Genomic DNA, 57,671 nt, shown 5'->3' on the forward strand with positions numbered 1-57,671 from the left:
TAAAGCTCGACAGCTCCCACAGAGGATTGGCAGTGCCTGGGCTATCTCCAGCCGAACACTGACATCCCAGCAACACAGCTCAAATGTGGGAGCGGGCTTGCCCGCGAAAGCGGTGGTTCAGCCAACACCTCTACCAACAGTGCCACCGCCTTCGCAGCCTCGCTAAAGCTCGACAGCTCCCACAGAGGATTGGCAGTGCCTGGGCTATCTCCAGCCGAACACTGACATCCCAGCAACCCCAATCACCTGTGGGAGCGGGCTTGCCCGCGAAAGCGGTGGTTCAGCCAACATCTCCACCAACAGTGCCACCGCCTTCGCAGCCTCGCTAAAGCTCGACAGCTCCCACAGGGGACTAGCAGTGCCCGGGGGATCTCCAGCCGAGCACTGACAGCCCGCCAACACCAATCACCTGTGGGAGCGGGCTTGCCCGCGAAAGCGGTGGATCAGCCAACATCTCCACCAACAGTGCCACCGCCTTCGCAGCCTCGCTAAAGCTCGACAGCTCCCACAGAGGATTGGCAGTGCCCGGGGGATCTCCAGCCGAGCACTGACAGCCCGCCAACACCAATCACCTGTGGGAGCGGGCTTGCCCGCGAAAGCGGTGGTTCAGCCAACATCTCCACCAGCAGTGCCACCGCCTTCGCAGCCTCGCTAAAGCTCGACAGCTCCCACAGGGGATTGGCGGTGTGAGAGGGATCTCCAGCCGAGCGCTGACATCCCAGCAACACAGCTCAAATGTGGGAGCGGGCTTGCCCGCGAAAGCGGTGGTTCAGCCAACACCGCTATCAACAGTGCCACCGCCTTCGCAGCCTCGCTAAAGCTCAACAGCTCCCACAGGGGACTAGCAGTGCCATAGAGGGGCGGCCGGCGTTTAACGACCCGTGCGGATGGTGTTCCACACCCGCGTGCGAATCCGGTCGATATTCAGCGGCATCGCCTCCAGCGCAAACAACTTGCCCATCATTTCTTCGCTCGGATAGATCTTGGTGTCGGCCTTGATCTCGGGCGCCACCAGGCCGTCCGCCGCGCTGTTGCCGTTGGCGTAGTGCACCGAGTTGGTGATGTCGGCCATCACCTTGGGCTCCAGCAGGTAGTTCATGAACGCATACCCGGCCTTTTCATCCGGCGCGTCGGCGGGCATGGCCACCATGTCGAACCAGATCGCGGCGCCTTCCTTGGGAATCTGATAGCCGATCTTCACGCCATTCTTGGCTTCCGTGGCGCGGCTTTCCGCTTGCAACACGTCGCCGGAGAAGCCGACGGCCACGCAGATGTCGCCATTGGCCAGGTCGCCGGTGTATTTCGAGGAGTGGAAATACGCCACATACGGCCGCACTTTCATCAGCAGCGCTTCGGCTTTTTTGTAGTCCTCGGGATTTTTGCTGTGGGGTGGCAGCTTCAGGTAGTTGAGGGCAATCGGCAGCAATTCCGGGCCGTTATCCAGGATTGCCACCCCGCATTTGCTGAGTTTTTCCATGTACTCGGGCTTGAAGATCAAGTCCCAGGAATCCACCGGGGCGTTGTCACCCAGCACCGCCTTGACCTTGTCGATGTTGTAGCCGATGCCCGTGCTGCCCCACAGGTACGGGAAACCATGGGCGTTGCCCGGGTCGTTGTTTTCCAGGGCCTTGAGCAACACCGGGTTGAGGTTTTTCCAGTTGGGCAACTGGCTCTTGTCGAGCTTTTTCAGGGCGCCGCCCTGGATCTGCCGTGCCATGAAGTGGTTGGACGGAAACACCACGTCATACCCCGAGTTGCCGGTCATCAGCTTGCCATCGAGGGTTTCGTTGCTGTCGTACACGTCGTAGCTGAAACCGATACCGGTCTGCTTCTGGAAGTTCTTGGTGGTGTCCGGCGCAATGTAGCTGGACCAGTTGTAGATCTTCACCGTCTCGGCGGCCTGGCTGACGGAGGCCAGCAACATCAAGGGCAACAGGGCAATGGCTTTCATGGTTCGATTTCCTGGCGGTTTTAGGGCTGTTTTTATGGCAGGCGATCAAGGATCAAAGCGTTACAGAATCAATACGTAGGTCTTGCGCACGGTTTCCTGGATGTCCCAGATGCCGGTGCTGTTGGCCGGCAACATCAGTGCATCACCGGCTTGTATGTGGACGGTTTCACCGGAGTCGGGGGTGAAGGTGCAGCGGCCCTGGATGAAATGGCAAAACTCCTGGGATGTGATCTGCCGGCGCCAGCGACCCGGGGTGCATTCCCAGATACCGGTCTCGACGCCGTCGCTGCGCTCCACGCTCAGGGTCGAGGCCACGGCGATCGGTTCGCCGAGGGGCACGGCCACGGGTGACGAGTCCGGCAGGTGGGCGTTCAGGGTGTCTTTGAATTGAGTGATGGTCATGGGTTCTCCCGTGTGAGTGAAACGACTTAGTGCATGAAACCTTCCATGAACTCGGCCACGCCGGTCGCCAACTTGCGGCGCCAAGGGGCGCTGTTGGGGTCTGCCAACACTTGGTCCTCATGGACAAAACTGCGAATGATCGCGTTGTAGCCCAACCAGCGGCACGGTTCCGGTTCCCAGGCCTTGAGCGCATCTAGGCCACGTTCGCGGATTACCCAGGGTTGCCTGGTCAGTGGCGTGGCCTGGCCGAGGATCAGGTCGGCCAGGGTGCGCCCGCCCAGGTTGCTGGCGCCGACGCCCTCCCCGCCATAACCGCCGGACAGCGCGATGCCGGTCTGGTGGTCGCACAGCATGTGCGGGCGGAAGTTGCGCGCCATGCCCAGGTTGCCACCCCACGAATGGGTAATCCGTACGTGCTTGAGCTGTGGGAAAAGCTCACCGAACAGGTAGCGACGCAGCTCGACTTCACTGTCGGTCAAATCGAAGTCATGCCGCAGTTTGCCGGCGAACTGATAGCCGCCACGGGCGCCAAACACCAGGCGATTGTCGGCCGTGCGTTGGCCGTAGGTGACCTGGCGGCTGCTTTCACCGAACGCCTGGCCGTGGCTCAGGCCGATCTCATCCCAGGTGCTGGCAGGCAGCGGCTCAGTGGCGACGATCAGGCTTTGCACCGGTAATTGGTACCGGCCCAGGGGCGCCAAGGTGTTGGCATAACCTTCCACAGCCGGCACCACCCAGGCGGCGCGGATGCTCGCCTTGGCCGTGCGCACGCGCCCGGATTGCCAGTGGATGGCCGGGGTGTTTTCGTAGATCTTCACGCCCATGCTTTCGACCACCCGTGCGAGGCCGCGCACCAGCTTGGCCGGGTTGATCGTCGCGACGTGGGGCGCATAGATACCGCCATAGGGCTTGGCGATGCGGATCTGTTGGGCCAGTTGCTGCGGGGCCAGCCAGCGATAATCCGCTTCGGTCAGGCCCTGGGCGTAGAGTTTGTCCAGGTAGCGGCGCAGGCTGCCTTCCTGCTCGGGATAACGCGCGGCGCAGTACAGCGCGCCGCCCTTGCGGTAGTCGCAGTCGATGCCTTCACGGCCCAGGACCTGCGCAACTTCATCGGGGATGCCGTGCAACAGGTCGAACGAGGCGCGGCGCTGCTCGGGCGGCACGTCGGCCAGCAGGCGATCTACGCCGAGCAGGTTGCCCATCAGCCAGCCACCATTACGGCCCGACGCGCCGAAACCGGCGGTTTGTGCCTCGATGATGGCGATGTTCAGCTCGGGGGCCTGGCGCTTCAGGTAATAGGCGGTCCACAACCCGGTGTAACCGGCGCCGATAATGACCACGTTGACGTCGAGGTCATGCTCCAGGGACGGCCGCGCCACCAGCGGGTCGTCCAACTGGCCCATCCATAAACTGATATTGCGCCATGCTGGCATGCCCGCTTCCCCTACCTCGTTTCGATAGGGTCGATCCTAGAGCGCGGTGTTACTGAATGTCTTGCGCGCGTGCACGCAGGGAAATTTGTTTGACGTAGGCCTTGGGCGACTGCCCGGTGTGTTGGCGGAACGCACTGTAGAACGCAGACAACGAATTGAAACCGGCGGCGAACGCCAGGTCATCGACCTTGATCGGCGGCGTGGCGTGCTCCAGCGCGGCGAGCAAATGTTGCAGCCTGGCCTGGTTCACGTAGCGGTAGAAGCTCTGGCCGAGCACTTGATTAAGCAGGTAGGAAATCTGATTACGGCTGTAGCCGCATTCCTTGGAAACCCGTTGCAGGTCCAATTCGGGGTCCAGATAAGGCTGTTTGCGTTCGAAGTACTGCTGCAAGTCATTGGCCATATGCCCCAATTGCTGCGGTGACAGGCCCAGGCGGCTGACCGTGGGACGCAGGGTCTGGGTCGGCTGTTCGTGCACCAGGGAGGCGTATTCGTTGACCCGCCAGATCAGCCCGTCGCGCACGGTGATCGCTTCGCTGGTGCGAAACGACACCAGGCCCTGGCCGCCGCGCAAGGTGATGCGGTATTGGATGAACGCAGTGTTGCCATCAGCGCGGATGCGGTCGGTGTGCTCAATCGCCTCGTCCGCCTCACGGGGCATGCTGGCTTGCAGGTACTCACGCAGCTCGGCGTAACCGACCACACGGTTCTGGAAAAAATCGTGGTACTGGATCTGCGGGTGGTAGTAGGACATCACCCCATCAAGGTCGCGACGCCGCCAACACAGGCTGTGGCGCAGCACGACGTCGCAGGTGGCTTGGGTGTGCTGGCTATCATCGTCTGGGGCGATGTTTGGCATGGAAGGCTCTGCGGCGGGTAAAGCGTGGAGATTGCCGAATTTTGTGGCTTGCGACAATGGCCAAGTGGAACGCCCGGATAATGGCCTTTTGGCATCCTCACCATAAGGCGTGATCCATATCAAAAGGTAGGAAAACAACCGCCAAACGGGGCGAAAAAAGTCACGTTGCGTTTACAAACGGATGCTATTTTTAACTTCTCCGATGCCACGACCGCTGACGGTCATGGCCCCTGCCGCGAGCAAAAGGAAGCGCTCAATGAACAAGGTGGGCAACATGAATAAAGTGACATTCCCCAACGCCTGCCAGCTGATGCGCTGGCATTTCCATCCGATGGGCTTCGAGGGCAGCATGGACGCGCCCGGCAGCATGGTCGCCCGCCTGTTTGACCGAGCGAGTGGCGAGACGTTGATTGCCATCGCGGGCATCCCTTGCGCCACGGTGATGAATGCGGCCGATGTGGAGCGGATCATCGAAGCGGTGGAGGATGAGTTGGCGTCGTTTGTGCCCCCGCTGACTTTACGGGCTTGAGTACGCGCTGACAGGCAACACCGTTCGAAGGTGGAACAGGCTTGTGTGGGAGCAAGCCCGCTCCCACAGGGGGGGATGTTGCATTCGCCGGCTAACCCCGCTGGTCGTCGAAGAAGGCTTTCTTGCCATCTACCCGCTCTGACGCCTTGGGCACATTCACCGCCTGGCCCTCGGGCTTTTCCACATACCAGTAGCAATGGCTGACAGCCCGGGTAATACCCACATAGGCCAGGCGCAGCACCTCGTCCCTTTGCGCAGTGTCATACGGCTCGCTGTCACCGTCCTTGCCCAGCCCCGCCATGCGGTACACCTGATTCTTGTAGGGCGAGCTGGTGACATGTTGGCAATCGCCCAGCAGAAATACCGCGTCTGCCTGTAGGCCCTTGGCACTGTGGTAGGTCAGCTGTTTAAGCCTGCGCGCCTGGGGTGGCAAGCTAGAATCCAGATTAACTACAGACTGAATATGCTCTTGAATCAGTAACTTATCGCTACTTTTTCGATAAAGCATTAACACTGTTTCGCCGTTTTGATAGTGCATCAACAACTGCTGCCCCAGTGCGGCTTCATCGCGCTCCAGCACCTTGACCGGCACCAACGGCTTGGGCGCTCCGCTGGCCTTGGCCTTTTTGCCGGGAATCGCCGGCGCAGCGCGCACGATATGCTCCGCTGCGTCGATGATGTGCTGGTGACTGCGGTAGTTCTCCGCCAGCATCACGCGAGTGGTGGCCGGGGATGGGAATTCCTGGTTGAACTGCATGAAATACTTGGGCGAACTGCCGCGCCAACCATAGATCGACTGCCAGTCATCCCCCACGCACAGCAGCGATGAACGCTGGGCGCCGCGCCCGACGTGCATGGCCGGACCGCGACTGCGGATCTCGCGCAGGCTGGCGCGGATCCACGAGACGATCTGCGGCGAGACGTCCTGAAATTCGTCGATCATCAGGTGGGACAGCGGCCGCAGCAACGGATCGCTGAGCAGCTTGAGGTTTTCCGGGGTGTTTTCGCCAAACAGCGAGAACATGCGGTTGTAGGTCATGATCGGCGGCGACTGGTCGAGCAAGTGGTCTTCCAGGGCCTTCCAGAAAATGCTCAGCGCCTCGAAGAAAAAGCGGTCCGGGTCGTCCTTGGCAAAGCTCATCTGGCCCACGGCCGTGGGCACATCCAACCCGAGGTTCTCGATAAAACCGGCCGCCATGACGAAACAGTCCAGCAGCGGCGCCGAAGCCAGCTCGCCCTTGACCTTGTAATCAAAGCCCGGCCCCGCGCTGGCATCACCGGCCAGGCTGCTTAACAGTCGTTTTGATGAATCGTAATTATCAAGCCATATCAGCGGCTTACGACAGAAAGCTTGAAACAGGGTGCGCTTTACCGCCCACTCGGCGCGCACCGAAAGTTTCGAATTGGGCCGACTGACCTGGGCGTTTTCCCGCGAATCGAAGCCCAGCACCACCCACGCATCCAGCTCCGGGATGTAGCCATGGCAATGGAATTTCGCGCCATTGATCTCCACGGTCTGCCGGCTCGGCTCAATGCCCTTGATCGGCCAGGCCCCTGCGCGGAACCACAGGTCTTCGATCAGATCGCAGAGTTCTTCGTCGCGTTTGGCCGCCAGCTCGGTCACTGCCACGCGCTTTTGCACGTCGGGATGCTCGCGCTCCAGTTCCTTGAGCTGCAGCCCATGCCGGGCCAGCGGCGCGATCAGCTCGCGGAACCGCGCATGCTGGCCGTGCAAACGGTGATAGCAGGCGTTCATTTGCTGACGCTGGGCGTCGTTGATACGCAGGTCGAACGGGTTGCTGTCAGCCTCTTCAGTACCCGAATTCAGGTTCTCGAAGGCCTGCAGGCGCTCGAAACCCGGCAAGCTGCGCACCATCGGCAGGATGCGCGAATGGAAGGTGCGTACCACCGCCTGGGCCTCTTTGAAGCCAAGGGGTTGGCCCCACAGGTTGAGAATTTCCATGAGCTTGTGGATGAAGTCTCTGCGCGATTCGCGGGTGAAGGTCACCACGGTCATCGAACTGAGTTCAAAGCCCAGGTAATGGGTCAACAGCAGGATACGCAGCACCAGCGAGGTGGATTTACCCGCACCGGCACCCGCGATCACCGACGTCGAAGGTGTGTCGCTGAAGATCATCTTCCACTGCGCGGCACTGGGCTGGGCATGCGCCGGCAGCAGGCGCGCCACGTCAGCCTTGATGCGTTTTTTCAGGTCGGCGGTCAGCGGCAGGCGCCAATCATCGAACAGGTTGTCGTCGACACCCGGCGCACGGTGTTCATCGGGGCGAAAGTCACGGATCAGCAGGACTTGCCGGCCCTCCTCGATGCCGTCGGCCTTGCCCTCGCGGTAGCCATACTCCACGCCTGCCTCATGCCCACTGCGAAAGCCATCGGCCTGCCCATGCAGCCAGGAAAACCGGTGCTGGGCGCGCAGGCGCGTGAGTCCGTGGCCAAACAGGCGCGCCGCCAGGCGCTTGAACAGCGGCATGTCTGCCAGTGGGCGTAGCTCTGGGGGCAAATCAGGGGTGTGTTGCGGCACGCGGACTCCAGCGATGAGGTTGGTTTTGGCGAATGCGCCATGGTCGCCGGAATCGGCGTTCAGTTCCAGCCAATTGCTTTGCTGTCATGCAGTTAGGCGATGAAGTGAAAGTCAAACCCCTGCTTATCAATCTAGTAAGTCGATAGGAATCAGGCACTTTTTACGCTTTTTATCGATCATGTAGTGCCGGATCATAGGCGCTATCCACAGGAGACGATCATGCTTGAACTTCGACCTTTCAACACGCTGGGCGGCGCCCACCATGGCTGGCTTGACGCCCATCACCACTTTTCCTTTGCCGAATACCACGACCCTGCGCGTATGCACTGGGGCAACCTGCGGGTGTGGAACGACGACATCATCGCCCCCGGCACCGGCTTCCCGCAGCACCCCCATCGCGACATGGAAATCATCACTTATGTGCGCGAAGGCGCCATCAGCCATGCCGATAATTTGGGCAACAAAGGCCGTACCGAGGCTGGCGATGTGCAAGTGATGAGCGCCGGCACCGGGATCGCCCACAGTGAATACAACCTGGAAGCCACACCGACCAAGATCTTTCAGATCTGGATTATCCCGAATGAAAGCGGCTTGCCGCCGTCGTGGGGGGCCAAGCCGTTTCCCAAAGGTGACCGCGAAGGCTTTGTGACCCTGGCCAGCGGTAAAGCGGGCGACAGCGAAAGCCTGCGTATTCGTGCGGACGCACGGCTGGTCGCGGCGAACTTGAAGGCTGGGGAAAGCGCCGAGTATCGGCTCGACAACGGGCGCCGGGCGTACCTGGTACCGGCCACCGGAGCCGTAGACGTCAACGGCTTGCGCGCACAGGCTCGGGATGGTGTTGCGGTTGAGGATGAGTCGGTGTTGCGGGTGACTGCCATCGAGGATAGCGAGATCGTTCTCGTCGACCTGGCTTGACCGCGTCCAACGTCTGGAGGGGGCTAAATGTGGGAGAGGCCTGCCCTCTCCCACACTGGTTTTGCCGTGTTACTGGGAAATGGCGCCGTCTACGAGGACCTGAGCTTCTTCCACCAACAACTTGAGGTGATCTTCGCCGATAAAACTCTCGGCGTAGATCTTGTAGATGTCCTCGGTGCCCGATGGCCGTGCGGCAAACCAGCCGTTTTCGGTCATCACTTTCAGGCCACCGATCGCCTGGTTGTTGCCCGGCGCATGGCTGAGGATCTGCTGGATGCTTTCCCCGGCCAGTTGGGTGGACGTCACCTGCTCCGGCGACAACTTGCCCAGCAATGCCTTCTGCGCCGGGGTGGCCTTGGCGTCGACGCGGATCGCGAACGGCTCACCCAGGGCGTCGGTCAGGCCACGGTAGATCTGGCTTGGGTCCTGGCCTTTGCGCGAGGTCATCTCTGCGGCCAACAGCGCCGGGATCAGGCCGTCCTTGTCGGTGCTCCAGACGCTGCCGTCTTTGCGCAGGAACGACGCGCCGGCGCTTTCTTCACCGCCAAAGCCCAGCGAACCGTCGAACAAACCATCAGCGAACCACTTGAAGCCCACCGGCACCTCGTACAGGCGCCGGCCAATACGTGCAGCGACGCGGTCGATCAAGCCGCTGCTGACCACGGTCTTGCCCACGGCCGCATCGGCGCGCCAGTCGGGACGGTTCTGGAACAGGTAGTCGATGGACACCGCCAGGTAGTTGTTCGGTGCCAGCAGGCCACCGGACGGGGTGACAATGCCGTGGCGATCGTGGTCCGGATCGCAGGCGAACGCCACGTCGAAACGTTCCTTGAGGCCGATCAGGCCTTGCATCGCGTAGCTGGAGGACGGGTCCATGCGGATCTGGCCATCCCAGTCGACGCTCATGAAGCGGAACGTCGAATCGACTTCGGTGTTCACCACATCCAGGTTCAGGCGGTAGTGCTCGGCAATCGCCGACCAGTAGCGCACCCCTGCTCCGCCCAGCGGGTCTACGCCCAGGCGCAGGCCGGCGCTGCGGATAGCGTCCATGTCGATGACGTTGATCAGGTCGGCCACGTAGCTGTTGAGGTAGTCATGGCGATGGGTGGTGTCGGCCTTGAGCGCCTGGGCGTGGCTGATGCGCTTGACCCCGGCAAGCTTGTTGGCCAGCAACTCGTTGGCCTTGGCTTCAATCCACTTGGTGACGTGGGTATCGGCCGGGCCACCGTTCGGCGGGTTGTACTTGTAGCCGCCACTTTGCGGCGGGTTGTGGGACGGCGTGATGACGATGCCGTCCGCCAGACCACTGGTGCGGCCGCGGTTGTAGCAGATGATCGCGTGGGAAATCGCCGGGGTTGGCGTGTATTCATCACCCTCGGCCAGCATCACGTGTACGCCGTTGGCGGCAAGCACTTCCAGCGCACTGGCGCCGGCAGGCGTGGACAGCGCATGGGTGTCCAGGCCAACAAACAGCGGGCCGTTGATGCCTTGGGCTTCACGGTACAGGCAAATGGCCTGGCTGATGGCGAGTACGTGCCATTCGTTGAAACTCAGTTCGAACGAGCTGCCCCGGTGCCCGGAGGTGCCGAAGGCGACGCGTTGGGTGGAGATCGCTGCATCAGGCTGGCCCGTGTAATAGGCCGTGACCAGTCGCGGGATATCCACCAGCAACTGGGCTGGCGCCGGCTTGCCCGCAAAAGGACTGATTGTCATGCATAAACCTCGGAAAGAAGGATTCGGAAAAAATGACAGTTTACTGAGAGTTGGACTACGACGCGATGGTATCGATCCCACAGCAGAAGGAGAATTTTCTAACACTCCCTAACTCAGCCAATCTGCGCCTGCTGGAATGCCAGTGCCAATGCGTCCAAGGCCACGTCCAGGTTCGGATGCCCATTGAATACATGGCTCAGGCGCACATGCTGGTGGTGCAGGCCAGCCAGGCTGAACAGCTCGCCCGGGGCAATCACCACTTGCTGGGCAACCATGCGCTGGAACACCTGGCGCATGTCTACCGTGGCCACCGATTGCAGCCATAGACTGGCGCCCGCGCGGGGCGGCTGGTAGGTCACGCGCCCCTCCAGGCGCGCATCCACACGCTGGCTCATGGCCTCGGCTTGCTCCTGCAGGCGCTGGCGCAGGGTCTGCAAGTGCTGGTCAAACCGCCCGCTCTGGTACAGGCGGGCGATGGCACGCTGTCGGATCGACGACAAACGAAAGGCGCGCAGCAGGAACTGACGCTGCAATTCGCTGCTCAAGTGCCGCGACAGCAGATAGCCGAACGGCGCTTCCGCCCCCAGGGTTTTGTCGAACGACGAAAAGACGATCAGCCGCTCCGGGTTGACCAGATTGCGCAGCGCCGGCTGGCCAGCGGCAAACGCCAAGTCGCCGTAGCTGTCGTTTTCCAGCAGCCAGCAGCCGTGCTGCTCCAGCAGATGCGCCACGTGCAGCCGCTCTTGCACCGACATGGCCACGCCCGACGGCAGGCTGACCACGGATGACAGCAGTACCAGCTGCACCGGCTCATGGCGCAACAGGTGCTCGAAGCTCATCAGGTCGAGGCTGCCATCGGCCTTCCAGGGCAACTCGATCACCCGCACACCGGCGGCCTGCAGCAAACGCAGAATCAACCAGTCGCAGGGCGATTCGACAATCAACGTAGTCCCCTTGAGGCCCAGCACATCGATCAGGATTTCCAGCACGCCACGCAGGTCGGCACCGATGTACACCTCGTCGGCTTGCCAGCAGCGCGTGGGCGATGAGGTGTAGCGCGCCGCCAGTGCCGCCCGCAACTCCCACACGCCGCAGGGTTGCGACCAGGGTTGCAGGTGGCGCGGATAACGGCGAATCAACTGGCGCTCGAGCGTCAGCAAGGTGCCATCCAGTGCGCCCAGCAACGCAGGTTCGTCGCTACTGAGTACGGCCATGCGCGGGCGTCGTGCCGCGGCATAGAGCCTTTCCAGCAGGTCGCCACCGGGAGCCATCAACGGGTTGCTGGTCACTGGCCAGGCGAAGTAACCGGACTTGGCCACCGAGTAGACCCGCCCTTCCTTTTCCAGCAGCGAATAGGCGTACTGAATCGTCGAGATCGACACGTTCAAGCGCGTCGACAACTGCCGCAGTGACGGTAGTTTGACCGGGGTCTCAAGGCCGACTTCATTGATCAGGCTGATCATGTAGCGGTACACCGCCTGATAGGCAAATTCCGCTTGCCGCTCACCCCGCAGGTTCATGACCACCCACCAGGGCAACTGCACCCACCCATGCCGCTAGCGCCCGGACATTTGAAAGGCGCAGCCTGGTGTGGCGACAGCCGAACCCGAGGCCTCGCGGCCGCGCGCAAGCACGCTACGTTCCACCTCTCCGGGCCGCCGGCGGTACAACGCCTGGAGTAACGGCAGCGGCAACCCGCTGGCGTCGACAGCCCACTGTTGCAGCACGTCGGAGGACACCTTGCCTTGCAGCACCTTATGCAGTTCCGGGAGCGCAACCAGCATTCCGGGGTGGCATTGGCGCAGGTAACCCTCAAGGCGCTGGCCGTGGTGGATGAAGGGCGAGTAGAGCAAGCACGTCAACTGGCTCTCATCCAGGCCAAAAACCGCCTGCGCATGAGCGGTCGACAACGCACGGCCATCCGGGCTGCTGGCCTCTGCGATCAGGTATTCGGGAATCTGTCGGCGACTCATGTAGCCGTGCGCCTGGCGAATAAAGCTTTCGACGCCATCCTCGTAGGACAGCTCACGCAGACACTGGGCCTGCAAGCCGTACAGATGGGCCATCAGCAGCGGGTTCGGATACACCGGATGGCTGAAGTGGAAGCCGAACGGGTCTGGCTTATAGGCCAGGAACTCCGTGAGCAACGGCGCGGAGCCGGGGTCTACGTCAGTCAGTAGGTCGGCAATCCCAATGTAGGCCAAGTGACGATGCCCGCCACGACCAGGGCTTTCGCCCGACACGTATTGATCGCCGTAGAGGTCGCGGTAACAGCCGACGCTCCACTCCTCCATGCGTGCAAACAGCCCACTGAGCGACATCGGTTTACCTCGCGACATCCCCACTCCAGCTATCAGTGCGTGCTTTTTCAGCCAGGCCAGGTACTGGCTCTGCTTGCGCGCCGAATCGCCACTGACCACGGCATGCACGCCACCGTTCCAGGTCGTGACCCGCTGAAAGAAATCGCCCAGGGACAGGAAGGTGTCAGTGCACAACGTGGCGCGCAGATCACCGGACGTCAGGTGCCCCACCATCAGCGTCGTGCGCTGGCTGGTTTCGCGACCGCTGCTCGACGCAGGGCGCTGGTGGTTGAAGGGGTACACCTCCTGGTTTTCCACCATCAATAATTCGACGCGGGGGTCGTCATGGAAAAACAGCGCGCTATACCCTTGGTGCAGCGTGTCGAGGGTGGCCTGGGTCATCCCTGCGTGTCGCAAGGTCGCCACGCGCAACTGGAAAGTCTTGGGTGCGCGCCCGGCGATGGACAGTTGCGCCGCCCTTAGCAACGCCAGCGTGTAGCTGCTGACTTCGCCGCCGCCATGGGCTATCAGCACTTTGTAATCACCCACCTGCTCCATGCCACCGGCCGCGACGACTATGCGTTGAATCAGTAATTGAAGTGCGGTGCGTTCGGCGCGTGTGAAGTGCCCGATCAAACGTTGTAGAACTTGTTGATAAACATAGTTCATGGCCTGCTCGTGAATTGCGCTCATAATTCTACTACCCGAGTTGAAATATCAGTTTCAGGCAACTATCGAGATTAGTTGCCCGACCCATTACACCTATAGGCTGGATGTGTATCGCTCTGTACTACGCTGGATCAACGTTAGCACCTCGCAACAAAAGCACTGTGTGCACTTATTCGCCTGCCGGGTGCCCAACCCCTTCACAGGCGGCAGAACCACAGGGGCTAGAGCGGTGCCGCCGTACAACCTAGGAATGTTCCGACAACTTCCTACGCTGCTTTATCCAGAAAGTCAGAGAAGCGTCCGACAAGTAACAATCAAGCAAACCCGTGAATTCAGTGGCTATTGATCAGTACTTTCTGACGCTTGCGCTTTTCGTTTGCGCGAACATATAAACAACCTCTTAGTGCTAGAGGCATGGGACGGTAATGTCAGACATTCAATCATTGCTCAATCCTTGAGATGACAGTGAAGGCACAATTATCGGCAGTCGAATACTGATTAACAGATACAGAAAAGTGCCGAAAACCAGTTCAGATGAACAACCGGCGAAACTTTGTTTGCGCCCACACGACAACGCCGCACTGAAATTCAGCGCGGCGTCAGGGGCAAAGGTATTAAATGCGGGGTCGGCGTGCTTGGGCGGACTTAACCGTGCCGCGGGTTAAGCCCTGTCAAATGGCGTATTCGCCCCATCCGTTCGGATGCATTGGACACGCATTTGCGAATACTCCTACAGATCAAACAGCTTCAACCTGCAATGCGACGCGCTCGCGGCACGGACATTCGTCCATATAGCGGTGTGCTTCGACAAACTGGCTGAACGCAAACACCGTGGTTTTCAGCGGTACCAGCACGCGATCGGCGGTCAGTTGGTTGATGTCGCGTAATGCACGCTGCAATGCCACTTGGTCCTGGATGATGCCCAGTTCCGGCTTGCCGGTGAAATTGCCGATGCAGTGCACAAAAAACTGAATGTTTTTCTGGAACGCTGCACATGCGGGGAATGGCGTCTGGTTGCCACCCTGCAAACCATACAGCACCAGGCTGCCACGCGGCGCCAACACATCGCCGAGCAACGACATCTGCGGGCCACCCAAGCCATCAAACACCACATCGACGCCGCGGTTGTCGGTGAACTTGTTGATCTGCATGAGCAAGTCCTGCTCTTCAGTGACGATGACCTTTTCCGCCCCCAGGGACAGCAGGTATTCACGCTCGGCGCTGTCCTTGGTGGCCGCAATCACCCGCACACCCAAGGCCTTGCCCAGTTGCACGAACGATGGGCCGGCGCAGTGGCTCGCGTCGGTCACCAAGGCAAACTGGCCGGGCTTGACCCGCGCCAGGTCCACATATGCAAAGTAGGCAATCAACAGCGGCGTGTAATGCACGCTGGCTTGAATGGGGCTCAACACATCCGGATAGCGGGTCAGGGCCGAACGGGGCAGGACGATCACTTCGCCATACACCGGATAATCATTGGGGCTCTCGGCCGGAAAACTGGCGACTTTATCGCCCACCGCCAAATCATCCACGCCTTCACCCAGGGCCACGACCACCCCGGCCATCTCATGACCAAGGCCGGACGGCAGGCGCGCATGGGAAGACGCCAGGTTCTGGCGCCACAAAATGTCATACCAGCTGATGCCAATCGCCTCGACACGCACCTGCACTTCGCCCGGTGCGGGCTGCGCGGCTACATGCTCTTCGCACTTGAGCACCTCGGCCGGACCAAACTTGTGAAAACGGATCGTGCGGGACATCGCAAACCTCGTCAAAGTAACCTCTAATGCCATGAACTCTATCTGGGCTTTCCCGGTAAGACCACAGATCACCATTAATAGTCGACATGCCTGTCATTGATTCCGCTCCCGAGGAAAAGACCCCGGCTAACGTAGGAAAACTCAATTAGCCGGTGCAGAGTACCAGCCTTTCCCCGTAAGATTCATGCCGGTCATGCTTCTTAATCGAATCCAGGGGGTTCTTTTATGGCCGCTCTCGTCAAGCTCGCTGACTCTTCCAGGACACAAGATGAACCGTAACGACCTGCGTCGTGTCGACCTTAACCTCTTGATCGTATTCGAAACCTTGATGCACGAGCGCAGTGTGACCCGCGCGGCCGAGAAACTGTTCCTCGGCCAGCCGGCCATCAGCGCGGCCTTGTCACGCCTGCGCGGTTTGTTCGATGACCCACTGTTCGTGCGTACCGGCCGCAGCATGGAACCGTCCGCACGCGCCGTGGAAATCTTCGCCCTGCTCTCCCCGGCCCTGGACTCGATCTCCACCGCCGTCAGCCGTGCCGCCGAGTTCGACCCGGCGACCAGCACCGCGGTATTTCGCATTGGCCTGTCCGATGACGTCGAATTCGCCCTGCTCCCGCAACTGCTCAAACGCCTGCGCGCCGAAGCCCCCGGCATCGTGCTGGTGGTGCGCCGCGTCAACTACATCCTGATGCCCAGCTTGCTGGCCTCCGGCGAAATCTCCATCGGCGTCAGCTACACCGCCGACCTGCCGGCCAACGCCAAACGCAAAGTCCTGCGCCGCAGCCTGCCCAAACTGCTACGCGCCGACAGCGTCCCCGGCGCCCTGAGCCTCGACGACTTCTGCGCCCGCCCCCACGCCCTGGTGTCATTTGCGGGAGACTTGAGCGGATTTATCGACGAAGAACTGGAAAAACTCGACCGCAAACGCCACGTGGTGCTGGCCGTTCCGCAGTTCAACGGCCTGGGCACCTTGCTGGCGGGCACCGATATTGTCGCCATCGTGCCGGACTATGCCGCCGAAGCACTGACCGCCGCCGGCGGCCTTCGCGCCGAGGAGCCGCCGTTGCCGGTGCGCTCGTTTGAACTGCATATGGCGTGGCGTGGGTCGCAGGATAATGATCCCGGGGAGCGGTGGTTGCGGTCGCGGATTCAGATGTTTTTTGGCGACCCTGAGAGTCTCTAGGCTTCGTCGGGCAGGCTGTTCATCTGATCATTTTTGCCTTTCCACAAACCATTGAGCTCCATTCACTTCCGGTGGATTGCTCCATTGGGGGCACATCTGAGGGCATGCTTTGGATGGTTTGAAAATGCTCCGCATTTTTCGATACGGAGCATTCTCTTAAGGGGCTGGACAGATTGCTAGGTTTTCACACTGTCTGTTGCAGAACCATTTCATACTCAAATTGAAATCACCTAGCAAGCAAAGATTCGAAGCTTGCATTTAGGTCACCTGAGATAAGGGGATTCACTTCATCGTCGGCATAGAGAACTCGACTCCCTCCCGAATTCCCGAAGACGGCCAGCGCTGGGTGACCGTTTTACGCTTGCTATAGAAGCGAACCGCATCCGGGCCGTAGGCATGCAAATCGCCGAACAACGAGCGTTTCCAGCCACCAAAGCTATGATAGGCGACAGGTACTGGGAGCGGTACGTTGACACCAACCATGCCGACCTTGATGTTGTCAGAGAAGTATCGGGCAGCTTCACCATCGCGAGTGAAGATACAGGTGCCATTACCGTATTCATGAGCATCGATCAGTTGCATCGCCTCTCGCATGCTCTGCGCACGCACGATCAACAGCACCGGCCCGAAGATCTCTTCCTCGTAGCAGCGCATGCCGGGTTTGACTTGATCGATCAATGTCCCCCCAACAAAAAAGCCGTTCTCGCAAGCTGGAACCTGAATGTTTCGACCATCCACTACGACCTGTGCGCCCTCCTCTTCTGCGCTGTCGATGTATCCGATCACCTTTTGCTGATGTTGGCGAGTGATCAGAGGGCCGAAGTCGTTGCTCTTGTCTTGATAGGCGCCGACCTTGAGACGGGTCATTGCGTCGCGCATTTTACTGATCAAGGCATCGGCTGTTGCATCACCTACTGTGACCGCTACAGACAGAGCCATGCATCGTTCCCCAGATGATCCAAATGCAGCTCCCACCAACTGATTTACCGCGTTATCAATGTCCGCATCTGGCATGACGATGGCGTGGTTTTTTGCTCCACCCAATGCCTGGCAACGCTTGCCATTTGCCGCAGCCGTCCGGTAGATGTACTCAGCGATTGGTGTCGAGCCTACAAAACTCACCGCCTGAACACGATGGTCGTGGAGCAAGGTATCGACGGCCTCCTTGTCACCATTAACCACGCTCATGACGCCATTCGGCAAACCAGCTTCCTGCAGCAGTTGGGCGATGAACAGGGTCGAACTTGGATCGCGCTCGGAGGGCTTCAGGATGAAGCAATTGCCGCAGGCAATCGCCATAGGAAACATCCACAGGGGCACCATCGCAGGGAAATTGAATGGCGTGATTCCAGCAACTACCCCCAGCGGTTGGAACTCACTCCAAGAATCGATATTGGGGCCAACATTTTTGCTGTGCTCCCCCTTGAGCAACTCGGGCACACCACACGCATATTCAGCTATTCGTCCTGGGATCATGTCCGGCGCGCTCTTTGCGATGGTGACCTCATTCGATGAGGCGGTGCTGGTGCAATTTCTTGGCGGGGTTGAGCAACGCACCATCCCGCGCCAGATGTGGTCAGGCATGCGCGAACAGATCAGCCCAACCATCCTGGCGGCGGCCAGGTTACTGATTCTCGGCTCGGTGGCATTGCTGGTCGCTGTTGAACTCATGCGTCAACGCTCGTTGCGCCTACGCGGCATCAAAGAGTAACGAGCGCAGTTCCTGAGGCCCGTGAGACGCACACTTTTATAAAGATGCGTCCAAAAAGAAACCGGGCAGAGGTTAGGCAATCTCTGCTTCGGTTTATCGACTCCAACCGCCTAGGCAACCGTCATGGCAGTTATGCAATTGACTTTGTAGACGATCAGTCTAATATCCTTGGCCATGATCAACTCCTCGCAAACTCCTCGCCGTGGCCGTCCGCCCAAGGTATCCCGACAGAATCCGGATACCCGTGACGCACTCATTCGCTGCGGGACCGAAATTCTAACTGAGCAGGGCTTCATGGCCACCGGCATCGACGGCGTACTGAAAACGGTCGGTGTTCCAAAAGGCTCCTTCTACCACTACTTCGATAGCAAGGAGGATTTTGGACGGGCCGTGATGGACAACTACGCAGCTTACTTCGCCAACAAGCTCAAACGCTGGTTTCTCGATGACTCAATGACTCCTCTGCAGCGTGTTCTAGCCTTCGTCGAGGACGCGAAGGGAGGGATGGAGAAATACCAGTTCAGACGCGGCTGCCTGGTAGGTAACCTTAGCCAGGAAGTAACCATTCTTCCCGCAGGTTTCCGTGAGCATCTGGATGCCACCCTATTCAGTTGGCAGCAACAATTGGCCACTTGTCTAAGAGAGGCACAGGATGCTGGCGAACTCGCCAGACATGTTGATTGCGCAGAACTCGCTGCGTACTTCTGGATTGGTTGGGAAGGTGCGGTGCTCAGAGCACGGCTGGTGAAAAGCGCAGCCCCTTTAAATACGTTCATCAACGGATTCATGGCCGGATTACCGCGTTAATTTTTTTGGCTTTTTATAGACGATCGGTCTAATTGAGGAAAACCTTATGTTCCATGGCATTTTGATTGAAAAAAATGACAACAGCAGTCTCGCAAAACTAGCCAGCTTGGACGAAGCACAACTGCCTGCCGGTAATGTGACGGTTCGTGTTGCTTATAGCACCCTCAACTACAAAGACGCACTGGCGATAACGGGACAAGGCCCGGTTGTACGCAAGTTTCCGATGGTGCCTGGTATCGACCTGGTGGGGACGGTTGAGGAAAGTAGCCATCCTGACTTCAAGGTCGGTGACGATGTGCTGCTTAATGGATGGGGCGTGGGTGAAGCGCACTGGGGTGGCCTGGCTCAAAAGGCTAGAGTCAATGGTGACTGGCTTATTCCCCTGCCTCGCGGGTTCACCGCGCAACAAACCATGGCAATTGGCACAGCAGGTTATACGGCGATGCTCTCGGTGCTCGCTTTGGAGCGCAACGGCGTGACACCGGATTCAGGTGAAGTCTTGGTGACAGGAGCCAATGGTGGCGTTGGCAGTTTCGCTATCGCCCTCCTCGCTGGCTTGGGCTACACCGTCGTGGCTTCAACTGGTCGTCTTGAAGAATCTGATTACCTAAAGAGGCTTGGCGCCTCGGAGATCATTGATCGCTCAGTCTTAAGCGGGCCAGGTCGCCCACTTGCCAAAGAACGATGGGCAGGCGCGATTGATTCGGTTGGTAGCCATACGCTGGCCAACGTATGTGCCAGCACCTGTTATGGAGGCACCGTTGCGGCATGCGGACTCGCACAAGGGATGGACTTACCTGCCAGCGTTGCCCCCTTCATTTTGCGTGGGGTGACACTGGCTGGTATCGACAGCGTGATGCGTCCGCGAAGAGATCGGATCGCAGCTTGGGATCGTCTGGTACGAGATCTTGATATCTCTATCTTAAAAGAAGTAACGCGAGAGATTGGTTTGGGCGCGGTTGTTCAGACGGCAGAGCAACTGCTCGCCGGCGAAGTACGCGGACGGGTTGTGGTTAACGTCAATAATTGACAGCATTGTTTCAGGCAATGAGGTGTCTACGAAACCCGGGGCGATTCAGTTGATCGCCTTGGGCTGCGGAGCCGTTCAACGAACCAGGAAGCCTCTTGAAGAAAGGACAACCGCGACCGCCGTGCGGACTAGCGCCCCCCGGCCCCCAGCCCCTTCAAGAAGCCTGCAACCAACCCATTGAACACCTCCCCCTGATCGTCATGCACATAGTGACTCGCGTCCGCGACCTCCACCGTTCTGATGTGCGGGTTGCAGGCAGTCATGGCCTCAAGCGTCGCGGCCGGCAGGAAGTCCGAGCGGCCGCCGCGAATGAACAGGGTCGGGCAGTCCAGGGCGCGTACGGCGGGCCACAAATCTGTCGGTTCGATGCTCAGGCGTGCCTTGGCAATGCCTTGCTGATCATGCCGCCAGGTGACCCCTGTGCCACTGTCCTTCATCGAGTGCGCGAGCCGTGAGGCCAGGCCCTGCTCCGACAGGCCTGGGCGCGACGCCTGCCAGAAGGCACGGGCCAGTTCCCAGTTGCCGAACTGCAACGGCGTCTGGCTCATCTCGCGGCGAATACGTGCGGCACCATCACCTTGGGTTGAAGAGCCGGGGCCGATGTCTTCGATCATCAACCCCATCAACCGCCCCGGGTTTTGCCGTGCATATTCAAGGGCGTTGGCTCCTCCCAAGGAATGCCCCAGCAAGACGAAACGCCCCAATCCCAGATGAGCCACCAGGTCCTCAAGGTCTTCCACATAGGATTGCGTGTGGTAGGTCTCTGGTGCGGCCCAGTCGCTTAAACCGCGCCCACGTTGGTCCAGGGCGTAAATGCAGTAACCGGTTCCCAGGGACTGCACCAGCGATTCCCAGGTCTGTGCGTAGGCCCGCAAGCCATGCAGCAGAACCAGCGGCACGCCGCTCGAATCGCCCCAGTGCACGAAGTGCAGGCGCAGGCCTGAACGATTGGTGAAAAAACAGCTTTCAGAAGCCATGGGTTGATTCCTTTGCGTCAGAAACGATCGAAACGATACGGGCTTGGATCAATGATCGGCGTGTCCCCGCTGACAAGGTCCGCCGCGAGGTGGCCCGCCGCCGGTGAGGTACCAAAGCCGTGCCCGGAAAAACCCGTGGCTACGGTCAGCCCGGGGATCTGCGCGACCGGCCCGATCACGGGGTTGGAGTCCGGCGTGACGTCGATGGTGCCCGCCCACGCCTGGGCGATTCGCGCCTGTTCGAACACCGGCCAGGCGGCGATCAGGTTGTTCATCGCGTCACTGTTGAGGCGCGGGTTGGCCGCCGGGTCCTGCACCCTCACCCGCTCGAACGGGCTGACACTGTCGGCGCGCCAACGCCTTGCAAGTTTCAGATCGTCCAGAAAAGGCTTGCCCAGCGACACGTTCAGCACATGGCGCTGTGCGCGAAACTGCGGCATGTATGGCTTGGCGAGCAACAGGTGATCCAGGGTCAGGAACGCGTCCAGCTTGCCGCGCTGGGTGATGATGAAGCCGCCGTCCTTGTGCTTGCGAAACGAAAAATCCGGCGCGCCGACCGCAATCTGCGTCGGGCCTTCCATGGGGTGGGTGCGCAGTACCGAGCAGGTCAGCGGCAAGGTCGGCAACGCCACGCCCTGGTTGCCGAGGAAACGCCGCGACCACATGCCCCCCGCCAGCAGCACGTGATCACAACGGATTTCACCGCGCTCAGTGACCACCCCGCTGACAATCCCGGCGGACATCTGCAGCGTACGTACCGCACATTGTTCGATGATCACCACCCCTTTCGCCATGGCAGCCTTGGCGATCGCGCTGCTGGCCAGGGTCGGCTCGGCACGCGCGTCGGACGGCGTGTAGATGCCGCCGGCCCAGTCGCCTACGCCACCCGGCACCAATGCGTCGATTTCACGTTTGCTGAGCAGGCGCGAATCCAGCGACAGGTGCTCCACCGACTTGAGCCACCCTTCATGCATCGCCATCTGCGCCGGGGTCCGCCCGACAAACATGATGCCCTCCTGGCGGTAGCCAACGTCCGCGCCGACCCGCTCGGGCATCTGCGCCCACAAGCGGTCGGCGGCCAGGGCCAGGGGAATGTCGGCGGCATGGCGGCTGGTCTTGCGCACCCAGCCAAGGTTGCGCGACGACTGCTCGGCGGCGATGCGGCCTTTTTCCAGGACCACCACGGCGATATTGCGTTCGGCCAGGGTCAGCGCGGCCGTCAGGCCAATAATCCCGCCGCCGATAATGACCACGCTGGTGCTGGCGGGAAACGCGGTGGAGGTGTTCACGGGCGCGATAGTCGGTGCCATGCTCAAGACTCGGTGATAGGCAAATAAAAGCGGCCGCCGTGCTGCGCGGCCGCGTGACGGTCATGGCGCCAGGCGGATCACTTCAACCTGTGCCTTGGCGGCGTTGCGATACGCCGTCACTTCCAGCTCGACCTTGTAGACCGTCGAGCCCAGCGGCGGGCACGTCACGGTGCTGGCCGGATCGACGCCGCGAAACTTCTCGCCGATCAAGCCCATCACCGTCGGGACGTCCTTGGGGTCCTGGATGAACACCCGTGAACACACCACATCCGCCAGGCTCGCCTGCACCGCCGCCAGGGCGGTTTCGATGTTGGCGAAGACCTGATGGGTCTGCTCCAGCACATCCTCCGGGATCAGCTTGGTCTGCGGGTTGCGGCCGGCGGTGTTGGACACGTAGATCCAGTTGTCCACGACCACCAGGCGTGAATAGCTGCCCATTTCTTCGAAGGGGGAGCCGGTCTTGAGCTTGATGATGTTTGTCATGTCGAATGCCTCTTCAGAGTAAGTGTCGGGTGGCTCAGCGCAGCACCGGGGTGTCCCACAGGTTCAAGGTCACGCCGATGCCTTTTTCAATCGCGTTGCGGTACACCACCGTGCCCCAGGCCACGTCTTCGACAGGCATGCCGCCCACCGACATGATGATGATTTCCTCATCGTTCCGGCGGCCGGGCGCGGCACCGGCGATGATCTTGCCGATGTCTTCGACGTCTTCGAGGCGCAGCTTGCCTTCGGCGATCATGTCCATGAAGCGCACGCCAATCACCGGCACGTTGTGGTGCGCGGGCTTGGGCAGCTCGTCAAACCAGGCTTGGTACAGGCCGGTGTTGTCCAGCACCTTGCGCACGTCGGGTTGCTCCATGCCGTCATCCAGGGAGCACGCCGCCGGCATCGCCAGGAACGCGCCCGGCTTGACCCACTCGCGCCGCACAATTGGGTAGATCGAGGGGTCGCCCGTCTCGCCGGAGCTACAATAAGTAACAAGGTCCGAGTCGCGGACCACCGCTTCCAGGGTGTCGACCACGCTGATCGAGGTGATCTGTGGGTAGGTCGCCCTCACCCAGGCAATAAAATCATCCAGGCTCTTCTGGCCACGGCCTTTGATTTTCAACGTATCGATCTGCGGGCACACCGCAATGAACGCCGACAAGGTGGTCTTGCCCATTACCCCCGGGCCGAGCAACCCCACCACCCTCGCCGCCTTGCGCGCCAGGTGCCGCGCACCAACGCCGGGGATCGCGCCGGTGCGATACGCCGACAGCAAGTTGGCCGACATATGCGCCAACGGCGCGCCGGTATCGGGGTCATTGAGGGTGAACATCAGAATCGAACGCGGCAGGCCCTTGTCACGGTTGGCGATATTCGAGCCGTACCATTTCACGCCGGCCGTGCCGAAGCTGCCGCCCAGGTAGGCGGGCATCGCCATCATGCGCCGGTCCGCCGTGGGCTTGGGCATGTTCGGGAACGGCGAATCCTTGGGAAAGACCACCATTGCCCCGTGGGAGTCGTTGTTCGGCCCGGCCATGCGGTAGTCGCCGGCATAGAGCAAGCCGAACATCTCTTCCATGGTATTCACGCAGGCCGGCATGTCCGTGACGCCGGCACGGATCATGTCCTGCTCGGAGAGGTAGATAAAGTCGATTTTTGTGGAAGTAGACATAGTCATTCTCGGGCCGCAAGTGAGATCGCTGCGATAGGCGCAGCTCCACGCTGTCGACGTCGAGTATCGAGGGGCACTTGCGCGCCGTATTGTAAATTTCGGACACGCCAGGGCCCGTGTCACCGCAGTAGTTGGCGCGAATCATGCGTGATAAATCCCGCCTCGCAGCCTATCGACAGTGCACACATGACTCCGACTCCACGGCACCACACGGCAAACGAACAGCCCTGGTTCGTCCTCAACTCCTCACGGTATTCGGTGATGCCTTCCGAACACCCGGCGATCTCGCATTTCTATGCCTTCGATGTGGCGCAAACCACCGAGGTGTTGGCGGTGCCGGATGGTTGCGTGGACATTGTCTTCGACTGCGACGCCACCCGCCCCAGCGCCAAGATTTGCGGCACGCCACTGGCGGCCCAGGCCGTCGAGTTGAACCAGAACCACCACTACTTCGGCGTGCGCTTTGCCCCCGGCGTCATCCCCGGTTTCATCAATGTGCTGGCTGAAGAGTTGACCGAGCGCGAACTCGATCTGCTGGAGGTCTCGCGGTTTGCCCGGCGCATCTTCGACAACATCGTGCAGGCCCCGCAGCTGGGCGAACAGATGCGCCTGTTCAACGACTACCTGGCCCCCCAGTTGATGGGGCGCACGTCGCCGCTGACGCGCATGGTCATTCAGCAAGCCTTGCGTCATCGCGGGGCGATCCGCATCAGGCAACTCGAAGACCTCAGCGGCTACACCAGCCGCACCCTGCACCGCCAGTTCAGCCAGGACACCGGCCTGTCGCCCAAGGCGTTCTGCCGGATCATCCGCTGCCAGGCCGCGCTTGAAACCCTCAACACCCAGCCCGATGTATCGTTCTGCGAACTGGCCCTGGACCTGGGTTTTTCCGATCAGTCGCACTTCCTGCGCGACTTCAAGAAACTGGTCAGCACCACGCCCTGCGACTACCAGCGCCAAATGCTGCAGAACGCCTACACCGACCGCATCAGCTACGCCTGATCACGCGCCAACAAAATAAATTCGCGTCTCCATCGTTTCTCCACAAAACCTCCCATGAAAGCGCACGCTCGGGGTACACACTGGCCTTCGTTGCCCTTGGATGATTCGTCATACTGCGACGATCCCAGTGCACCTGACCCAGACCCGAGCCTGCCATGACTGAATCGCCGCTTGCACCGACACCCCAGGACTCCACCGGCAAACACCAGGCCTTGGTGCTGATCGCCGAAGACGAGCCGGAAATTGCCGACATCCTCGCCGCCTACCTCAAGCGCAGTGGCTTCCAGACCGCCCATGCGCTAGACGGGCGCCGTGCCCTGGAACTGCACCAGACACTCAAGCCCGACCTGGTGCTGCTCGATGTACTGATGCCGCAGCTGGATGGCTGGATGGTCCTCGCCGAGATCCGCCACCGCGGCAACACCCCAGTGATCATGCTCACCGCGCAAGACCAGGACATGGACAAACTGCTGGGCCTGCGCATCGGTGCCGACGACTACATCGTCAAGCCGTTCAACCCGGCGGAAGTGGTCGCCAGGACCCAGGCCGTGCTGCGCCGCAGCATCGATCACGGCTACGGCAACGGCCAGCGCGTGCTGCGTGTGCAGGCATTTGAAATCGACATCGACAACCATGCCGTCAACGTGCAGGTCGGTGCCGACAAGCACCCGCTGCACCTGACCGTCACGGAGTTCCGCCTGTTGGCGCAACTGGCCAAGGCGCCCAAGCGCGTGTTCAGCCGCGCCGAACTGCTGGCCCTGTGCGCCCCCGAGAGCGACAGCCTGGAGCGCACGGTCGACAGCCACATCAGCAAGTTGCGGCGAAAAATCGAAGACCTCGGCGTGCAGGGCGTACCCACCAGCATCCGTGGCGTCGGCTACCGATTCGGGAGCCACACATGAAGGTCGTCAACGGGTTGAGCCGGCAGATCATTGTGTCGATGTCGGCCGTGGTGCTGTGCGTGATTGCCCTCGCGGTGGTTGGCTCCTACGTGTTCTACGCGGTGCTGTGGACGTTCTGGCCGCCGTCGGACCTTGACGTCGATGAGTGGCTGCCCACCGGCATGGAATGGGCATGGATGGGCTTGATCACCTGCATCAGCCTGGCAGTGGGTGCCGTGGTCGCGATCAAGCTGTCCCGGCGCATTCTCATGCCCTTGAACTCCGTCGCCGCCAGCCTGCGCCGCCTGGCCGACGGCGACCTCGATGCGCGGGCCGTTGCGCCCGACCTTTCATTGGGAGAGACCGCCGTGTTGGTGGATGACTTCAACAGTATGGCCAAGCGCCTGCAACGCATGGCTGAAGAACAGTCGTTCTGGAACGCCGCCATCGCCCACGAATTGCGCACCCCGCTGACCATCTTGCGTGGCCGCTTGCAGGGCCTGGCCGAAGGCGTGTTCGAGCCGGACAAGGCCCAGTTCTACAGCTTGCTCACCCAGGTCGAGGGCCTGACGCGCCTGATCGAAGACCTGCGTGTGGTCGGCCTGGCGGACAACGGCTACCTGGAAGTGCACATCCAGCACGCCGACCTGGCCGAGGAAATCGAGGCCGACGCGCAACTGTTCGAGCCCGGCCTGAACGCCAGTGGCTTTACCCTGCACCTGGACCTGCTCAAGCACCCCGTGCACTGCGACCCGGCGCGCATCCGCCAGGCCTTGCTGGCCCTGCTCGACAACCTGCGGCGGCATGCCACGCCCGGCAACGTCATCGTGCGCCTGGACAGCAGGGAGGGCCTCAACACCTTGAGTGTCGCCGACGAAGGCCCGGGAATCGATGAAGCCTTCGTCGCGCACATTTTCGACCCGTTCCAGCGCGGCGAAAGTTCTCGCTCGCGCGCCCAGGGTGGCAGCGGGCTGGGGCTGGCCGTGGTGCGTGCGATTGCCCTGGCCCATGGCGGCAGCGTGACCTGCCGCAACCTGGCGAGCGGCGGCACGTTGTTCGAACTGAGCTGGCCCGACCATCCCACCGACCTCTGAACTCAACCGGCCCAGGTGAAGGCATGCGCCTCTCTATGTTTGGTTTCTATAGAGCCACACCCTATCGCCACTTTGCCTTGCTGGACACACACGGACGCTGTATCGCTTTCAAGAGCTGCGAAGGGATGCCACAGAACGGCAAGTGGGTACAAGTCAACGAAGTCAAGCTCGCCTGGTTGAACCGGGCGTTGCCTGCGGGCGCCTTGACTACGCCAACCGACCCTTGTGATTCACACGCGGATTGCACCTATGCCCCTCAACTATCGCAGTCGAAACCTGATTGACCTGGCCCAACTCGAAGACTCGGTAAAGTTCTACAGCGCCAGGCTCAGAAAGTTGCAGCGCTTCTGGATCCCCCTGCAAAAACAGGCGCCGCGCCTGGTGATGGTGCTGTGGGTGCTTGGGGTGAGCGCGTCGCTGTTCACCCAGTCCTATGCCCACTGGCTGTTCACCGCACCGGCGATCTGCCTGTTGATCGTCCTCGAGATCGTCATCGACGAAATGCAGATCGACCTGCTGCTGATGACCGAGGAAGCCCGTTATCTGCTCGACATCACTCGCGGTCTGTATACCGACTCATTGCGTCCCCCCACTGCGCTGCACACAGGTGCCCCATGCCCTCCGCCACGCCACAAAGAGTGATCGAGCACAGCCACAACATCGGTCAACAATCCGCCAGTCAAACCCTCAAGGCCATCGCCAGGGCCTACCCCGGCAAGTTGTTTGCCACCTTGTCGCTGGTGGCGTTGGAGAACGCGCTGCTGCTTGCCTACCCACTGTTCGCCGGGTTCGCCGTGGACGCGATTATCCGTGGCGATACCGCCAACGCGCTGTTCTATGCCCTGGTGGTGCTGGGGTTCTGGGTGGTGGGCGCGGCCCGGCGGGCTCTGGACACCCGCACCTTTACACGTATCTATGCCGACCTCGCGGTGCCGGTGATCCTCAACCAGCGCCTGCAACGCCACAGCACTTCCAAGGCCGCGGCGCGGGTGGTGCTGGCGCGGGACTTCGTGGACTTTTTCGAGAAGCACGTGCCGATCATGGCCACCGCGCTGGTGTCCATCATCGGCGCGGCGGCGATGCTGCTGGTGATCGAACCGTGGGTCGGCCTGGGCTGCCTGTTGGCCCTGGGGCTGTGCCTTACCGTGCTGCCCGGCTTCGCCCGGCGCAACGAGCAACTGCACGAGCGCCTGAACAACCGCCTGGAGAAGGAAATCAGCCTGGTGGAACAGGTCGGCGCCCACACCCTGCGCCGCCACTACCGGGTACTGTCGCGCTTGCGTATCGGGCTGTCGGACCGCGAGGCCATCGCCTTCCTGACCATCGGGGTACTCGCGGCGTTGCTGTTTGTGCTCGCCATCACCCAACTCGCCCTGTCACCTGCGGTCAAGGCCGGGCACATCTACGCGGTGATGACGTATTTATGGACGTTTGTCAGTTGCCTGGATGAGGCCCCAGGCATGGTCGACCAGTTGGCCAGGCTCAAGGACATCGGCAAGCGCGTTGACCCCGGGCTGGGCAGCACCACTCACTGAGCCCGCGCTACACCGCCTTCAACGCGGCGCCCGCTGGGTTTCCGAGGGCGACTCGCCAAACAGCTCGCGGTAATGGGTAGCGAAATGGCTCAGGTGAAAAAACCCCATCGCCACCGCAACTTCGCCGACGTTCTGCGTGCATGCCGACGTGGTGATCAAGCGCCGGCGCACCGCATTCAGGCGCAGGTTGCGCAGGTATTCGACAGGGCGCATGCCGGTCACCGCCTGAAAACTGTTCTGCAAGGTCCGGCGACTCACCCGCAGGTGTTCGCACAGGTCAAGAATGCTCAGGGGCGTGTCACCGCTGGCGTCGATCAGGTCCTGGCAGCGTTTGACCAGATAGGCACTCACGGTGACATTGCCACGTCGGCAGCGCACCTCATCGGTGGCGTTGCTGAACAGATCGAGAAAAGCGTTGAGCAGCGCGTCCTCCAGCATTTTTTCGGCGATGGGACTGATGGCGTCGGACTGTTCCACAAGGTGACGAAACAGCGGCTGGATGCGCTGGCGGATGCGCGCCAGCAACGCATCATCCACACTCAGCTGCGAGGTGGTCTTCAGCCGTTTGAGCTGCTCACTGGACAATTCGAAGGCCGCGAGCTTGGCGAAGCGCACCGTGTCGACATTGAACGCAAAAAAGTGCGTGCCCTCCGGCGCGTGCAGCACAAACTCCTCGGCGTCGCGCAACAGCACCACACTGTGGCTGCCCACTTGCTGCCCCTGCACCACCGGAGCACTGCCCAACGACATCGCCGCGCACAGCCGCCCTTTTGGCGCATAGCCACGCTGGACCACGCGCTTGTCCAGCACCTCCTGGAACACCTGGAAGCGGTCGGCGGACAACTGCCGCAGCTCACTGGTCAGGCAGCCACGGCCGAGCTGGTCGTACACCTGTCGCCAACCGTGGATCGAGCCGGCGTGTTGTTGAGGGTCATTGAAGGTTCGCGCTTCAGCAAGCATGGTCGTGGTTCCTCGGTGGCCCCGGCATGACGGCAACTGGTGTTCACACTGGGACGGTATCAACCGTGAAAACCAAAGCCAGTTCCGTGCCAAACATCCGCAAGCGGTACGTGGTCGGCTGGATCGCCATCGGCGCCAGCAACGCCCCGGACAGCACCACCTGCCCCGCCTCCACCGGTTGACCGTCAGCCAGCAGGCGGCGGATCAGCCAGCACAGGTTGACCAGCGGCGGGTCCTCGCGCTCGGCGGTATTGCCCTCGCCGCACAGCGCGCCGGCGCACTCCAGGCGATAGTCGACGCCGCTGTGTAGCAACGGATCAAACGGCGTGCGCGGCCCGATGCAATACAGCCCTGCCGCCGCGTTGTCGGCCAGGAATGCCCCGGCGCCGAACGCCCAGCCCTGCCAGCGGCAATCGGCGATCTCGAAGGCCGGCGCCACCGCGCCGATGGCGGCCAGGATGTCCTCGTCACGGTATTCACCGGGCGCCAGGCTGCGGCCCATGATGATCGCCACTTCAATCTCCAGCTTGGGCTGGATCAGCCGCGACAGGGCCACCGGTGTGCCGGGCGCGACGTGCATCGGCGTGGTCAGCGCGCCATACACCGGCTGGTCGAGGCCAAAGCGCTGTTGCGCGGCGCGGCCGGCGAAGGCGATTTTCCAGCCGCTCAGGCGCTCGCCGGCTTCCTGGCGTGCCTCCAGGCCCAGGCGTTGCAGCGCGTAGCCGGAATACACGTCCAGCGCATCCGCCGGCAGCGCTGGCAAGGCCTGCGCGCTATGCGTGGCCTGGTGCAAGCGGTTGAGCAATTCGTTGTTGCCATTCATGAGAGTTGCTCCGCCAGCTTGCGCAGCACGCCGTCGAGCCGCTCGGGGGTGGTAATGGCGGCGACAAACCGATCCGGTCGCACCACCACAATGCAATCGCGCACCCTGGAGAACCATTCGCCCAGGCGGTTATCCACGTCTTCCACACTGATAGCCGCTGCGGCCGTCAACGGCTGGCCGCGCCCCAGGCCGCTGCGCGAACGGTTGACCTGGATAAACCGCGTATCCCAGCGCGCCCAATACGCGGCCATTTCGCCACTGAGATGCGCGTGTGGGTTGACCCGGTAACCGAGCACCGCATACGAGTTGCCCAGCACATCGTCCAGGCGTCGGCGCTGGCCGTGGGCATCTTCGATATGCGGCTGCACAAACAGTTGGCCAACCAGATCGTCCTCGCGCAATTCGGCACGTTCGTGATGCACCAGGCCCTTGGTGATGGTTGCCTTGGGTTTGAACTTGAACTCCAGCAAATGCGAGCGCAGGTTGTCGACGCTGTTCACTGCCTGGAACAACCAGTCGCGCACCCCGGCCATCAACGGATTGGTCAGGCCCAGCACCGCGCCCATGTTGTCGGCCAGGGCCACCAGTTCGGTCGCGTGCCCGCGGCGTTCCTGGTCGTAGCTGGCAAGAATCCCGTGGGCGGCGCGGCCCTGGAGGATCGCGGCGAGTTTCCAGGCCACGTTGGCCACGTCCCGCAGCCCGGAATTGAGGCCCTGGCCGGCCCACGGTGGCGAGATATGTGCGGCATCACCCACCAAGGCCACGCGGCCTTGGACAAACCGCGCCGCCACCCGCGAATGGTGGGTGTAGGCGCGGATGCGGATGATGTTGAGTGAGTCCACCGCATCGCCGATATGCCCACGGATCAGGTCGCGGATTGTGCGCTCTTCGCACATCTTCGCTTCGTCTTCGCCCTCCAGCAGCATGAACTCCCAGCGCCGCTGCTGGTACGGCAGGTAAATGCACACGAACGGCCGTTGCGGGTCGGCATGCAAGGCGGTATAGGGCGCATCCAGGGTGTCGTTGGCCGTGTCGACCACCACCCATTTGCGCGCATGGGTCAGCCCCAGCAGCTCGATGCCGAGCTTCTTGCGCACGGTGGAACGCCCGCCGTCGGCGCCGATCACGTAATCGGCACGCAGTTGATAGGTCTCGCCCTGGGCATCGCGCACCTGCAAGGTCACGCCTTCGCCGTCCTGCTCCAGTTCGAGCATTTCATGGCCTTGGCGCAACTCGACACTGGCGTGCTGGCCAAGGGTTTCGCGCAGCGTGCCTTCCAGCAACTGCTGCATGAAGATATTGCGCATCGGCCAACCGTAATGGGCGGTGCTCGGTTTGACCTCGGCGAAGCACACGCCGCGTGCGTTGTAATAACGCAGCGGCACATCGCAGATCATGTCGCGTGCGGCCAGTTCGGCGATGCCGATGCCTTGCAGTACGCGCAGGGCCTCGTCATCCATGCCGACCGCGCGCGGGTACGGCAAGATGCAGTCGGCGAGTTCAAGGACGACGCAGTCGACACCGTACATCCCCATATAGTGTGCGGCTGTGATCCCGTTGGGGCCGCCGCCGACAATGACAACTTGGGTCTTCTCCTGCTTCATCGCTTATCACCGCTTTCTTGTTGTGGTTTTAATCTGCGCCGCCGAAGCCGCACGCGTGTATCAGTGCAGCCCATCCAGCCCTTTGACCTCGTCGGCCTGCAAGCCGCCCAGGCGTGCATGCAAACGCCCGCGAGTGGCGAACGCCCAGATGATAATCACCTCGTCTGGCGCCGGGCCGTCACCAAACATCAGCGACATGCTGTCGTAGTGGGAGCGCACATACAGGGCATCCTTGTGTGCCAGCGGTACATCAATGGTGGAACCCGGCCCACCGCGCTTGCCGGTAGACGGCACCCACGACTTGCCTCCGCCCAGCGCCACGCGCACCGGGTCGGCCGCCGGGTTGGTGAGGAACGCGTTGCCATGTTCGTACTCGCCCTGGCTGCCCACCAGGCAGGCCTTGCCGTAGCTGACGATGTCGTGCTGGCCGGCCAGCGCCTGGATACGGCGGCCGAACTCTTCGCCCAACAGCGGCGACGGCTCCACCAGCTCGGCCAGCGACTCGCTGTAGCGCCCGGCATAGGGGTTGGCGATCACCGCCGCGACGGCGTACTTGAACAACGGCTCGCCATCGGCCAACTGGCCGGTTTCATTGGCCAGGGTTTCTTCGACAAAGCTGTACCATTTGCGGATGTGATAGGTGGCGAAATTCGCAGTTTTCATCGGGGTTGCCTCACAAGGGGTCGAGTGGGTCGAGTTTGAAATGTCGGCTGGGCGCGCCTGCTTCCTTGAACCGCGCCTTGCCACGCGCATCGTCGTGTTCGGTCTCCAGGAAAAACTCCATGCGGTTGCCGTCCGGGTCGTTGAAGTACACGCCATGGCCGATTTCATGGTCGGTGATTTTCACCACCTCCACGCCCTTGCCCAGCAACATGCCGTACAGCTGGCGCAAGGTGGTCATGTCTCCGGCGATTTCCAGGCCGTAGTGCTGCAACCCCATGCCGCCCTGGTGGGCACCGGGGTCGGCACGGATCAACGCAATGTCGTGATGCTTGGTGCCAAACGCCATCATCACCCAGCTTTCGCCACGGGCACTTTCGTGCATGCCCAGGATGTCGGCGTACCAGCGGGCCGACACGTCAGGGTCACTGACCCACAGCGATAAGTGCGTACGAAGGATGTCGACTTTCATCGCGGGCCACCTCAGCTTTTCTTGACGATGGATTGATGCCCGGCCTTGATCTGCGCCACGGCAGGCGTCCACAGCACATCGGCGATTTCGCTGAAATCGCGCCACTGCTTCTGCCAGCCTTCACCGCCATTTTCCGAGGTAAACAAATGCCCGTACTTGGTGCCCGCGACGATCTGCCGTGGGTTGGCCGGGTTGATGGCGATCGCCCACACGCAGGAATTCGGTTGCTGCGGCAGCGGCAGCACTTCCCAGCTGAGCGCGGCATCGCGGGACACCAGGATTTTGCTGGTGGTGCCCGGCGTACCATCGGAAATGCTCAGGTACAGATCGCTTTGCGTGCCCAGCGGCGCGTTCATGGCGCGGATGTAATACAGGCCGAAGGCTTCACGGCCGATAATGCCGGTCCAGGTCAGGCCCTCATCGAGGCTGCGGTAGACCGCGTTGACGCACACCACCACGATGACTTTCTGGCCATCGTTGGGCAGCACCAGGATATTGTGTACGTCCGAGTTGTAGTCCCACAGCAAGCGGTCATCGACGCGGGTCCAGCTGTCGCCGCCGTCGCGGGAGTGGAACAGGCCACCCTCTTCCAGGCCGAACCACAGCTGGTTGCGGTCGGTCGGGTCGTAGGCGAAGGCCAGCAAGCGCGGGCGGCTGACACCGTCGCAGAACTCGGGGATTTCCACCGGCGCGCGGTCCCAGGTCAGGCCACCGTCGAGGGTGCGCCACAACACCGCGCGCGACGGTGCGCCGGTGCCGACGAAAATCCGCTGGGCGTCCTGCGGATCGACCGCGACTTTCCACACCGTCTGCCCGTTGAACGGCGAGTTGATGCGCTGCCAGCGGCCGCCGGTGTCGTAGCTGACACACAGGCCCACATCCGTACCGGCGTAGATCACCTCGGGGGTGTCCGGGTGCATGCTCAACGAGCGGGTGATTGCGTCGAACTCCAGGTCCTGCCCCAGGCCGAGGCGATGCCAGGTCCGGCCATCGTCGGCGCTGCGGATCACCGCCTGCCCGACAGTTGCCACCAAAAGGGTTCCGTTACTCATCGCTGATGCTCCTCAGATGAAGATGCCGCGGGTCAGGCCGCCGTCGATGCCAATGGATTCGCCGGTGACCGCACCGGCCTTGGGGGATGCCAGGAAACCGATCAGCCAGCCCATTTCAATCGGTGCCAGGGTGCGCCGGATCGGCGTGGCGTCGATGTAGCCCTGCTCCACCTCGGCCGGGGTCTTGCCTTGCTTGACCCCTTCACGCTCGTACAGCTCCTGGATGTGCGGGGTATCCACCACGCCTGGGTGAATCAGGTTGACCGTGATACCCGACGGGCCGAGTTGGTCAGACAGGGTCTTGGTCATGTGCGCGATGGCCAGGTTGCGCATGCCCGACAGCACTTTGCTGCCGCGCCCGGTCAGGCCGCCGATGTTGATGATGCGTCCGAAACCACCGGCTTTCATGTGCGGGGTCACGGCCTTGGCGCAGCGGAAGTAGCCGATCACCTTGGTGTTGAGGTCCGACAGCAGTTCGTCGTCGCCGGCATGTTCGATGTCATTGCGCACCACACCGGACGGTGCTGCCGCGCCGTTGACCAGGATGTCGATACGGCCGAAGTGCTTGTAGGCGGCCTCGACCATCTCCGACACGGCCGACATGTCGTTGGTGTCGCAGAACAACGGCAGCACTTCATTGCCGGTCTGCGCGGTGATTTCCTCGGCCGCCAGTTGCAGGAACGCCATGCGCCGCGCGCAGATCACCACCTTGCACCCTTCCTCGGAGAGAAACCGTGCGACTTCCTTGCCGATGCCCATACCACCACCCGTGACGATGGCCACGCGGCCTTTCAATTCCAGATCCATAGCAACTACCTCGTGTGATTATTCAGTTCAGGTCAGATCGACAAACACGCTTTTGGTCTCGGTGTAGGCATCGATCACGTTCTTACCCATTTCCCGGCCCCAGCCGGATTGCTTGTAGCCGCCGAACGGCGAGGCCGCGTCGACCACGTTCCAGCAGTTGATCCACACCGAGCCGGCCTTGAGTTGCGCCGCCACCCGGTGTGCCGAGCGCAGGTCGCGGGTCCACAGGCCTGCGGCGAGGCCGTAGGGCGAGTCGTTGGCGCGTACCACCAGCTCGTCGATTTCGTTCCAGCTCATCACCGTCAGCACCGGGCCGAAGATCTCTTCGCGGGCGACACAGGCACCCTCGGCACGATCGAGGAACACGCTGGGGGCGATGAAGTGGCCACGCTCCAGATGCGCCGGGCGTCCGCCGCCACAGATCAGCTCGGCGCCTTCTTCCTGGCCCCGTTGCAGGTAGCCCTTGACCGTATTCAATTGGCGCCCGGACACCAGCGGGCCCATGCTGCTGGCCGGGTCCAGGCCGTTGCCGAGCACGTGGGCGGCGGCATGTTTTTGCAGTTCTTCAAGGACTTGATCCAGCACGCTGGCGTGCACGTACAAACGCGACGCAGCGGTGCACACCTGGCCCTGGTTGTAGAAAATCCCGTCGGCGGCGCCTTTGGCGGCGCGCACGATGTCGGCGTCGGGCAGGATGATGTTTGGCGACTTGCCGCCCAGTTCCAGCGAGACTTTTTTCATGTTGCGCGTGGCCGCCTGGGCGATCAGCCGCCCGACCTGGGTCGAGCCGGTAAAGGCGATCTTGTCGACATCGGGGTGTTCGGCCAGCGGTGCGCCGGTCTCCGCGCCCAGGCCGGTGACCAGGTTGACCACACCGGCGGGGAACCCCGCCTGCTCGATCAACTGCACCAGACGGATCGCCACCAGCGGCGTCTGCTCGGCAGGCTTGAGCACCGCCACGCACCCGGTGGCCAGCGCCGGGCCGAGCTTCCACACGCACATGTTCAGCGGGAAATTCCACGGCACGATCAGCGCGCAGACCCCCACCGGCTCACGCAAGGTGTAGTTGAGCATCGGCGCACCACTGGCCGGTGACACCGGCAACGTGCTGCCTTCGATCTTGGTCGGCCAGCCGGCGAAGTAACGCAGGATGGTCGCGGCGCTGGCTGCTTCACCACGCGCGGCAGCGATGGGCTTGCCGTTTTCCAGGGTGATCAGTTGCGCCAGCTCTTCGCGGTGCTGGTCGAGCAGGTCCGCCAGGCGGAACAGCAACAGGCCGCGCTGGGCCGGTGACTGCAACGCCCAGGGGCCGGTGAAGGCCGCTCGTGCGGCAGCCACGGCGGCATCCACATCCCGCGCGCCGCCCTGGGCGACTTCGGTCAGGGTGTCTTCGGTCGCCGGGTTTTCCACCGCGAACCGGCGGCCATCGGCGGCGTCCTGCCAGGTGCCGCCGATAAACAAGCGACCCGGTTGCGACAAAAAGGCCTGGACGGCGGGCAATACTTCGAACGTTTTCATGGTCGATTCCTTCACAGCGCCATCTCGATCAGGCACGGGCCGCTGCTGGCAGTGGCGTTGGCCAGCGCGCGTTGCAGTTCGGCATTGGTTTGCACGGTGCAGGCCGGTACGCCGTAGCCTTTGGCCAGGGCTTTCCAGTCGATGCGCGGGCTGTCGAGCACGGTGAGCTTTAGCGCCTCCGGGCCCAGCTCGGTCATGCCGAAACGACGCAACTCGTTCTGCAAGATCGCGTAGCGATGGTTGGCGGCGATCAGGATCACCACCGGCAATTGCTCGCGGGCGATGCTCCACAGGGTTTGAATGGTGTACTGGGCACTGCCGTCCGATTGCAGGCAGTACACGCGGTTGCCGCGCTCGGCCAGGGCCGCGCCGAACCCCACCGGAATGCCCTGACCGATCGCGCCCCCCGTGTTGGTGAGCACCCGGTGCCGTGCGGCGCGAGCCGAAGCGGTGAAAAACGGGTAGCCGCAGGTACCGCCTTCCACCGAAACAATGCTGTCGTCCGGCAACGAGGCAGCCAGTACCTGGCCTACCGACTGCGGGGTGAGTTCGGCATGCCCCGGCGGCAGTTCGATGCCCTGTGGCGTCGGCACGTAGGCCGGTGCTTCGAGTGCATCGGCGAGCGCGGTCAATGCACCGGCCACGTCGTCGCCGACATCGGCCAACCCCAGCAGGCGCTCACGTTCGGCCAGGCGCGAGGGGATGCCTTCGTAGCCGAAATAGCTGATCGGTTCCGGCACACCGGCGCACACCACCAGGTCGTACTGTTCGAGGATTTCAATCGCCACTTCCGGGAAGTACGGCAGGCGATCCAGGTCCGGCAAGCCACCGCCACGGTAACTCAGGCGCGGAAAGGTCTCGGCAAACAGGCGCACACCCGGCAGTTGTGCCAGGCGCCCCGCCGCTTCCAGGCCCGCCACCGACAGCCCTTCGTCACCGACGATAAACACCAGGCGCAGCCCATCACGCAGGGCCTTGGCGACCGCTTCGATGCGATCGCCGGCAAACCGTCGCACCGGCGGGCGGATCGGCGCGAATACACCGCTGTGGGTCACGGCATGGGCTTGCAGGTCCATCGGCAAAATCAAGCTGGCGATCTGGCCTTTGGCCTGCCAGGCCGCGCGCATTGCTTCCTGCAGGTCATCGCCAATACCCGACGCGGTGCGCGAAGTGCGCACCCAGCCGGAGACGGCACCGGCCAGGGCCTGGATGTCACTGGCCAACGGCGGGTCGTAGTTGACGTGCCATGAAGCGTGGTCACCGATCACGTTGACGATGGGCGTGTTGGCCCGGCGGGCGTTGTGCAGGTTGGCGATGCCGTTGGCAAAGCCCGGGCCCAAGTGGGTCAGGGTCATCGCCGGTTTGCCGGCGATGCGGCCGTAGCCGTCCGCGGCCCCGGTGCAGACCCCTTCGAACAACGACAACACCGGCTTGAGTGCAGGTGCGCTGGCCATGGCCGCCACCAGGGGAATTTCGGTGGTTCCGGGGTTGGCGAAGCAGTACTCGATACCGCTTGCCGCTGCCGCATTCACTATCAGTTGCGCACCATTCATTTTCAGCCCTCTTGCTTGAGCGTTTGCAGTGATGAGATTTATCACACACAAATATTCAATCAACAAGCATTTTATTTGTGCTTATCTCATTTATTGAGACTTTTGAGGTTTTTAGGCGGCCAATAATCCGCCAAATATTGCGTTTTTCTCTCACTGCGGTAGTGTTGCGCCAGCCCGACGCAGCACGTCCCCCCTTTTCTAGGAACGAAATGAGTAGCCTGAGCAAATTGCTGAGTGTCCTGGACCTGTTCGGTCCACAGACGTTGAAGATCGACCCCGACACCATCGCCGAGCGCATGGGCCTGTCACGGGCAACGGTGTACCGCTACGTCAAGGATTTGTGTGACGCCGGCTTGCTGACCCGCGTGGACGCCGGCAGCTATGGCTTGGGCCCGCGGGTGATCGAGCTGGACTGGAAAATGCGCCAGTACGACCCGATCCTCGTCGCCGGTCGCGAGTTGATGCACGAGCTGTCCGCGCAGACCGGCCTGGCGGTGTTTGCCAGCGTGTTTTACGACGGGCGCATCATCAACACCTACATTGCCGAACCCACCGACACCTATCACTTTGCATTCGGACGCGGGCAGCCGTTGCCGTTCTTCCGGGGGGCGCAATCGAAGGTGTTGATCGCGTTCCAGAAAGGCCGCCGCCTGCAACGCCTGTTCGACGAGCACATGGCCAACGACCCCGCCAGCCCCTATGACTGGGCGGGGTTCAACAAGGCCGCGAAAAAGATCCGCAAGGACGGCTACTGCCTGACCCACGATGAACTCAACCTGGGCCTGACCGGGATCGCCGCGCCCATCATCCAGACCGACCTCGACGAAGTGGTCGGCAGCCTGTCGGCCGTCGGCAGCACGCAAAGCTTCAAGCTGCTGCGCCAGGAGACCGTGATCGAAATGGTCATGGACACCACCCGGCGCATCGCCGACAACATGCGCAACCCGCCCGCCACCCCGGCGGCCTGAGCGACTCAGAACGGCACGGCGACGGTCACCTGGCTGTACACGTTGGTGCCGTTGCTCCCCACCTGATTGCCGCCCGAGCTGGCGTCCTGTTGCGGTTTGTACAGGCCGACCAGCGGGGTGATGATCAGGTGCGGGTTCACCGCCCACTCGGCATACAGGTCCAGCTCGCGGGCGTTGAGGTTCAGTGCGTTGGCCTTGCGCACAGTATCGAAATCGAAGAACAGCGCGCCCAGGGTCAGGTTTTCCAGGGGGGTCGCCTTGAGGCCCAGGTGCTGTACGCGCGTGTTGCTGTTGAACGGCCCGCTGTAGTTACTGGCGACTTCGCCCTGCAACCAGGTGCCGTAGCCCTGGCTCAGGCCAGTGAACAGCGAATCCCACTTTTGTGAATAGCGCGCATAGCGGTAGGTCAGCTTGGGCGCCCAGGCCGTGTCGGCGAAGGTGTAGCCGGCTTCACCGTACCAGGCGTTTTGCGCCCCGGCGTCCTTGTCCTGCCAGGCATACTCGAACGCCAGGCTGACGTTGGGTATGCCTGCGTCGCCCTCACCGCGCAGGCTGTAGACATTCATGCCTTTGCGCTGGCGTTGAAAGTCGCTGGCCCACCGCTCGTTGACGTCGATGCCGTGGACCCAGGTCAACCCCAGCGTGCCCGGTTTGGCGGTGTACTCCAGGGTGCCGGCGGCCAGTTCGGTTTCGGCCTGGGCGCGGTTGTCGGACTTGAGCCAGAGCAGGCTGCCATGCACGCCCTCCTGCCCGCCGAGGCGCACAAATGCGGTCTGGTCGAACGCATGCCGCGCCGCCAGGTAAAACGCGCCACCCCGGTTCAGCTGGCCATCGGCGGGGCCCTTGCCCAGGTTCGGCCCGTCATCGTTGATCAGGAAACCGCGGCCCAGCTTGACTACCTGGCGCCCGGCGGAAATATCCACGCCATCCTTGCCCAGGGCCGGGAACAGATCCCCGGAACGCCAGCCGAGGTAGGCGTCTTCGATCTTGGTGGTGCGCTCGGTGCCCAGGGTGTTGCCAGCCGGGTCACCGTCGCCCCAGGTTGCGGAGCTGAGCAGCGCAAAGGCGCCATACGCCGTGCCATTGCCCGCCAGGGCCTGGTCGCCGCTCAGGCCGTATTTGATAAAACCTTCGCGCCAGGTCGAACCGCCGGACGTGCCGTCATAGTTCTTGCGACTGTTGAAGTGCCCGAACACGGCGGTCATGTCGGCGTTGAGATGCCGGCTTTCATCACTGTACAACTCATAGGCCTGGGCCTGGTTGAGGGCGCACAGCGCCAACGTGCACACAAGTACCGGACGACGCGATGGATAGCGCATGGCTGAAGCTCCTTGGGGGGCGCCTTTGATAGGCTGTCTCAGATAGGGATGTGACGTCGGTGCGGGCGGGCCGCACCGAATGCGCGGGAACTAGCCGCAGCGGGCGAATGCCGCTTCCAGCGCCGACACCATCAAGCCCGCCTCGTCGCGGGTGAGGGTCAATGGCGGCGAGAGGATGATCTTGTTGCCGATCGGCCGTACCAGCACTCCGGCACGGCGCGCCTCGTCGGCGATGCGTGACGGTTGGCCCGCGGCCGGGTCGAGGGGCTGGCGGGTACGTTTGTCGCTGACCAGGTCCAGGGCAATCATCAGGCCCTTGCCGCGCACCTCGCCCACCACCGCGTAGCGTTCAACCAGTGGCTGGAGTTGTTCCAGCAGCTGCGCCCCCACCTTGGCGGCGTTACCGGGCAGGTCTTCGGCTTCGACGATATCCAGCACCGCCAGCGCCGCCGCACACGCGGTCGGGTGCCCGCTGTAGGTGTAGCCGTGCATGATCATGTGGCTGAAACCCTGGCCGTTCTCGATGGCATCGGCGATGCGCTGGTTGAACAGCGTGGCGCCCAGCGGGATGTAACCGGCGGTGATGCCCTTGGCCAGGCACAGGATGTCCGGCGCCACGCCCCAGCCGCGACTGCCGAGCATGCAGCCCGAGCGCCCGAAGCCGGTGACCACTTCGTCGGCAATCAACAGAATGCCGTGGCGGTCGCACACCTCGCGCAAACGCGGCCAATAGTCGGACGGTGGCACGATCACCCCGCCCGCCCCTTGCACTGGCTCGGCGATCAACGCCGCAATGGTCTGGGCGCCGAGCAACGCGATCTGCTCTTCCAACTGGTGGATGCAGTGCGCGGTCAGCGCTTGGGGATCGCGGCAATCCCAGGGGTTGCGATACAGCCAGGGCGTGTCGAGCAAGTGGCAACCGGCGAGGAGTTGGCCGTGGTTGTAGTGGTACACCCCATTGCCGCCCACCGAGGTGCCGCCCATGTGCACGCCGTGATAGCCGTTGCGCAGGGACAGGAAGCGCGTACGCCCGGGCTCGCCGCTGGCGATCCAGTATTGCCGGGCCATTTTCAGCGCGGTCTCGACCGCATCGGAACCACCGGAACTGAACAACACCCGCGCCATGCGCTCCTGGGCGAACATGCCGGTCAGCCGTTCGGCCAGGTCAAACACCCGAGGGTGGGCAATGCCGTCGAAGGTCTGGTAATACGCCAGCTCATCCAACTGTGCGGCAATCGCCGCCTTCACACTGGCGCGGTTGTGCCCGATGTTGACGTTCCACAGCCCGCCCACGCCGTCGAGCATGCGCTGGCCGTCGATGTCGGTGATGTAGTTGCCGTCGCCCCGGGCGATGACCAGGGTTTTGTCACGGTGCGGCGCGGCGCTGGAGCCCATGGGGTGCCAGAATTTTTTCTCGGCGTTCTTGTATTTCTCGTACATGCTCATGTTCCTTATTCAGCCTCGCGCTTGCGGACAAACAGCAGTTGTTGTCCGGTGAATTCCAGCAGCCCTTCCAGGCCGAACTCGACGCCAAACCCGGACATCTTGCTGCCGCCAAACGGTGTATTCGGTTGGATCTGGGCGTGGCAGTTGACCCACGCCACACCGCTTTCCAGGCGGCTGGCCAAGGCCTCGGCCTGCGCGACATCCGGCCCCCACACTGAGCCGCCGAGGCCCATGTCGCCCGCATTGGCGCGTTGCAGCACGTCCTCGACATCGCGGTAGGCGATCAAGGGCAATACCGGGCCGAATTGTTCTTCATCCACCAGGCGCTGGCCGTCGGTAACGTCCGCGACCAAGGTCGGCGGATAGAAGTAGCCGGCATGATCCAGGCGCGCGCCACCACACAGCACCCGGCCACCCTGCGCCCGTGCGTCGGCGACCAGCGCTTGCACCAGTTGCAGTTGTTCCAGGTTCTGTACCGGGCCGAAGGTCACGCCTGCGTCGAGGCCATCGCCCACCACCTGGCGCGCGGCAATTTGCGTCAGCGCCTCGCAAAACGCTGCGTATTGCGATTCGTGGATATACAGGCGCTTGAGCGCGGCGCAGGTCTGGCCCATGTTGAGAAAGGCCGCCTGGAAAATTGCCTCGGCCACCGCGTCCACCGGGGTGCCGGGCAACACGATGGCAGCGTCGTTGCCGCCCAGTTCCAGGGTCAGGCGCTTGAGGTTGCCTGCCGCGCCACGCATCACGCTTTGCCCGGTGGCGGTGGAACCGGTAAACACGATTTTCTGGATGCCGGTGTGGGAAGTGATCGCGCTGCCAAAGCCTTGCTCGCCGGTCACGCAATTGATCACGCCGTTTGGCACATGGCGGGCGATGATGTCCACCAGGCCCAGGGTGCTCAGCGGAGTCAGGCTCGACGGCTTGCTGATCACGCAGTTGCCCGCCCGCAGCGCCGGCATGATGTGCCATACGGCGATCATGAACGGCCAGTTCCACGGTGTGATCGAGGCCACCACGCCCAAGGGCTTGCGGTGCAGCTCGATGCGTTGCGTCGGGGTTTCCTCGACCAACTCCACGGCGATTTCCTGCCCGGCCGCGTAGCGGGTCCAGGCGGCGGCGCCCATGACTTCGGAGAACGCCAGCTCCAGCGGCTTGCCTTGCTCTTGCACGATCAGCCGGGCCAGGGCGTCGGCTGCCTGCTCGATGTCGGTGGCGATGGCGAGCAAGCGCTGGCAACGGTCGGCGTGGCTGCTGTGGCGCCAGGTCTTGAACGCGGCGTGCGCGGCGTCGACGGCCTGGTCGAGTTGCGCCAGCGAGCCCGCCGGGCATTGGGCGAACACCTTGCCGGTGGCGGGGTTGATCACATCGAAGCGACCCTGTTCACCCGCCACTGGCAGCCCATTGATATGCATCGTGTAGTTTTGCATTGGAAACCTTCCTTTCACACACTGACGGGCCGCGCCAACTGGCGGCGGCCCGGTTTTGCCTAGGTAATCGGGTGCGGCTTAAAGCTTGTGGCTGCCCAGCGCGTGGAAACGCGATGGCGAGCTTTTGCGCAGGCGGGCGGCGAGATAGACCCCGATGATCAAAGCCACCGGAATGATCGCGCAGAGGCCGTAGGACAGGACTTTGCTGGCCCCGGTCAGCACGTCGAAGTGCACCACCGCCAGCACCAGCACCGACACCAGCGCCAGGCAGGAAAACCCCGGCAGGATGCGCCCACGCCACACGCCGACATTCAATTCGGGATGGCGCTGGAAGTACGCGCACACGGCCACCGAGGTCAGCGCCATCAGCAAGATCACGCACAGCGTGGCCAGGTTGGAGAACCAGGCGAACAGTTGCAGGATCGGGTCGGCGTCCATCGCCGCGAAAATCAGTACCACCACGGCGGCGATCAGGCTTTGCAACGCCGAGCCCATGTGCGGGCTCTGGTGCACGCGGTGGGTGGTGCCCAGCAGGCTGTGCAGCAAGCCGTCGCGGCCAATCGCGTAGAAGTAACGTGCGGCGGCGTTGTGGAAGGCCAACAGGCCAGCGTAGATGCTGATCATGAACAGCACACGGATCACCTGGGTCAGCTGCGGCCCGACAAAGTGGTCGGACATGCCGTAGATAAAGGTCGTCGGGTCTTGCAGGGACTGCAACAGCGGCACGATCTTGTCCGCACCGACGCCCACCACCATCGCCCACACCGACAACGCATAGAAGCCGCCGATCAACAGCACCGAACAGTAGGTGGCAATCGGGATGGTGCGTTGCGGGTTCTTGGCTTCCTCGCCGTAGATGGTCGTGGCTTCAAAGCCGATAAACGCCGCGAAGCAGAACAGCAGGCCGATGGACGGGGTGCCGCTGAACACATGGCTGCTAGTGAATGCATCGAGGTTGACGCCACTGTCACCGCCAGATTTGAGGATGGCGAAATCCAGGATCAGGATCGCCAGGTACTCGGCAATCACCACCACCGACAGCACCCGCGCCGACAGGTCGATCTTGCGATACCCCAGGATCGCCACGCTGGCCATCGCCAACAGCGAATAGGCCCACCACGGCAACTCCAGGCCGAACACACTGGCCATGGTGCCGCTGACCACCCCGCCGAACATGCCGTACAAGCCGACCTGGAGGATGTTGTAGGCAAACATCGCCAGCACCCCCGCCGCACCGCCGGCCAGGCCGCCGAGGCCACGGGAGGTAAAGGCGTAGAAACCACCGGCGTTGGTCAGGTGCTTGGACATGGTGGTGTAGCCCACCGAAAACGCCAGCAGCACCAGCAAGGCCAGGATCAGCAACGCCGGCGTACCGGCGCCGTTGCCAAGCATGATGCCAATGGGAAACCCGCCGGCAATCACACTCAGCGGGCTGGCCGCCGACACCACAAAGAAGATGATGAAGCCGACACCCAGGGCGCCACGCTTGAGCTCCGTGGAGCTGTTGACCGGAATAGAAACACTCATTTTGTTGACCTTATTGTATGAGGCAGTCGCTGTTGGGTTGGTCCGACCACACCGCATCGGCACCGGTTAGCTTGTTGTTTTGGTTGCACGCTGAATTTGATCCTATGCCCGCCCCAAACCCCTCGCTATCCCAAATCGGTAGCATCCGAACCCGCGCCCCAAAACAGGTCAAGCCGCCACCGCCAGCGCTTGCCGATTCGGGATAGCCGCTTATCCAGACGCCCCGCATGCTCGCGCCATCGTGCTCTCTTCAGGAACCTCAGCCATGCGTTCAACCCACCTCACCCTCCAATGGCGCATCACCCTATTGAGCGGGCTGTGCCTGCTGACCGTAGTCGGCGCGCTGATCGGTGCCGGCGTGTACCAGAATCAACAAAGCGCCAACCTGCTCAAGCAACAGAGCAGCCAGTTGCTGGGGCAAGCCGCCGTCGAGCGTTTGCAAGCCCAGGCCGTTGCCCAAGGCCTGCGCGTGGAGCGTTTTTTCAACGCAGCGGCGCTGTACAGCGAAGGCTTCGCCGAACAGGTCGTGCACCTGCGCGAGCAGGCACTCAAGGGTCGCCTCAGCGCTGCGCAATTGCGTGAAAGCCTGGTGGAGGTGACCCGCCAGGCGCTGTTCAAGCGCGCGGACGTGCTCGGCCTGTACGTGGTGCTGTTGCCCGGTGCACTGGCCGGTACCGACGCGGATTTCGTCGCGCAACCCGCCCTGGCCGGCAACGAAACCGGACGCTTTGCGCTGTACTGGTCGCAAAGCCAGCCGGGGCAACTGGTACAGGATGTGCTGAGCGAGGCGCAAATCACCGCCAACCATGCGCTGCCCGGCGCCGATCCGGATACCGACTGGTATCGCTGCCCCCAGACGCAACGGCGCACCTGCGTGGTCGAGCCCTACACCAGCCAGGTGGAGGGCCGTGACGTACTGATGAGCAGCATTTCCGTGCCGCTGATCGTCAATGGCCAGGTACTCGGCGTGCTCGGCCTGGACGTCAGCCTCGAGACCCTGCAAAAGCTTGCCGCCAACCTCGGCCAGGACCTGTACGCGGGGGCCGGCGAGGTGACGATCCTGTCACCCGCCAGTCAGGTGGCCGGGCGCGACGGTTCGGTCAGCGAGGCCGCCGTGGACGTGGGCCAGGCCCTGCAAACCGTGACGGGCAACCCGGCGTGGCAACTGCAGATCAAAGTACCGCAAGCTCTGGTGCAGGCGCCCGCGCGGCAAATGCAAAGCGAACTGGACAACAAGAACCGCGACGCCAATCGCTTCAATCTGGGCCTGGGCCTGCTGGCCAGCTGCCTGGGCATGCTGCTGATCTGGCTCGCGGCCTACGGCGTGACACGTCCGATATTGAAGGTGGCCAACCTGCTGGATGCGATTGCCGAGGGCGACGGCGACCTCACGCAACGCCTGCCCGCCGGGCGACGCGACGAACTGGGTCGACTCGCCAGTGGCTTCAACCGTTTCCTCGACAAGCTACAACCGATGATGCGCGCCATCCAAAATGCCGCCGTGGAGACCCGCAACCATGCCGACACCTCATCGGGCATTGCCCGCGAGGTCAGCACGGGCATGCAGCGCCAATACCGCGAAGTGGAATTGGCCGCGACCGCGCTGCATCAAATGAGCGCCAGTGCCCAGGAAGTGGCGCGCCATTCCCACAGCGCCGCGGACGCCGCCACCGCCGCCGAAAACGCCAGCCGAACCGGCCAGGCGGTATTCGCCACGGCCGAGCGCAGCATCGATAGCCTCGATCAGCGCCTGGACGGCACCCTCACGCAGGTCACCGCCCTCGCCGACAGCAGCACCCAGATTGGCCAAGTGCTCGATGTAATCAGCGCCATCGCCCAACAGACCAACCTGCTGGCGTTGAACGCGGCCATCGAAGCCGCCAGGGCCGGCGAGCAGGGCCGTGGTTTTGCAGTGGTGGCCGATGAGGTCAGGCACCTGGCGAGCAACACCCAGCGCTCGGTCGAACAGGTGCGCGCGGTGATCGAAACCTTGCAACAGCTCAGCCAGGAAGTGGTGCACAGCACCCAGGCGAGCCGCGAGCAGGCCGGCCACAGCGTGCTCCAGGTGCAACAGACCCGCTCGGCGCTGGAGGCGGTTTCCCAGGCCGTGGATGTGATTGAACAAATGAACCAGCAGATCGCCAGCGCGGCCCTGGAACAAAGCACGGTGGTGGAAGACATCAGCCATCGGGTCAGTGACATCCGTGGCATCAGCGAAACACTCAGCCACCAGATGAACGACGCCACGCGAGCCAGTGAATCGCTGCACGCCATGGCCAATCATCAACAGCAACTGGTTGGGCACTTTCGCGTGTAAACGGCACGGCGCCACGCGCGCCGAGCCTGAGTTACAGTAACCTGCCTGCAACGCTTCCCCTGCCTCCGAGTCCCCCCATGACACTTCCATTACGCTGGTTGATCCTGGCGATTATTTCCAGCGCCCTGCTGCTGATCGTCATTGACATGACTGTGCTGTATACCGCCCTGCCCACCCTGACCCGCGAGCTGAATGGCTCGCCGTCGCAGAAACTGTGGATCGTCAACATCTACGCGCTGATCGCCGCCGGGCTGCTGCTGGGCATGGGCACCCTGGGTGACCGCCTCGGCCACAAGCGCCTGTTTATCGGCGGGCTGGCGGTGTTTGGCGTGTTCTCGCTGGTTGCCGCATTTTCGCCAACCGCCAGCGTGCTGATCGGTGCGCGCGGCTTTCTGGCGGTCGGTGCCGCGATGATGATGCCGGCGACGCTGGCCATCGTGCGGATCACGTTCAGCGACCCACGGGAGCAGGCCATGGCATTCGGTGTGTGGGCCTCGGTGGCGTCTGGCGGCGCCGCGTTCGGGCCGGTGGTGGGCGGCCTGTTACTGGAGCATTTCTGGTGGGGCTCGGTGTTTTTGATCAATGTGCCGATCGTGCTGGTGGCGCTGGTCGTCGGCGTTCTACTGATCCCGAATCCGCCCGCAGATACGCAAAAACGGTGGGACTGGCTGGGCTCGTTACAGGTGATGATCGGTTTGATCAGCCTGGCCTATGCAATCAAGGAGCTCGGCAAGCGCGCCCCCGCCTACAACGGCATGCTGGTGGCGCTGGTCCTCGGTGCGCTGTTCCTGTGGTTGTTCGTACGGCGTCAACGCCGCGCCGCACAACCGATGCTCGACCTGAGCTTGTTCAGCACCGCCGGTTTCAGGAATGCGGTGATCGCAGCGGTGGTGTCGGCCGCCGCGCTGATCGGCATGGAGCTGGTGTTCAGTCAGCGCCTGCAACTGGTGCTCGGCCTGTCACCGTTGGAGGCTGCACTGTTTATCCTGCCATTACCCCTGGGTTCCTTCGTCTCCGGCCCCCTGGCCGGTTACTACCTGCCGCGCCTGGGGCACCAGCGCATGCTGTTCTGGACATTACTGCTGTCTTCTGCCGCGATGCTGGCGTACCTGTTGCTCTACACCGCGCCGGCGTACCTGCAACTCATCAGCCTTGGGGCCTTGGGTTTCACGATTGGCGCGGCGCTGACCGCTTCATCCAGCACCATCATGCTCAGCGTGCCCGCCGACAAGGCCGGCATGGCCGCATCCATCGAGGAAGTGTCGTTTGAGCTGGGCGGCGCGGTCGGTGTGACCCTGGCCGGCAGCCTGTTGTCGGCGATCTATGCGTATGCCGCGGGAGTGGCGATTCCGACGTGGCTGACCCGCGATCCCGTGGCATTCGACAGCCTGGACGATGCGCTGGTGGTCGCCGAAACGCTCGCGCCCGAAGGCCGTGCGATGCTGATTGCCTTTGCCCGCTCAGCGTTTGATGCCGGTTTTGTGCTGGTGTTGGCGGCATCGGCAGCGCTGCTGTTGGTTGCAGCACTGCTGGTCAAACTGAGCAAGCCGTCAGCCCCCGTCCAGCCTTAGAGCTTGTGGCTGCCCAGGGCCTGGAAGCGCTGCGGTGAACGCTTGCGCAGGCGAGTCGCGAGAAACACGCCGCCCAGCAGCGCCGCCGGAATAATCGCGCACAAGGCATAGGACAAGGCCACGCTGGCGCCCGTCAGCACATCGAAATGCACCACCGCCAGCACCAGCACCGCCAGCAGCGCCAGGCACGAGAACCCCGGGAAAATCCGCCCGCGCCACAGCCCGACCTTCAGCTCAGGGTGGCGCCGGAAAAACATCAGCACCGCAGCCGACGTGAGCGCCATCAGCAAGATCACGCACAACGTCGCCAGGTTGGACAGCCAGGCAAACAGTTGCAGGATCGGGTCGGCATCCATCGCCGCGAAAATCAACACCACCACCGCCGAGATCAGGCTTTGCAACGCCGAGCCCATGTGCGGGCTCTGGTGCACGCGGTGGGTGGTGCCCAGCAGACTGTGCAGCAAGCCGTCGCGGCCAATTGCGTAGAAGTAACGTGCGGCGGCGTTGTGGAAAGCCAACAGGCCAGCGTAGATGCTGACCATGAACAGCACGCGGATCACCTGGGTCAACTGCGGCCCGACAAAGTGATCGGACATGCCGTAGATAAAGGTCGTCGGGTCTTGCAAGGACTGCAACAGCGGCACGATCTTGTCCGCGCCGACGCCCACCACCATCGACCAGACCGACAACGCATAGAAGCCGCCGATCAACAGCACCGAACAATAGGTGGCAATCGGGATGGTGCGCTGCGGGTCCCTGGCTTCTTCGCCGTAGATCGTGGTGGCTTCAAAGCCGATAAACGCCGCGAAGCAGAACAGCAGGCCGATCGACGGCGTGCCGCTGAACACATGTGTGCTGTTGAACGCATCGAGGTTGATACCGCTGTCACCGCCGGATTTGAGGATGGCGAAATCCAGGATCAGGATCGCCAGGTACTCGGCGATCACCACCACCGACAGCACCCGTGCCGACAGGTCGATCTTGCGATACCCCAGGATCGCCACGCTGGCCATCGCCAGCAACGAATAGGCCCACCACGGCAGCGCCAGGCCGAACACACTGGCCATGGTGCCGCTGACCACCCCGCCGAACATGCCGTACAAGCCGACCTGGAGGATGTTGTAGGCAAACATCGCCAGCACCCCCGCCGCACCGCCGGCCAGGCCGCCGAGGCCCCGGGAGGTGAAGGCGTAGAAACCACCGGCATTGGTCACATGCCGGGACATGGTGGTGTAGCCCACCGAAAACGCCAGCAGCACCAGCAAGGCCAGGATCAGCAAGGCCGGCGTACCGGCGCCGTTGCCAAGCATGATGCCAATGGGAAACCCGCCGGCAATCACACTCAGCGGGCTGGCAGCCGACACTACAAAGAAGATGATGAAGCCGACACCCAGGGCGCCACGCTTGAGCTCCGTGGAGCGGTTGACCGGGAGAGGTACACTCATGTTGTTGACCTTATTGTATGAGGCAGTCGCTGGAGGATCGGCACAGTCAACCGCTCACCGTCACCGAAGGGTTCGTCGTTCTTGTCGCACGCTGGATTCGATCCTATGCCTGCTCACGAACGCCTCGGTAGCCCAAATCGGTCACCCAATGGCTCAACGACACCTGCCCGGCTGGCGCCGGTTATTCCAGGTCTTTGTTCAGGCGCGCACGCACCCGGTGATGGCGGCGCGGGTGGTCTGGGACGGTAGCTCGGCGAACAGCTCCTGGTACTCCGCGGCAAAATGGCTGAGGTGATAGAAACCCCATTGGGCGGCGGCGTCGCCGATGGACAGCTCGCGGGCGCGGGTGGTCATCAAGGTGCGGCGTACGCCGTTGAGCCGCACCGAGCGCAGGTAGTTCAGCGGCGTGGTCTCGGCCACCGCGCGAAAGCTGTTTTGCACGGTGCGCCGACTCACCTGCAGGCGCTGGCACAAATCGGTCACGCTGGGCACGTTGAGCAGCTCGGCGGTCGCCAGGCGGTGGCATTTCTCCACAATGAAACTGCGGGTGGAACTGGGGCTGCGCTGTTGCTTGTCGCAAGCCGGGTCGAGCATCAGTTGCAACAACTCGTCGAGCATCGCCTGCTCCAACGCCAACTCCCAGGTGCTGTCGAGGTCGTCGTGCAACAGGGCCTGGGAGAACAGCGCCAGCAAGCGGCGACGCGCCTGGGCGAAACGCTGGGGCGACACCTTGATCACCGGCTGGCGCAGCAACTGGTTGAGTGCCTTCGCCGACGGGGTTTGCTCCAGCGCCTGCTCGAACATTTCACGCTCGAAGGTGATGGACAGCAGCTCCATGCCCATCGGCATATGGAACATGAATTCCTCGCCACCGTGCAGGAAGAACAGGCTGCTGTCGTCCACGTCGCGGCCCTGCATCCGGATCGACCCGGGAACGTTGATGGGCACGGCAAAGCACATCTTGTCGCGGGGGGCCACGCCGTTCTGCACCACACGCTGGTTGATCTGTTCGAGAAACAAGTGACAGCCGGTCGTCGTCAGCTGCATGAGCGTGCTTTCGGCGGAGCCAGCAGTGAGTTGGCTGTAGTCCTGGTTCCACTGCTGAACCGTGGCGGCATGCACGTGGATGTCGCGAAAATGGCTGATCGTCTGGTTTTTCATGGTATCTGGAGCCTCTACCCATATTCTTGTTTTTAGATCGCCGCGCCTTTGGATAGTCGCATATCGCAAAAATCCTGCAAATTGTTTCTGAGATTCCGCGCCTCCCTGGGGCCGACACGCGCAATTGCCGATTCGGGCTACCGGCCTGCAACCCGCCACGCAGATGATCGGGCTGACTTAAATCGACATTCCAGAGAGACCGTCATGAGTGAAGCCAAATTTGAAGCCCTGCACTTCGCGGATGCCCCGCGGATCATCTCCAGCGCCCTGCCCGGCCCCAAGGCGAGCGAGGCCCTGGCGCTGTCGGCGCGCACCGAGTCGATGGCCCGCGGGGGTGGCCGCATGCCGGTGGCGATGGACCGCGCTTTTGGCGCCACGTTCAAGGACCCGGATGGCAACACTTACATCGACCTGTCCGCCGGTGTCGGCGTCAGCAGCGTAGGCCGTTGCCACCCCAAAGTGGTGCAGGCCATCCAGGCACAATCCCAAGTGCTGATGCACGCCCTGGAGATCAACAGCACCCGCCGTACCGAACTGGCGGCGAAGATGTCCGAGATCGCCCCCGACGGCTTGCGCGGCGACTGCATTACGTTCTTCACCCAAAGCGGCAGCGATGCGTTGGAGGCCGCGATCAAGTTCGCCAAGCGCATCACCGGGCGGCATCAGATCATTGCCTTCCATGGCGGTTATCACGGTGTGTGGAACGCATCCGGCGCCCTCACCACCGGCACGGCCTACCGCAAAGGCTACGGCGCACAGATGGGCGGCGTGATCCACGCGCCCTACCCGTACGCCTACCGCTTCCCCTTCGACACCACCCACAAGAGCGCCGAGCAGATCGCCGGCGACTACGTCGACTACCTGCTGAACACCCCGTACACCGCCGCCGATGACGTGGCCGCCGTGATCGTCGAGCCCGTGCAGGGCGAAGGCGGCTACGTGCCGCCCTCCCCCGAGTTCCTGCAACGCCTGCGCCAAGCGTGCGACCGCAGCGGCACGTTGTTGATTGTCGATGAAGTGCAGTCCGGCGCGGGCCGTACCGGCAAGATGTGGGCGGTCGAGCACTCCGGCGTCAAACCCGACATGCTCACCTTTGGCAAGGGCATCGGCAGCGACCTGCCCATGGCCGGCCTGATCATGCGCTCGGACCTGGCCGCACAGATCCCCGACGGTTCGATGCCCAATACCTTCGCCGCCAACTCGCTGTCGGCAGCCGTGGCGCTGACCAATATCAGCATCCTGCAAGACCCGGAACTCGACCTGCTCAACCGCGCCCACGACCTGGGCCTGCAAGCCCAGGAACGCATCCGCGGCTTCAACAGCCCCTTCGTCGGCGAAGTACGCGGGCGCGGCCTGATGATCGGTATCGAACTGGTCGAGGACCCGCTCACCAAGGCGCCACTGGCCGGTGAAAAGATCGGCCAACTGATGGGCTACCTGATCAACCACGGCGTGCTGATGATCCCTTGCGGTCGCTACAGCAACGTGATGCGCGTGATGCCTTCACTGACCATCTCCCGTGCGCTGTTCTTCAAGGCACTGGACATCTTCGGCGACGCCCTGGCCTCCCTCAAGGCCTGATCCAAGGAGCACAACATGACTGAACAGTTGAACCACTTCATCGCAGGCGCCGCCGCCGAACCTTCGAGCGGACGCTACATCGACCTGCTCGACCCGGTCACCGAACAGGTCTACGGCCGCAGCGCACGCGGCAGCGTCGAGGACGTCAACCACGCCGTGGGTGCCGCGCTCGAGCAACTTGAGCGCGGTGCCTGGAGCCAGCTCGATGGCGCCAGGCGGGGCCGGCTGCTGTCAAAACTGGCAGACCTGGTGGAGCGCGACAGCGAGCGCCTGGCGGACATGGACGCCAACGCCATCGGCCGCTCGCCCATCGAACCGCGCCGGATGGACCTGCCCAACGCCATCGCCAACCTGCGCGCCGCCGCCGGTTGGGCCAACCAGCTGGAAGGTCGCACCATTCCCACCGGCGGCTATTTCGGCACCCGCACCCTCTCGTACACGGTGCGCGAACCCGTGGGCGTGGTCGGCGCCATCGTGCCGTGGAATTCGCCCCTGATGATCACCGTGTGGAAGCTCGCCGCGCTGCTGGCCGCCGGTTGCACCGTGGTGATCAAGCCGTCGGAAGAGACCCCGCAGTCGGCCCTGCACCTGGCGGCGCTGGCGCAGGAAGCAGGCTTCCCGGACGGCGTGATCAACGTAGTCACCGGCTACGGTGCCGAGGTCGGGCGTGCGTTGTGCGAACACCCGCACATCGCCAAGATCAGTTTCACCGGCAGCCCCGAAGCGGGTCGCGAGATCCAGCGCACGGCCGGCGTGCTGTTCAAGCGCGTGGCCCTGGAGCTGGGCGGCAAGAGCCCGCAGATCGTGTTCGATGATGCGTCCTTCGACGACGCGGTACGCGGCTGTGCCCTCGGCCTGTTCGCCAACCAGGGCCAGGTGTGTGCCGCCGGTTCACGCATCCTGGTGCAGCGCAGTCTCGCCGAACGCTTCGGCGCGGCGCTGGCTGAAGCCGCGCAGGCGGTCAACGTCGGCGACCCGCACCAGCCCGGCGTACAGATGGGCCCGGTGGCCAAGAAAGCCCAGTTCGAGCGCGTCAACCGCTACATTCAGCTGGGCATCGACCAAGGTGCGACGCTGCTCGCCGGTGGCGTGTCCCCCCCCGGGCGCGGCTGGTTTGTGCGCCCGACGATCTTCGCCAACGCACGCAACGACATGGCGATTGCCAGGGACGAGATCTTCGGCCCGGTCGGCACCCTGATCACCTTCGACACCGAAGATGAAGCGGTCGCCCTGGCCAACGACTCCAGCTACGGCCTGGCGGCGACCGTGTGGACCACCGACCTGGTGCGCGCACACCGCGTCGCCGCGGCGGTAAAGGCCGGTGCCGTGGGTATCAACTGCTGGAGCCCGCTGGACGCCAACCTGCCGTGGGGTGGCCTGAAGACCAGTGGTATCGGGCGTGAAGGCGGCTTCAGTGGCGCGCTGGCCTACACCGAGGAGAAAGTCATCACCGTGCTGATGCCTTCCTGAGTCCTTCCCCCGCACCGAGCGCGCCGCCCTTGCCTGGGTGGCGCGCTCCCAGGCGCCCCCTTGCTGACCGTTGGAGAAACCGTGATGAACTCAAACAACCAAACGACAATCGATCGTTATCCGACGTCCCTGCGCCTGCTGCATTGGGTGCGCGCAGTGATCATCACCGGCCTGCTCTGGGCGGGCTGGCACATGACCGGCATGAATGACGAAGTGGCGAGCAAATTCGAGCTGTATTACCCCTGGCACAAATCCTTCGGGGTGTTGGCGTTCCTATTGGTGCTGACCCAGATTGCCGTGCGCTTTCGCACGCCGCACATTCCACAACCGCTGGAAACACTGGCACCGCATGAGCGCGTGCTGTCCAGGCTGATCCAGCGGGCAATGTATGCCTTGCTGGTGATCGTGCCGCTGATGGGGTACTCCATGTCGAGCACGTTTACCATGAGCGACGGGGTGTTCTTTTTTGGCGTCAACCTGCCAGAGCTGTTGCCAAAAAATGACGACTGGTTCGTGGTGTTCCAATTGCTGCACAAGGTGTGCGCCTACACCCTGCTCGCGCTGATCGTGCTGCACATCGCCGGCGCCCTCAAGCACCGCTTCTACGACAAGGACCCACGCAACGACGTGTTGCGCCGCATGCTCTGAGGCAAACAGGCGTTGGCGCCAGGCGCCAACGCCGCCCTCTTCTAGAACGTCACCCACACAATCAACTGCATGTACGTGTTGGTGGATGCGCTGCCACTTTGCAGCCCACCATTGCCCAGCCACTTCTCTGGTTTGTAGAAGCCAACCAGCGGCGACAGGGTGATGTTGTCCGTTACCACCCAATCAAGAAACAGATCCACCTCTCGCGCACTGAAGTTCTGTTGTTGTTTACGGGACAGTTGGTGGTAGTCGAAGGCCATGGCATTGAGCGTCAGCTTGTCGGTCGGCCGCACGGAGAGCAGGACATCGTTGATCTGCATGTTCGACGTCACGGAGCCGGCGTAGTTGGCCGCAACCTCACCCTGGTAGCGCTTGCGGAAACCGCCCTGGAACAGGAAATCCCAACCTTCGGAATACCGCGTATAGCGATAGCTGAGCGTCGGCTGCCATTTGACGTCGGCGAAGGTGTAGCCCGCGTCGAAGAACATCGCACGCTGTGACCCCGAGCGTTTTTCCTGGCGCGCCACTTCAAAGGCGAAATCGGCGTTGTCGATCCCGGCGTTGCCCTGGCCCCGCAGGCTGTAGATGTTCATGCCTTTGCGTTCCATCCGATCAGCGAAGGCGTAGCGCTCCTCGACATCCAGGCCATGTATGTAGGTGGAACCGAGCGAGCCGAACGGCGTCGTGTAGTCGACCGTGGCCGCCGCCACTTCGGTTTTGGACTGCCCCGGGTTATCCGACTTGAGCCAGATCAGGCTGCCGTGCAAGCCCTCCTTACCGCCTACCTTGAGCACGGCGGTATTGCCGAACGCCAGGCGCTGGCCAAGGTAGAAGGCGCCGCCACGGTTGAAGCGACCATCGTTGACGTCCGCGATGGGACTGAAGGCGTTGCCGGGGTTGAAGCCATCGTCGGTAATCAGGAAGCCGTCCACCGTCACCAGTTGGCGGCCGAAGGAAAAATCCACGCCGTCCTTGCCCAGGGCAGGGATCAGCTCGCCCGAGCGCCAACCCAGGTAGGCGTCTTCCACGGCAGTTCTGCGCTCATTGCCAGCCGTGTTTTTGCCGGTGTCGCCATCGCCCCATGTGGCGGAACTGAGCAGGCTGAAGCCACCGTAGATCGAGCCGGCGGTAAGCTTGTCGGTGGTGCCGTTGAGGCCATATTTGGCGTAGCCCTCTTGCCAACGCATGCTGCCGGGTACTTTCTGCGGGTCGGCGAGGTAATTGCGGGTACTGCCGAACCAGCCGAAGCCAGCGCCCAGTTCAGCGTTCAAAACGGTGCCACCATCCTCTTCGTTGTACAGCGTGTAGGCGTGTGCTTGCGGCTCGAATGCACACAGTGCAACCAGCGACAGTAACGGGGCATAAGGGGGGCTGCGCATGACGTCTCTCCTGTTTTTATATTTATGAGGCGAGTCGCGATTTTTCCGATTCAACCCTGCCAGCGGTAACCCAAATCAGCATGTGCATGGCCATCGCGCGAATTCCTTCGCTCACCGCCATTGGTTGCCGTTTTGGGCTACGGCCTGCCCACTTCGCCACCCTATGCTGGGCCCATAAGAACCATAAAAACCGAGGCACCCGTCATGACTGTTCTGCCCTCCCCGCTGTTGCGCCAGGGACTTTGCCTGCTGAGCCTGGTTGCCTGCAGTGCCCTGTCGTCAACCGCCACGGCCCACCATTCCTTCGCGCTGTTCGACCAGACCCGCACGGTCACCGTCAAGGGTGTGGTGGAGCGCTTTGCCTGGACCAACCCGCACATCACCATTTACCTCGATGCCCCCGGCCCGCCGCCCCAGCGCTACAAGATCGAGACGGGCAGCGTCAACGCGTTGCAGCGCACTGGCTGGAGCGCAGACTCGATCAAGGCCGGCGAGAACGCCGAGGTGTCCTTCAAACCGCTGAAAAACGGCGAACCCGGCGGGCTCCTCGTGGAGATCAAGATCGGTGACGTGGTGCTCTCGGGCGGCGGTTGAACGCCGTCTCTTTGCCGCCCAACCGCACCGCACCACTTTGTGGAGATGTCTCTATGAAACCGACACGCACCTTGCACATAGCAATCATCGGCCTGGGCTTCGCCCTTGCGACGAGCACAGCGCTAACCAACGCCGCGACAATGCCCAAACCCAAGCCCGATATCAGCGGCACCTGGGAACGCACTCCGGACGATTGGTTTGGCGAGAACCCGGACGACCCCGTGCACCCCGGCGGGCCGATGGACCTCAAGGCGCCGTATGCCGCCGAATATGCCGCGTTCAAAAAGAAACAGGCCGCCGCCAATGAGGCTGGCACTCCGCTCGCGACCACCAGTTCCAAATGCCTGCCCGAAGGCATGCCGACAATGATGGCGGCGCTGTTCCCGATCCAGATCATTCACGACGGCAAGCAAGTGGTCGTCCTGGGTGAATACCTGCAGCAGGTCCGCCGGATTCTGTTGAACCAGGCGATGCCGCCCAAGGAAAAACTCGACCCGCTGTACCAGGGCCATTCGCGTGGGCATTGGGAAGGCGACACCCTCGTCGTCGAAACCCAGCGTGTGCGCAGCGACGTGCACTTCTATGACGTGCCCCACGGCCCGGACATGAAGATCACCGAACGCATCCGGCTGCGCGGGCCTGATCACCTGGAGGATCAGGTCCTGATCGAAGACCCGCAGGTGCTCAACACGCCGTATCGCTTCACGTTCGACTACAAGCGCTCCAGCTATGCGATTCAAGAGTACGTCTGCGAGAACAACCAGATCGTGATCGACAGCGAGGGCAAGGCGTCCCTCAGTCTTGAATAAGGTGGGCCGGATGCAGCGCACGATGACCCTCGGCGGCCTGTTGCTGGCGCTCACGTCGAACGCGTGGGCCGAAGTGCCGCGCCTGCCGACCGCGATTGCCGTGCCGCCGTCGGGCCACTTGCCGCTGTCGTCGGCATTACGTCCCGGCACCGAGTACAGCGACCTCGACCAGTACGGCTACACCGAGCAAGAGTTCTACCTGCAAGGCATCGCCCCGGCCATTACCGCCACTGGTGAGCAACGCTTCGACGCGCCCTACACCACGCGCATTCTGGTGCGCCGACCGGCCGACCCCGCGCGCTT

General features: G+C 62.5%; 48 protein-coding genes and 3 pseudogenes (1 of these 51 running past the window's edge). 21 read left to right on the forward strand and 30 right to left on the reverse strand.

Going from position 1 to position 57,671, the window contains the following annotated elements; genetic code table 11:
• Positions 1-871 precede the first annotated feature (871 nt).
• Genes IB241_RS25490 through IB241_RS25505 form a run of 4 tightly spaced genes read right to left on the reverse strand, consistent with a single transcriptional unit; the run spans position 872 to position 4,645 of the window.
• Positions 872-1,951, reverse strand: coding sequence for a polyamine ABC transporter substrate-binding protein (locus IB241_RS25490; RefSeq protein ID WP_192300947.1), 1,080 nt, complete (start codon positions 1,949-1,951; stop codon positions 872-874).
• 60 nt (positions 1,952-2,011) lie between these two features.
• A complete protein-coding gene (locus IB241_RS25495) occupies positions 2,012-2,353 on the reverse strand; it encodes a cupin domain-containing protein (protein WP_192300948.1) in 342 nt (113 codons plus the stop codon).
• Between the two features lie 26 nt (positions 2,354-2,379).
• Entirely contained in the window at positions 2,380-3,786 is a 1,407-nt protein-coding gene (locus IB241_RS25500) for an NAD(P)/FAD-dependent oxidoreductase (RefSeq protein WP_192300949.1), read from the reverse strand.
• Positions 3,787-3,835: 49 nt separating this feature from the next.
• Positions 3,836-4,645 carry a helix-turn-helix transcriptional regulator gene (locus IB241_RS25505; RefSeq protein WP_192300950.1) on the reverse strand — a complete coding sequence of 270 codons (810 nt, stop codon included), beginning with the start codon at positions 4,643-4,645 and terminating at the stop codon, positions 3,836-3,838.
• Positions 4,646-4,901: 256 nt separating this feature from the next.
• Between IB241_RS25505 and IB241_RS25510 the strand changes: the two genes are divergently transcribed.
• A complete protein-coding gene (locus IB241_RS25510; RefSeq protein ID WP_192300951.1) occupies positions 4,902-5,174 on the forward strand; it encodes a DUF1652 domain-containing protein in 273 nt (90 codons plus the stop codon).
• Positions 5,175-5,265: 91 nt separating this feature from the next.
• Here the strand turns inward: IB241_RS25510 and IB241_RS25515 are convergent, their stop codons facing one another.
• Positions 5,266-7,713, reverse strand: a complete 2,448-nt coding sequence (locus IB241_RS25515) for a UvrD-helicase domain-containing protein (protein WP_192300952.1) — start codon at positions 7,711-7,713, stop codon at positions 5,266-5,268.
• A 219-nt stretch (positions 7,714-7,932) separates the two neighbouring features.
• Here IB241_RS25515 and IB241_RS25520 point away from each other — a divergent pair, with 219 nt between their 5' ends.
• On the forward strand, positions 7,933-8,628 hold the full coding sequence (locus IB241_RS25520; RefSeq protein ID WP_192300953.1) for a pirin family protein: 696 nt from the start codon (positions 7,933-7,935) through the stop codon (positions 8,626-8,628).
• Positions 8,629-8,697: 69 nt separating this feature from the next.
• Here IB241_RS25520 and pgm read toward each other — a convergent pair whose 3' ends face one another.
• The 4 genes from pgm to IB241_RS25540 form a co-directional block, all read right to left on the reverse strand.
• Positions 8,698-10,341, reverse strand: coding sequence for a phosphoglucomutase (alpha-D-glucose-1,6-bisphosphate-dependent) (gene pgm / locus IB241_RS25525; RefSeq protein ID WP_192300954.1), 1,644 nt, complete (start codon positions 10,339-10,341; stop codon positions 8,698-8,700).
• Positions 10,342-10,454: 113 nt separating this feature from the next.
• Positions 10,455-11,861 (reverse strand): PLP-dependent aminotransferase family protein, encoded by a 1,407-nt coding sequence (locus IB241_RS25530; protein ID WP_192300955.1) that lies wholly within the window; start codon positions 11,859-11,861, stop codon positions 10,455-10,457.
• A gap of 36 nt (positions 11,862-11,897) precedes the next feature.
• Positions 11,898-13,334 carry a hypothetical protein gene (locus tag IB241_RS25535; RefSeq protein WP_225595726.1) on the reverse strand — a complete coding sequence of 479 codons (1,437 nt, stop codon included), beginning with the start codon at positions 13,332-13,334 and terminating at the stop codon, positions 11,898-11,900.
• Positions 13,335-14,047: 713 nt separating this feature from the next.
• A complete protein-coding gene (locus IB241_RS25540; protein ID WP_192300956.1) occupies positions 14,048-15,070 on the reverse strand; it encodes a zinc-dependent alcohol dehydrogenase family protein in 1,023 nt (340 codons plus the stop codon).
• Positions 15,071-15,338: 268 nt separating this feature from the next.
• Here IB241_RS25540 and IB241_RS25545 point away from each other — a divergent pair, with 268 nt between their 5' ends.
• Complete coding sequence (locus tag IB241_RS25545; RefSeq protein WP_225595727.1) at positions 15,339-16,253, forward strand: LysR substrate-binding domain-containing protein; 915 nt, start codon at positions 15,339-15,341, stop codon at positions 16,251-16,253.
• 282 nt (positions 16,254-16,535) lie between these two features.
• Here the strand turns inward: IB241_RS25545 and IB241_RS25550 are convergent.
• A pseudogene (locus tag IB241_RS25550) lies at positions 16,536-17,708 on the reverse strand (CoA-acylating methylmalonate-semialdehyde dehydrogenase); the annotation flags it as partial.
• Between the two features lie 4 nt (positions 17,709-17,712).
• On the opposite strand from IB241_RS25550, the pseudogene IB241_RS25555 reads away from it, so the two are divergent.
• The 3 genes and pseudogenes from IB241_RS25555 to IB241_RS25565 all read left to right on the forward strand — a co-directional run.
• A pseudogene (locus IB241_RS25555) lies at positions 17,713-17,964 on the forward strand (ABC transporter permease); the annotation flags it as partial.
• Between the two features lie 174 nt (positions 17,965-18,138).
• A complete protein-coding gene (locus tag IB241_RS25560; RefSeq protein ID WP_192300958.1) occupies positions 18,139-18,771 on the forward strand; it encodes a TetR/AcrR family transcriptional regulator in 633 nt (210 codons plus the stop codon).
• Positions 18,772-18,817: 46 nt separating this feature from the next.
• The gene (locus tag IB241_RS25565; protein WP_192300959.1) at positions 18,818-19,801 is read left to right on the forward strand and encodes an MDR family oxidoreductase; all 984 of its coding nucleotides are present in this window, start codon (positions 18,818-18,820) and stop codon (positions 19,799-19,801) included.
• A gap of 128 nt (positions 19,802-19,929) precedes the next feature.
• Here the strand turns inward: IB241_RS25565 and IB241_RS25570 are convergent, their stop codons facing one another.
• From IB241_RS25570 to IB241_RS25585, 4 genes are read right to left on the reverse strand one after another with little or no spacing between them, the layout of a single operon-like run.
• Entirely contained in the window at positions 19,930-20,778 is an 849-nt protein-coding gene (locus IB241_RS25570; RefSeq protein ID WP_192300960.1) for an alpha/beta fold hydrolase, read from the reverse strand.
• Between the two features lie 17 nt (positions 20,779-20,795).
• On the reverse strand, positions 20,796-22,088 hold the full coding sequence (locus tag IB241_RS25575; RefSeq protein WP_192300961.1) for an NAD(P)/FAD-dependent oxidoreductase: 1,293 nt from the start codon (positions 22,086-22,088) through the stop codon (positions 20,796-20,798).
• 60 nt (positions 22,089-22,148) lie between these two features.
• Positions 22,149-22,571, reverse strand: a complete 423-nt coding sequence (locus IB241_RS25580) for a RidA family protein (RefSeq protein ID WP_192300962.1) — start codon at positions 22,569-22,571, stop codon at positions 22,149-22,151.
• A 34-nt stretch (positions 22,572-22,605) separates the two neighbouring features.
• Entirely contained in the window at positions 22,606-23,745 is a 1,140-nt protein-coding gene (locus IB241_RS25585; protein ID WP_192300963.1) for a tyramine oxidase subunit B, read from the reverse strand.
• 186 nt (positions 23,746-23,931) lie between these two features.
• On the opposite strand from IB241_RS25585, the gene IB241_RS25590 reads away from it, so the two are divergent.
• From IB241_RS25590 to IB241_RS25610, 5 genes are all read left to right on the forward strand, one after another.
• Positions 23,932-24,747 carry a helix-turn-helix domain-containing protein gene (locus tag IB241_RS25590; RefSeq protein WP_192300964.1) on the forward strand — a complete coding sequence of 272 codons (816 nt, stop codon included), beginning with the start codon at positions 23,932-23,934 and terminating at the stop codon, positions 24,745-24,747.
• 155 nt (positions 24,748-24,902) lie between these two features.
• Complete coding sequence (locus tag IB241_RS25595) at positions 24,903-25,649, forward strand: response regulator (protein WP_192300965.1); 747 nt, start codon at positions 24,903-24,905, stop codon at positions 25,647-25,649.
• Positions 25,646-26,722 (forward strand): ATP-binding protein, encoded by a 1,077-nt coding sequence (locus tag IB241_RS25600; RefSeq protein ID WP_192300966.1) that lies wholly within the window; start codon positions 25,646-25,648, stop codon positions 26,720-26,722. The genes IB241_RS25595 and IB241_RS25600 overlap by 4 nt, the downstream gene beginning before the upstream one ends.
• A gap of 249 nt (positions 26,723-26,971) precedes the next feature.
• Entirely contained in the window at positions 26,972-27,364 is a 393-nt protein-coding gene (locus tag IB241_RS25605) for a hypothetical protein (protein WP_192300967.1), read from the forward strand.
• On the forward strand, positions 27,337-28,257 hold the full coding sequence (locus IB241_RS25610; protein ID WP_192300968.1) for an ABC transporter six-transmembrane domain-containing protein: 921 nt from the start codon (positions 27,337-27,339) through the stop codon (positions 28,255-28,257). Before IB241_RS25605 ends, IB241_RS25610 begins: the two co-directional genes overlap by 28 nt.
• A gap of 18 nt (positions 28,258-28,275) precedes the next feature.
• Here the strand turns inward: IB241_RS25610 and IB241_RS25615 are convergent, their stop codons facing one another.
• The 9 genes from IB241_RS25615 to IB241_RS25655 are packed head-to-tail and all read right to left on the reverse strand — an operon-like array spanning position 28,276 to position 37,706.
• Positions 28,276-29,217 (reverse strand): helix-turn-helix domain-containing protein, encoded by a 942-nt coding sequence (locus IB241_RS25615; protein ID WP_192300969.1) that lies wholly within the window; start codon positions 29,215-29,217, stop codon positions 28,276-28,278.
• A gap of 43 nt (positions 29,218-29,260) precedes the next feature.
• The gene (locus IB241_RS25620) at positions 29,261-30,040 is read right to left on the reverse strand and encodes a 2-keto-4-pentenoate hydratase (protein WP_192300970.1); all 780 of its coding nucleotides are present in this window, start codon (positions 30,038-30,040) and stop codon (positions 29,261-29,263) included.
• Positions 30,037-31,644, reverse strand: a complete 1,608-nt coding sequence (locus IB241_RS25625) for a bifunctional 3-(3-hydroxy-phenyl)propionate/3-hydroxycinnamic acid hydroxylase (RefSeq protein ID WP_192300971.1) — start codon at positions 31,642-31,644, stop codon at positions 30,037-30,039. Before IB241_RS25625 ends, IB241_RS25620 begins: the two co-directional genes overlap by 4 nt.
• 60 nt (positions 31,645-31,704) lie before the next feature.
• Positions 31,705-32,307: an amino acid synthesis family protein gene (locus IB241_RS25630; RefSeq protein WP_192300972.1), complete on the reverse strand. Its 603-nt coding sequence runs from the start codon at positions 32,305-32,307 to the stop codon at positions 31,705-31,707.
• A gap of 10 nt (positions 32,308-32,317) precedes the next feature.
• Positions 32,318-32,776, reverse strand: a complete 459-nt coding sequence (locus tag IB241_RS25635; RefSeq protein WP_192300973.1) for a VOC family protein — start codon at positions 32,774-32,776, stop codon at positions 32,318-32,320.
• A gap of 11 nt (positions 32,777-32,787) precedes the next feature.
• Positions 32,788-33,828 (reverse strand): WD40/YVTN/BNR-like repeat-containing protein, encoded by a 1,041-nt coding sequence (locus tag IB241_RS25640; RefSeq protein WP_192300974.1) that lies wholly within the window; start codon positions 33,826-33,828, stop codon positions 32,788-32,790.
• Between the two features lie 12 nt (positions 33,829-33,840).
• Complete coding sequence (locus tag IB241_RS25645) at positions 33,841-34,635, reverse strand: SDR family NAD(P)-dependent oxidoreductase (protein WP_192300975.1); 795 nt, start codon at positions 34,633-34,635, stop codon at positions 33,841-33,843.
• Between the two features lie 27 nt (positions 34,636-34,662).
• Positions 34,663-36,153, reverse strand: coding sequence for an aldehyde dehydrogenase family protein (locus IB241_RS25650; protein WP_192300976.1), 1,491 nt, complete (start codon positions 36,151-36,153; stop codon positions 34,663-34,665).
• Between the two features lie 11 nt (positions 36,154-36,164).
• Complete coding sequence (locus IB241_RS25655) at positions 36,165-37,706, reverse strand: acetolactate synthase large subunit (protein ID WP_192300977.1); 1,542 nt, start codon at positions 37,704-37,706, stop codon at positions 36,165-36,167.
• 209 nt (positions 37,707-37,915) lie between these two features.
• Between IB241_RS25655 and IB241_RS25660 the strand changes: the two genes are divergently transcribed.
• Positions 37,916-38,674 carry an IclR family transcriptional regulator gene (locus IB241_RS25660; RefSeq protein WP_192300978.1) on the forward strand — a complete coding sequence of 253 codons (759 nt, stop codon included), beginning with the start codon at positions 37,916-37,918 and terminating at the stop codon, positions 38,672-38,674.
• 5 nt (positions 38,675-38,679) lie between these two features.
• On the opposite strand, the gene IB241_RS25665 is transcribed toward IB241_RS25660, so the two are convergent.
• From IB241_RS25665 to IB241_RS25680, 4 genes are all read right to left on the reverse strand, one after another.
• Positions 38,680-39,993, reverse strand: a complete 1,314-nt coding sequence (locus IB241_RS25665; RefSeq protein ID WP_192300979.1) for an alginate export family protein — start codon at positions 39,991-39,993, stop codon at positions 38,680-38,682.
• A 90-nt stretch (positions 39,994-40,083) separates the two neighbouring features.
• Positions 40,084-41,433, reverse strand: coding sequence for an aminotransferase class III-fold pyridoxal phosphate-dependent enzyme (locus IB241_RS25670; protein ID WP_192300980.1), 1,350 nt, complete (start codon positions 41,431-41,433; stop codon positions 40,084-40,086).
• Between the two features lie 11 nt (positions 41,434-41,444).
• Positions 41,445-42,866: an aldehyde dehydrogenase family protein gene (locus tag IB241_RS25675; RefSeq protein ID WP_192300981.1), complete on the reverse strand. Its 1,422-nt coding sequence runs from the start codon at positions 42,864-42,866 to the stop codon at positions 41,445-41,447.
• A gap of 78 nt (positions 42,867-42,944) precedes the next feature.
• A complete protein-coding gene (locus IB241_RS25680) occupies positions 42,945-44,393 on the reverse strand; it encodes an APC family permease (protein ID WP_192300982.1) in 1,449 nt (482 codons plus the stop codon).
• A 265-nt stretch (positions 44,394-44,658) separates the two neighbouring features.
• On the opposite strand from IB241_RS25680, the pseudogene IB241_RS28055 reads away from it, so the two are divergent.
• From IB241_RS28055 to IB241_RS25690, 3 genes and pseudogenes are all read left to right on the forward strand, one after another.
• A pseudogene (locus IB241_RS28055) lies at positions 44,659-45,852 on the forward strand (HAMP domain-containing protein); the annotation flags it as partial.
• Between the two features lie 102 nt (positions 45,853-45,954).
• Entirely contained in the window at positions 45,955-46,710 is a 756-nt protein-coding gene (locus IB241_RS28060; RefSeq protein WP_412547886.1) for a methyl-accepting chemotaxis protein, read from the forward strand.
• Positions 46,711-46,787: 77 nt separating this feature from the next.
• Complete coding sequence (locus IB241_RS25690; protein WP_192300984.1) at positions 46,788-48,281, forward strand: MFS transporter; 1,494 nt, start codon at positions 46,788-46,790, stop codon at positions 48,279-48,281.
• Here IB241_RS25690 and IB241_RS25695 read toward each other — a convergent pair.
• Together IB241_RS25695 and IB241_RS25700 are read right to left on the reverse strand one after the other, a co-directional pair.
• Positions 48,278-49,726: an APC family permease gene (locus IB241_RS25695; protein WP_192300985.1), complete on the reverse strand. Its 1,449-nt coding sequence runs from the start codon at positions 49,724-49,726 to the stop codon at positions 48,278-48,280. The genes IB241_RS25690 and IB241_RS25695 overlap by 4 nt on opposite strands.
• 198 nt (positions 49,727-49,924) lie before the next feature.
• Positions 49,925-50,887: a helix-turn-helix domain-containing protein gene (locus tag IB241_RS25700; RefSeq protein ID WP_192300986.1), complete on the reverse strand. Its 963-nt coding sequence runs from the start codon at positions 50,885-50,887 to the stop codon at positions 49,925-49,927.
• A gap of 204 nt (positions 50,888-51,091) precedes the next feature.
• Here IB241_RS25700 and IB241_RS25705 point away from each other — a divergent pair, with 204 nt between their 5' ends.
• From IB241_RS25705 to IB241_RS25715, 3 genes are all read left to right on the forward strand, one after another.
• On the forward strand, positions 51,092-52,468 hold the full coding sequence (locus IB241_RS25705) for an aspartate aminotransferase family protein (RefSeq protein ID WP_192300987.1): 1,377 nt from the start codon (positions 51,092-51,094) through the stop codon (positions 52,466-52,468).
• A gap of 15 nt (positions 52,469-52,483) precedes the next feature.
• The gene (locus IB241_RS25710; protein WP_192300988.1) at positions 52,484-53,938 is read left to right on the forward strand and encodes an aldehyde dehydrogenase family protein; all 1,455 of its coding nucleotides are present in this window, start codon (positions 52,484-52,486) and stop codon (positions 53,936-53,938) included.
• 84 nt (positions 53,939-54,022) lie between these two features.
• Entirely contained in the window at positions 54,023-54,586 is a 564-nt protein-coding gene (locus tag IB241_RS25715) for a cytochrome b (protein WP_192300989.1), read from the forward strand.
• Between the two features lie 41 nt (positions 54,587-54,627).
• Here IB241_RS25715 and IB241_RS25720 read toward each other — a convergent pair whose 3' ends face one another.
• A complete protein-coding gene (locus IB241_RS25720; RefSeq protein WP_192300990.1) occupies positions 54,628-55,965 on the reverse strand; it encodes a hypothetical protein in 1,338 nt (445 codons plus the stop codon).
• 204 nt (positions 55,966-56,169) lie between these two features.
• On the opposite strand from IB241_RS25720, the gene IB241_RS25725 reads away from it, so the two are divergent.
• The 3 genes in view from IB241_RS25725 to IB241_RS25735 are tightly spaced (at most 53 nt apart) and all read left to right on the forward strand, a layout consistent with a single transcriptional unit that may run on beyond the window.
• Positions 56,170-56,559 carry a DUF6152 family protein gene (locus IB241_RS25725; RefSeq protein ID WP_192300991.1) on the forward strand — a complete coding sequence of 130 codons (390 nt, stop codon included), beginning with the start codon at positions 56,170-56,172 and terminating at the stop codon, positions 56,557-56,559.
• Positions 56,560-56,612: 53 nt separating this feature from the next.
• Positions 56,613-57,368, forward strand: coding sequence for a hypothetical protein (locus tag IB241_RS25730; RefSeq protein WP_192300992.1), 756 nt, complete (start codon positions 56,613-56,615; stop codon positions 57,366-57,368).
• A 10-nt stretch (positions 57,369-57,378) separates the two neighbouring features.
• On the forward strand, positions 57,379-57,671 hold the beginning of the coding sequence (locus tag IB241_RS25735) for an alpha/beta hydrolase domain-containing protein (protein WP_225595730.1). The gene runs 1,189 nt beyond the window's last position; only the first 293 of its 1,482 coding nucleotides appear in the window; the start codon lies at positions 57,379-57,381; its stop codon lies beyond the right edge, outside the window.

This window comes from Pseudomonas sp. PDM05 (assembly GCF_014851685.1).
Classification (GTDB): domain Bacteria; phylum Pseudomonadota; class Gammaproteobacteria; order Pseudomonadales; family Pseudomonadaceae; genus Aquipseudomonas.

Coding starts and splice junctions, on each gene's coding strand:
- IB241_RS25490 (WP_192300947.1), bottom strand. CDS start 1,951: ATGAAAGCCATTGCCCTGTTGCCCTTGATGTTGCTGGCCTCCGTCAGC.
- IB241_RS25495 (WP_192300948.1), bottom strand. CDS start 2,353: ATGACCATCACTCAATTCAAAGACACCCTGAACGCCCACCTGCCGGAC.
- IB241_RS25500 (WP_192300949.1), bottom strand. CDS start 3,786: ATGCCAGCATGGCGCAATATCAGTTTATGGATGGGCCAGTTGGACGAC.
- IB241_RS25505 (WP_192300950.1), bottom strand. CDS start 4,645: ATGCCAAACATCGCCCCAGACGATGATAGCCAGCACACCCAAGCCACC.
- IB241_RS25510 (WP_192300951.1), top strand. CDS start 4,902: ATGAACAAGGTGGGCAACATGAATAAAGTGACATTCCCCAACGCCTGC.
- IB241_RS25520 (WP_192300953.1), top strand. CDS start 7,933: ATGCTTGAACTTCGACCTTTCAACACGCTGGGCGGCGCCCACCATGGC.
- pgm (WP_192300954.1), bottom strand. CDS start 10,341: ATGACAATCAGTCCTTTTGCGGGCAAGCCGGCGCCAGCCCAGTTGCTG.
- IB241_RS25530 (WP_192300955.1), bottom strand. CDS start 11,861: ATGAACCTGCGGGGTGAGCGGCAAGCGGAATTTGCCTATCAGGCGGTG.
- IB241_RS25535 (WP_225595726.1), bottom strand. CDS start 13,334: ATGAGCGCAATTCACGAGCAGGCCATGAACTATGTTTATCAACAAGTT.
- IB241_RS25540 (WP_192300956.1), bottom strand. CDS start 15,070: ATGTCCCGCACGATCCGTTTTCACAAGTTTGGTCCGGCCGAGGTGCTC.
- IB241_RS25545 (WP_225595727.1), top strand. CDS start 15,339: ATGAACCGTAACGACCTGCGTCGTGTCGACCTTAACCTCTTGATCGTA.
- IB241_RS25560 (WP_192300958.1), top strand. CDS start 18,139: ATGATCAACTCCTCGCAAACTCCTCGCCGTGGCCGTCCGCCCAAGGTA.
- IB241_RS25565 (WP_192300959.1), top strand. CDS start 18,818: ATGTTCCATGGCATTTTGATTGAAAAAAATGACAACAGCAGTCTCGCA.
- IB241_RS25570 (WP_192300960.1), bottom strand. CDS start 20,778: ATGGCTTCTGAAAGCTGTTTTTTCACCAATCGTTCAGGCCTGCGCCTG.
- IB241_RS25575 (WP_192300961.1), bottom strand. CDS start 22,088: ATGGCACCGACTATCGCGCCCGTGAACACCTCCACCGCGTTTCCCGCC.
- IB241_RS25580 (WP_192300962.1), bottom strand. CDS start 22,571: ATGACAAACATCATCAAGCTCAAGACCGGCTCCCCCTTCGAAGAAATG.
- IB241_RS25585 (WP_192300963.1), bottom strand. CDS start 23,745: ATGTCTACTTCCACAAAAATCGACTTTATCTACCTCTCCGAGCAGGAC.
- IB241_RS25590 (WP_192300964.1), top strand. CDS start 23,932: ATGACTCCGACTCCACGGCACCACACGGCAAACGAACAGCCCTGGTTC.
- IB241_RS25595 (WP_192300965.1), top strand. CDS start 24,903: ATGACTGAATCGCCGCTTGCACCGACACCCCAGGACTCCACCGGCAAA.
- IB241_RS25600 (WP_192300966.1), top strand. CDS start 25,646: ATGAAGGTCGTCAACGGGTTGAGCCGGCAGATCATTGTGTCGATGTCG.
- IB241_RS25605 (WP_192300967.1), top strand. CDS start 26,972: ATGCCCCTCAACTATCGCAGTCGAAACCTGATTGACCTGGCCCAACTC.
- IB241_RS25610 (WP_192300968.1), top strand. CDS start 27,337: ATGCCCTCCGCCACGCCACAAAGAGTGATCGAGCACAGCCACAACATC.
- IB241_RS25615 (WP_192300969.1), bottom strand. CDS start 29,217: ATGCTTGCTGAAGCGCGAACCTTCAATGACCCTCAACAACACGCCGGC.
- IB241_RS25620 (WP_192300970.1), bottom strand. CDS start 30,040: ATGAATGGCAACAACGAATTGCTCAACCGCTTGCACCAGGCCACGCAT.
- IB241_RS25625 (WP_192300971.1), bottom strand. CDS start 31,644: ATGAAGCAGGAGAAGACCCAAGTTGTCATTGTCGGCGGCGGCCCCAAC.
- IB241_RS25630 (WP_192300972.1), bottom strand. CDS start 32,307: ATGAAAACTGCGAATTTCGCCACCTATCACATCCGCAAATGGTACAGC.
- IB241_RS25635 (WP_192300973.1), bottom strand. CDS start 32,776: ATGAAAGTCGACATCCTTCGTACGCACTTATCGCTGTGGGTCAGTGAC.
- IB241_RS25640 (WP_192300974.1), bottom strand. CDS start 33,828: ATGAGTAACGGAACCCTTTTGGTGGCAACTGTCGGGCAGGCGGTGATC.
- IB241_RS25645 (WP_192300975.1), bottom strand. CDS start 34,635: ATGGATCTGGAATTGAAAGGCCGCGTGGCCATCGTCACGGGTGGTGGT.
- IB241_RS25650 (WP_192300976.1), bottom strand. CDS start 36,153: ATGAAAACGTTCGAAGTATTGCCCGCCGTCCAGGCCTTTTTGTCGCAA.
- IB241_RS25655 (WP_192300977.1), bottom strand. CDS start 37,706: ATGAATGGTGCGCAACTGATAGTGAATGCGGCAGCGGCAAGCGGTATC.
- IB241_RS25660 (WP_192300978.1), top strand. CDS start 37,916: ATGAGTAGCCTGAGCAAATTGCTGAGTGTCCTGGACCTGTTCGGTCCA.
- IB241_RS25665 (WP_192300979.1), bottom strand. CDS start 39,993: ATGCGCTATCCATCGCGTCGTCCGGTACTTGTGTGCACGTTGGCGCTG.
- IB241_RS25670 (WP_192300980.1), bottom strand. CDS start 41,433: ATGTACGAGAAATACAAGAACGCCGAGAAAAAATTCTGGCACCCCATG.
- IB241_RS25675 (WP_192300981.1), bottom strand. CDS start 42,866: ATGCAAAACTACACGATGCATATCAATGGGCTGCCAGTGGCGGGTGAA.
- IB241_RS25680 (WP_192300982.1), bottom strand. CDS start 44,393: ATGAGTGTTTCTATTCCGGTCAACAGCTCCACGGAGCTCAAGCGTGGC.
- IB241_RS28060 (WP_412547886.1), top strand. CDS start 45,955: ATGCAGCGCCAATACCGCGAAGTGGAATTGGCCGCGACCGCGCTGCAT.
- IB241_RS25690 (WP_192300984.1), top strand. CDS start 46,788: ATGACACTTCCATTACGCTGGTTGATCCTGGCGATTATTTCCAGCGCC.
- IB241_RS25695 (WP_192300985.1), bottom strand. CDS start 49,726: ATGAGTGTACCTCTCCCGGTCAACCGCTCCACGGAGCTCAAGCGTGGC.
- IB241_RS25700 (WP_192300986.1), bottom strand. CDS start 50,887: ATGAAAAACCAGACGATCAGCCATTTTCGCGACATCCACGTGCATGCC.
- IB241_RS25705 (WP_192300987.1), top strand. CDS start 51,092: ATGAGTGAAGCCAAATTTGAAGCCCTGCACTTCGCGGATGCCCCGCGG.
- IB241_RS25710 (WP_192300988.1), top strand. CDS start 52,484: ATGACTGAACAGTTGAACCACTTCATCGCAGGCGCCGCCGCCGAACCT.
- IB241_RS25715 (WP_192300989.1), top strand. CDS start 54,023: ATGAACTCAAACAACCAAACGACAATCGATCGTTATCCGACGTCCCTG.
- IB241_RS25720 (WP_192300990.1), bottom strand. CDS start 55,965: ATGCGCAGCCCCCCTTATGCCCCGTTACTGTCGCTGGTTGCACTGTGT.
- IB241_RS25725 (WP_192300991.1), top strand. CDS start 56,170: ATGACTGTTCTGCCCTCCCCGCTGTTGCGCCAGGGACTTTGCCTGCTG.
- IB241_RS25730 (WP_192300992.1), top strand. CDS start 56,613: ATGAAACCGACACGCACCTTGCACATAGCAATCATCGGCCTGGGCTTC.